General features: G+C 36.6%; 52 protein-coding genes and 1 pseudogene (1 of these 53 running past the window's edge). 15 read left to right on the top strand and 38 right to left on the bottom strand.

Going from position 1 to position 57,671, the window contains the following annotated elements; translation table 11 throughout:
* Positions 1–155 precede the first annotated feature (155 nt).
* The gene (locus tag HNR27_RS02185) at positions 156–293 is read left to right on the top strand and encodes a hypothetical protein (protein WP_212919970.1); all 138 of its coding nucleotides are present in this window, start codon (positions 156–158) and stop codon (positions 291–293) included.
* A 184-nt stretch (positions 294–477) separates the two neighbouring features.
* On the opposite strand, the gene HNR27_RS02180 is transcribed toward HNR27_RS02185, so the two are convergent.
* The 3 genes from HNR27_RS02180 to HNR27_RS02170 all read right to left on the bottom strand — a co-directional run bounded on the left by HNR27_RS02180 (position 478) and on the right by HNR27_RS02170 (position 4,106).
* Positions 478–717, bottom strand: a complete 240-nt coding sequence (locus HNR27_RS02180) for a ferredoxin family protein (RefSeq protein ID WP_212919971.1) — start codon at positions 715–717, stop codon at positions 478–480.
* Positions 718–828: 111 nt separating this feature from the next.
* The gene (locus HNR27_RS02175; RefSeq protein ID WP_212919972.1) at positions 829–1,266 is read right to left on the bottom strand and encodes a GNAT family N-acetyltransferase; all 438 of its coding nucleotides are present in this window, start codon (positions 1,264–1,266) and stop codon (positions 829–831) included.
* 662 nt (positions 1,267–1,928) lie between these two features.
* On the bottom strand, positions 1,929–4,106 hold the full coding sequence (locus HNR27_RS02170) for a DNA topoisomerase III (RefSeq protein WP_429338591.1): 2,178 nt from the start codon (positions 4,104–4,106) through the stop codon (positions 1,929–1,931).
* Positions 4,107–4,309: 203 nt separating this feature from the next.
* Between HNR27_RS02170 and ytaF the strand changes: the two genes are divergently transcribed.
* The 3 genes from ytaF to HNR27_RS02155 all read left to right on the top strand — a co-directional run bounded on the left by ytaF (position 4,310) and on the right by HNR27_RS02155 (position 7,729).
* A complete protein-coding gene (gene ytaF / locus HNR27_RS02165; protein ID WP_212920065.1) occupies positions 4,310–4,939 on the top strand; it encodes a sporulation membrane protein YtaF in 630 nt (209 codons plus the stop codon).
* Between the two features lie 500 nt (positions 4,940–5,439).
* Positions 5,440–6,219: an alpha/beta fold hydrolase gene (locus tag HNR27_RS02160; RefSeq protein WP_429338590.1), complete on the top strand. Its 780-nt coding sequence runs from the start codon at positions 5,440–5,442 to the stop codon at positions 6,217–6,219.
* A gap of 271 nt (positions 6,220–6,490) precedes the next feature.
* Complete coding sequence (locus HNR27_RS02155) at positions 6,491–7,729, top strand: MFS transporter (RefSeq protein ID WP_429338589.1); 1,239 nt, start codon at positions 6,491–6,493, stop codon at positions 7,727–7,729.
* Here HNR27_RS02155 and HNR27_RS02150 read toward each other — a convergent pair.
* From HNR27_RS02150 to HNR27_RS02095, 12 genes are all read right to left on the bottom strand, one after another.
* Positions 7,666–8,496, bottom strand: a complete 831-nt coding sequence (locus HNR27_RS02150; RefSeq protein WP_429338588.1) for an AraC family transcriptional regulator — start codon at positions 8,494–8,496, stop codon at positions 7,666–7,668. The two genes, HNR27_RS02155 and HNR27_RS02150, sit on opposite strands and share 64 nt — an antisense overlap.
* A 393-nt stretch (positions 8,497–8,889) precedes the next feature.
* Complete coding sequence (locus HNR27_RS02145) at positions 8,890–9,276, bottom strand: 5-carboxymethyl-2-hydroxymuconate Delta-isomerase (protein ID WP_212919976.1); 387 nt, start codon at positions 9,274–9,276, stop codon at positions 8,890–8,892.
* 11 nt (positions 9,277–9,287) lie between these two features.
* Positions 9,288–10,043, bottom strand: a complete 756-nt coding sequence (locus HNR27_RS02140) for a fumarylacetoacetate hydrolase family protein (RefSeq protein ID WP_429338587.1) — start codon at positions 10,041–10,043, stop codon at positions 9,288–9,290.
* The gene (locus HNR27_RS02135; protein ID WP_429338586.1) at positions 10,040–10,831 is read right to left on the bottom strand and encodes a fumarylacetoacetate hydrolase family protein; all 792 of its coding nucleotides are present in this window, start codon (positions 10,829–10,831) and stop codon (positions 10,040–10,042) included. Before HNR27_RS02135 ends, HNR27_RS02140 begins: the two co-directional genes overlap by 4 nt.
* A 105-nt stretch (positions 10,832–10,936) precedes the next feature.
* Positions 10,937–12,178: a dihydrolipoamide acetyltransferase family protein gene (locus HNR27_RS02130; protein ID WP_429338585.1), complete on the bottom strand. Its 1,242-nt coding sequence runs from the start codon at positions 12,176–12,178 to the stop codon at positions 10,937–10,939.
* Between the two features lie 2 nt (positions 12,179–12,180).
* Positions 12,181–13,329, bottom strand: a complete 1,149-nt coding sequence (locus HNR27_RS02125; protein WP_429338584.1) for a Leu/Phe/Val dehydrogenase — start codon at positions 13,327–13,329, stop codon at positions 12,181–12,183.
* Between the two features lie 94 nt (positions 13,330–13,423).
* Positions 13,424–13,900: a flavin reductase family protein gene (locus HNR27_RS02120; RefSeq protein ID WP_212919981.1), complete on the bottom strand. Its 477-nt coding sequence runs from the start codon at positions 13,898–13,900 to the stop codon at positions 13,424–13,426.
* A 36-nt stretch (positions 13,901–13,936) separates the two neighbouring features.
* On the bottom strand, positions 13,937–14,920 hold the full coding sequence (gene hpaD / locus HNR27_RS02115; RefSeq protein WP_429338583.1) for a 3,4-dihydroxyphenylacetate 2,3-dioxygenase: 984 nt from the start codon (positions 14,918–14,920) through the stop codon (positions 13,937–13,939).
* Positions 14,921–14,934: 14 nt separating this feature from the next.
* Positions 14,935–16,395 (bottom strand): 4-hydroxyphenylacetate 3-monooxygenase, oxygenase component, encoded by a 1,461-nt coding sequence (gene hpaB, locus HNR27_RS02110; RefSeq protein WP_212919983.1) that lies wholly within the window; start codon positions 16,393–16,395, stop codon positions 14,935–14,937.
* A 15-nt stretch (positions 16,396–16,410) separates the two neighbouring features.
* The gene (hpaE, locus tag HNR27_RS02105; protein ID WP_429338582.1) at positions 16,411–17,925 is read right to left on the bottom strand and encodes a 5-carboxymethyl-2-hydroxymuconate semialdehyde dehydrogenase; all 1,515 of its coding nucleotides are present in this window, start codon (positions 17,923–17,925) and stop codon (positions 16,411–16,413) included.
* Positions 17,912–18,832, bottom strand: coding sequence for a 2,4-dihydroxyhept-2-ene-1,7-dioic acid aldolase (hpaI, locus tag HNR27_RS02100; protein WP_429338581.1), 921 nt, complete (start codon positions 18,830–18,832; stop codon positions 17,912–17,914). Before hpaI ends, hpaE begins: the two co-directional genes overlap by 14 nt.
* Before the next feature lie 450 nt (positions 18,833–19,282).
* The gene (locus tag HNR27_RS02095; RefSeq protein ID WP_244853373.1) at positions 19,283–19,957 is read right to left on the bottom strand and encodes a GntR family transcriptional regulator; all 675 of its coding nucleotides are present in this window, start codon (positions 19,955–19,957) and stop codon (positions 19,283–19,285) included.
* A gap of 134 nt (positions 19,958–20,091) precedes the next feature.
* Here HNR27_RS02095 and HNR27_RS02090 point away from each other — a divergent pair, with 134 nt between their 5' ends.
* The gene (locus HNR27_RS02090; protein WP_429338580.1) at positions 20,092–20,583 is read left to right on the top strand and encodes a DinB family protein; all 492 of its coding nucleotides are present in this window, start codon (positions 20,092–20,094) and stop codon (positions 20,581–20,583) included.
* A gap of 422 nt (positions 20,584–21,005) precedes the next feature.
* The gene (locus tag HNR27_RS02085) at positions 21,006–21,854 is read left to right on the top strand and encodes a CvfB family protein (RefSeq protein ID WP_429338579.1); all 849 of its coding nucleotides are present in this window, start codon (positions 21,006–21,008) and stop codon (positions 21,852–21,854) included.
* Between the two features lie 101 nt (positions 21,855–21,955).
* Here HNR27_RS02085 and HNR27_RS02080 read toward each other — a convergent pair whose 3' ends face one another.
* Positions 21,956–22,243, bottom strand: coding sequence for a hypothetical protein (locus tag HNR27_RS02080; RefSeq protein WP_212919988.1), 288 nt, complete (start codon positions 22,241–22,243; stop codon positions 21,956–21,958).
* Positions 22,244–22,413: 170 nt separating this feature from the next.
* Between HNR27_RS02080 and HNR27_RS02075 the strand changes: the two genes are divergently transcribed.
* A complete protein-coding gene (locus HNR27_RS02075; protein ID WP_429338578.1) occupies positions 22,414–23,616 on the top strand; it encodes a dicarboxylate/amino acid:cation symporter in 1,203 nt (400 codons plus the stop codon).
* Between the two features lie 218 nt (positions 23,617–23,834).
* A complete protein-coding gene (locus tag HNR27_RS02070) occupies positions 23,835–25,532 on the top strand; it encodes a M3 family oligoendopeptidase (RefSeq protein WP_212919990.1) in 1,698 nt (565 codons plus the stop codon).
* Between the two features lie 87 nt (positions 25,533–25,619).
* Here the strand turns inward: HNR27_RS02070 and HNR27_RS02065 are convergent, their stop codons facing one another.
* Both HNR27_RS02065 and HNR27_RS02060 read right to left on the bottom strand, forming a co-directional pair.
* Positions 25,620–26,432: a pentapeptide repeat-containing protein gene (locus HNR27_RS02065; RefSeq protein ID WP_429338577.1), complete on the bottom strand. Its 813-nt coding sequence runs from the start codon at positions 26,430–26,432 to the stop codon at positions 25,620–25,622.
* Positions 26,433–26,620: 188 nt separating this feature from the next.
* On the bottom strand, positions 26,621–27,073 hold the full coding sequence (locus HNR27_RS02060) for a GNAT family N-acetyltransferase (protein WP_212920578.1): 453 nt from the start codon (positions 27,071–27,073) through the stop codon (positions 26,621–26,623).
* A 186-nt stretch (positions 27,074–27,259) separates the two neighbouring features.
* On the opposite strand from HNR27_RS02060, the pseudogene HNR27_RS02055 reads away from it, so the two are divergent.
* Positions 27,260–28,045 (top strand): annotated as a pseudogene (locus tag HNR27_RS02055) (HAD family hydrolase).
* Positions 28,046–28,094: 49 nt separating this feature from the next.
* On the opposite strand, the gene HNR27_RS02050 reads toward HNR27_RS02055, so the two are convergent.
* Positions 28,095–28,625 (bottom strand): chromate transporter, encoded by a 531-nt coding sequence (locus HNR27_RS02050; protein ID WP_429338576.1) that lies wholly within the window; start codon positions 28,623–28,625, stop codon positions 28,095–28,097.
* Positions 28,625–29,185, bottom strand: a complete 561-nt coding sequence (locus HNR27_RS02045) for a chromate transporter (RefSeq protein ID WP_212920575.1) — start codon at positions 29,183–29,185, stop codon at positions 28,625–28,627. Before HNR27_RS02045 ends, HNR27_RS02050 begins: the two co-directional genes overlap by 1 nt.
* A gap of 491 nt (positions 29,186–29,676) precedes the next feature.
* Here HNR27_RS02045 and HNR27_RS02040 point away from each other — a divergent pair, with 491 nt between their 5' ends.
* Positions 29,677–30,126 carry an Lrp/AsnC family transcriptional regulator gene (locus HNR27_RS02040; protein ID WP_212920574.1) on the top strand — a complete coding sequence of 150 codons (450 nt, stop codon included), beginning with the start codon at positions 29,677–29,679 and terminating at the stop codon, positions 30,124–30,126.
* Between the two features lie 230 nt (positions 30,127–30,356).
* Complete coding sequence (locus tag HNR27_RS02035) at positions 30,357–31,643, top strand: trypsin-like peptidase domain-containing protein (RefSeq protein WP_429338575.1); 1,287 nt, start codon at positions 30,357–30,359, stop codon at positions 31,641–31,643.
* Between the two features lie 115 nt (positions 31,644–31,758).
* Here the strand turns inward: HNR27_RS02035 and dhaK are convergent, their stop codons facing one another.
* The 3 genes from dhaK to HNR27_RS02020 form a co-directional block, all read right to left on the bottom strand.
* Positions 31,759–32,748, bottom strand: coding sequence for a dihydroxyacetone kinase subunit DhaK (gene dhaK / locus HNR27_RS02030; protein WP_429338574.1), 990 nt, complete (start codon positions 32,746–32,748; stop codon positions 31,759–31,761).
* 159 nt (positions 32,749–32,907) lie between these two features.
* On the bottom strand, positions 32,908–34,404 hold the full coding sequence (glpK, locus tag HNR27_RS02025; RefSeq protein ID WP_429338573.1) for a glycerol kinase GlpK: 1,497 nt from the start codon (positions 34,402–34,404) through the stop codon (positions 32,908–32,910).
* A gap of 52 nt (positions 34,405–34,456) precedes the next feature.
* Positions 34,457–35,263, bottom strand: a complete 807-nt coding sequence (locus HNR27_RS02020; protein ID WP_429338572.1) for an MIP/aquaporin family protein — start codon at positions 35,261–35,263, stop codon at positions 34,457–34,459.
* Between the two features lie 827 nt (positions 35,264–36,090).
* On the opposite strand from HNR27_RS02020, the gene HNR27_RS02015 reads away from it, so the two are divergent.
* The 3 genes from HNR27_RS02015 (at position 36,091) to HNR27_RS02005 (ending at position 38,640) form a co-directional block, all read left to right on the top strand.
* Positions 36,091–37,488 (top strand): MATE family efflux transporter, encoded by a 1,398-nt coding sequence (locus HNR27_RS02015; RefSeq protein ID WP_212920569.1) that lies wholly within the window; start codon positions 36,091–36,093, stop codon positions 37,486–37,488.
* A 240-nt stretch (positions 37,489–37,728) separates the two neighbouring features.
* A complete protein-coding gene (locus tag HNR27_RS02010) occupies positions 37,729–38,205 on the top strand; it encodes a hypothetical protein (RefSeq protein ID WP_212920568.1) in 477 nt (158 codons plus the stop codon).
* A 15-nt stretch (positions 38,206–38,220) separates the two neighbouring features.
* Entirely contained in the window at positions 38,221–38,640 is a 420-nt protein-coding gene (locus tag HNR27_RS02005; protein ID WP_429338571.1) for a hypothetical protein, read from the top strand.
* Positions 38,641–39,036: 396 nt separating this feature from the next.
* On the opposite strand, the gene HNR27_RS02000 is transcribed toward HNR27_RS02005, so the two are convergent.
* The 13 genes from HNR27_RS02000 to HNR27_RS01940 all read right to left on the bottom strand — a co-directional run bounded on the left by HNR27_RS02000 (position 39,037) and on the right by HNR27_RS01940 (position 53,001).
* Positions 39,037–39,747 (bottom strand): GntR family transcriptional regulator, encoded by a 711-nt coding sequence (locus tag HNR27_RS02000; RefSeq protein ID WP_429338570.1) that lies wholly within the window; start codon positions 39,745–39,747, stop codon positions 39,037–39,039.
* Between the two features lie 6 nt (positions 39,748–39,753).
* Positions 39,754–40,770: a sugar kinase gene (locus HNR27_RS01995; protein ID WP_429338569.1), complete on the bottom strand. Its 1,017-nt coding sequence runs from the start codon at positions 40,768–40,770 to the stop codon at positions 39,754–39,756.
* A gap of 38 nt (positions 40,771–40,808) precedes the next feature.
* The gene (locus HNR27_RS01990) at positions 40,809–41,936 is read right to left on the bottom strand and encodes a DgaE family pyridoxal phosphate-dependent ammonia lyase (protein WP_429338568.1); all 1,128 of its coding nucleotides are present in this window, start codon (positions 41,934–41,936) and stop codon (positions 40,809–40,811) included.
* The gene (locus HNR27_RS01985) at positions 41,923–43,020 is read right to left on the bottom strand and encodes an amidohydrolase/deacetylase family metallohydrolase (RefSeq protein ID WP_429338567.1); all 1,098 of its coding nucleotides are present in this window, start codon (positions 43,018–43,020) and stop codon (positions 41,923–41,925) included. Before HNR27_RS01985 ends, HNR27_RS01990 begins: the two co-directional genes overlap by 14 nt.
* 89 nt (positions 43,021–43,109) lie before the next feature.
* A complete protein-coding gene (locus HNR27_RS01980) occupies positions 43,110–43,727 on the bottom strand; it encodes a YesL family protein (RefSeq protein WP_212920562.1) in 618 nt (205 codons plus the stop codon).
* A gap of 35 nt (positions 43,728–43,762) precedes the next feature.
* A complete protein-coding gene (locus tag HNR27_RS01975; RefSeq protein ID WP_429338566.1) occupies positions 43,763–44,659 on the bottom strand; it encodes a carbohydrate ABC transporter permease in 897 nt (298 codons plus the stop codon).
* 12 nt (positions 44,660–44,671) lie between these two features.
* Positions 44,672–45,595, bottom strand: a complete 924-nt coding sequence (locus HNR27_RS01970) for an ABC transporter permease (protein ID WP_212920560.1) — start codon at positions 45,593–45,595, stop codon at positions 44,672–44,674.
* Positions 45,596–45,813: 218 nt separating this feature from the next.
* Positions 45,814–47,427 carry an extracellular solute-binding protein gene (locus tag HNR27_RS01965; RefSeq protein WP_429338565.1) on the bottom strand — a complete coding sequence of 538 codons (1,614 nt, stop codon included), beginning with the start codon at positions 47,425–47,427 and terminating at the stop codon, positions 45,814–45,816.
* A gap of 313 nt (positions 47,428–47,740) precedes the next feature.
* Positions 47,741–48,775 (bottom strand): lactonase family protein, encoded by a 1,035-nt coding sequence (locus HNR27_RS01960; protein WP_429338564.1) that lies wholly within the window; start codon positions 48,773–48,775, stop codon positions 47,741–47,743.
* Between the two features lie 19 nt (positions 48,776–48,794).
* The gene (locus HNR27_RS01955; protein ID WP_429338563.1) at positions 48,795–50,711 is read right to left on the bottom strand and encodes a beta-N-acetylhexosaminidase; all 1,917 of its coding nucleotides are present in this window, start codon (positions 50,709–50,711) and stop codon (positions 48,795–48,797) included.
* Between the two features lie 202 nt (positions 50,712–50,913).
* Positions 50,914–51,858, bottom strand: coding sequence for a dipeptidase (locus HNR27_RS01950; protein WP_429338562.1), 945 nt, complete (start codon positions 51,856–51,858; stop codon positions 50,914–50,916).
* Between the two features lie 17 nt (positions 51,859–51,875).
* Complete coding sequence (locus HNR27_RS01945; protein ID WP_429338561.1) at positions 51,876–52,586, bottom strand: gamma-glutamyl-gamma-aminobutyrate hydrolase family protein; 711 nt, start codon at positions 52,584–52,586, stop codon at positions 51,876–51,878.
* 220 nt (positions 52,587–52,806) lie between these two features.
* Complete coding sequence (locus HNR27_RS01940) at positions 52,807–53,001, bottom strand: alpha/beta-type small acid-soluble spore protein (RefSeq protein WP_212920554.1); 195 nt, start codon at positions 52,999–53,001, stop codon at positions 52,807–52,809.
* Between the two features lie 175 nt (positions 53,002–53,176).
* Between HNR27_RS01940 and HNR27_RS01935 the strand changes: the two genes are divergently transcribed.
* Positions 53,177–55,210 carry a LuxR C-terminal-related transcriptional regulator gene (locus tag HNR27_RS01935; RefSeq protein ID WP_429338560.1) on the top strand — a complete coding sequence of 678 codons (2,034 nt, stop codon included), beginning with the start codon at positions 53,177–53,179 and terminating at the stop codon, positions 55,208–55,210.
* A gap of 54 nt (positions 55,211–55,264) precedes the next feature.
* On the opposite strand, the gene HNR27_RS01930 is transcribed toward HNR27_RS01935, so the two are convergent.
* Together HNR27_RS01930 and HNR27_RS01925 are read right to left on the bottom strand one after the other, a co-directional pair.
* Positions 55,265–56,608: an FAD-binding oxidoreductase gene (locus tag HNR27_RS01930; RefSeq protein WP_429338559.1), complete on the bottom strand. Its 1,344-nt coding sequence runs from the start codon at positions 56,606–56,608 to the stop codon at positions 55,265–55,267.
* Between the two features lie 385 nt (positions 56,609–56,993).
* Positions 56,994–57,671 carry the 3' portion of a chemotaxis protein gene (locus HNR27_RS01925; RefSeq protein ID WP_429338558.1) on the bottom strand. It continues 198 nt past the right edge of the window, so the window shows 678 of its 876 coding nt (coding positions 199–876); its start codon lies off the right edge, out of view — the gene reads right to left on this strand; its stop codon occupies positions 56,994–56,996.

Raw genomic sequence — 57,671 nt, 5'->3', positions numbered from 1 at the left:
TGCTTGGTTTCCGCAATTTTAGTCTATTACAGTGCATCTATTCATACGTTTTTCCGTAAAAATGAATGTTCAATTCGGTTGGCATCTTCTGTAGTTTAAATATGGCATCTCTATTTTTTGTTCTTTATAATAGAGATAGGAAGGAGTTTAGGGATATGGTAAAAGTAAAAATGAATGTACAAACGGCATATCATGGTGAATTATTTCGGGCAGGCAAGGTTTATGAGGTTGATGAAGAAACGGCTAAAAGATGGATAGCTAGCAAACTAGCTATAAAGGCTGAGGAAGAATAGTTCATAGATTTCACTTCTATAATGTACCGCAAAAGCGTTTCTTGGTTTCCTATATCCTTGCATATTTCATTCAAAAAAAATACGGCAATAAAATTACAAATTTGCCCCTTCGCTTTTTGTTACAACGATGCAAGATAAAAAGTCCCGCTAACATTTATGATGTTAACGGGATTTTTGTGTATGTTTAACGATTGGCGAAGAATTCTTCAGCCTTTTCTAAATAAACTTCTTGTTCAGGTGTCAAATCATATTCTTCTTCAATTGCATTTACTGGGCAAGCAGCTTTACATGCTCCACAGTCAATACAAATATCTGGATCTATGTAGAATTGATCTGGACCTTCTTCTATACAATCAACTGGGCAGACACTAACACACTCTGCTGCCTTTTCTTGCTGACATGGTTCTAATATTACAAAAGCCATCTATTTTAACCCTCCCTAATCCATAATACAAGGCACATCTTCATATTAATGATACAACTAGTAGAAGTTCAAGTAAACTGCTTCACGGAAAATTCATAAAGATAAAGAAGACTAAAGTTCCTTATACATAATTATATGAGGTCCAATTTGTGGATAATGAAACACATCACCATGTGCATAAAAGCCCAGCTTTTCATAATATGCTTGTACTGTCGTTCTTCCATTACACCAGAGTAAATCAAACCCTTCATCCCTTAGCTTTTCTTCAGCATAAGTAACGACTCTTCTACCTGCTCCAAGCATACGATGTTCGTCCAGTGTGGCCATAGCTCGTAAACGATATTGCTTTTCACTAGAAAAATCCGGAAAACTTTCCTTATAAAATGATGCAATTGTGATTAATTTATCATTTAAAAAAGCACCCAAATGAAATGCACCCTCATCATGATCTGTATCATATATACTTTCCTCATACGGTAAGTGTGGCCTTAAGATTTGGTGCCTTATATCATAGGTCATTTCTGGACTAACTTCTCTAATTTCTATCATTTAATTTCCCCCTTTTACTAACTACTATATTAATTCTTCTCGTTCATCATATCTCCTTCTTTATTTAACAAAAAAAAAAACGAATGAAACTAACAAGGATTTAGACAACTGTAGGATTTAATCCTTGCTACGTCTCCTTTTCAACAATTCATTGGTCAAATTGGTATTTAGGAGATACTCTATTCTTCTTTCTATTTTTCTTTTTTTCCAAAGTGATGATTAGAAGCGCTCTATACTTCATTTCTATTCTTCTTTTTTCCAAAAATGATGCTTAGAAGATCCCTAGACCTCATTTCTCTTCTTCTTTTTCCTCAAAATGATGCTTAGGAGCGCTCTATGCTTCATTTCTATTCTTCTCTTTGCCCAAAATGATGCTTAGAAGCTCCCTAGACCTTATTTCTCTTCTTCTTTTTCCTCAAAATGATGCTTAGAAGCGCTCTATGCTTCATCTCTATTCTTCTCTTTGCCCATAATGATGCTTAGAAGCGCTCTATACTTCATTTTTCTTCTTCTCTTTGCCCAAAATGACGTTTATATGAATGCTGTACGTTAGTTTTATGTTTTTTTGCCTAAATTAGTTCCAAATAAAAGAACCACAGCAAGATAAGCTGTGGTAAACTCGTATATCTATATTATTTAATGATTTTTAGAAATTCTTTCTTTTACTTTTCTTTAAACTTGGCTAAAGCTTCTGCAAGAGCATTATTGGCAAATCCATCATCTTGATTTTTTAAATACTTATGAACATCCTTTTTAGAAACCTTATGTTTCTTCTCTTGTTCTCTTCGCTTGTTAAAGGTTGACAGCTTTTCTCGATAGCCACAGGAGCAAGTAAATAATTGTCCTTCGCCTTCACCACGTAATTCTAATCGTTTATGGCAATTTGGGCAACGTGCATTTGTTTTTCTTGCTATATTTTTCTTATGTCCACAGGAGCGGTCCTGGCAGACAAGCATACGTCCATGCTTATTATTAACCTCAAGCATTAATTTTCCACATTCAGGACATTTTGTCCCGGTCATATTATCATGTTTAAATTTACTGTCTTTTCCTTTAATCTCTTGTACAACTTCTTTTGTATAATCCTTGATTTCGCGAATAAATTGATTTTTATTTAATTTACCTTCTGCTATTAAGCTAAGTTTTTGCTCCCATTCAGCGGTTAAAGCCGGGGACCGTAAATCCTCTGGTACAAGATCCAGCAGTTGCTTTCCTTTGGAGGTAATAAAAATATGTTTTCCTTTTAGCTCCATATAGCTACTATTAAATAGCTTTTCAATAATATCCGCACGAGTTGCTACCGTCCCGATTCCTCCTGTTTTTTGCAGGGTTCCAGCTAAATGCTTTTCATCTGGATTCATGTATCGAACTGGATTTTCCATTGCTTGTAACAAAGCACCCTCGGTAAACCGTTCTGGAGGTTTTGTTTCGCCAGTTGTCAAATTAATTGTTATATTTGCCATTACATCATGCTGTTTTACAACCGGTAAACGCTGATTGTCTACCTCCTCCTCATCATCGAAATGACGATCATAGACAGCTTTCCAGCCTTGTTTTTTAACGATTTTCCCTTTTGCTGTAAAGGATTCTGAGCCAATACTTGCGTGAATTGTCGTCTGATCGTACTCATATGCTTCCATTAACACTGCTAAGAAACGCTTGACAACGAGATCATATATTTTTCGTTCCTTATCATCCAAATCCTCCAGAATTACAGGCTCCTCGGTAGGAATAATAGCATGGTGATCACTGACTTTTGCATTATCAACAACAGATTTTGGTAGCTTGCCGATGCCCTTTTGCAGGATCAATTTAGCAAATCGAGCATACTGATCAACACCACATGCCCTTAGACGATCTGTTAATGTTGGAACAATGTCAGTAGAAATAACCCTTGAATCTGTTCTAGGATAAGTTAAAACCTTATGACGTTCATAGAGTTTTTGCATAATCGATAAGGTTTGTTTCCCAGAAAAGCCAAATATACGATTTGCATCCCGTTGCAATTCAGTTAAATCATATAGCTGTGGCGAATGTTTCTTTTTCAGCGTTGTATCGACCTTAATAATTTTTAACGACTGGTCTCTTAGTTTAGCAAGTAATCCATCTGCTTTTTCTTTAGAAAAAATCCTCGAGTTGTTTTTGTTATCCTGCCATGTAAATGTAATACCGCTTTTAGTCTTTGCTACTATTCCGTAAAATGTTTGGGCTTTAAATTCTTGTATTTCCTTTTCTCTTGCAGCGACCATTGCTAATGTTGGTGTTTGGACACGTCCACTAGATAGCTGGGCATTAAATTTTGTTGTAAGTGCGCGTGTAGCATTCAGTCCTACATACCAATCGGCTTCGGAACGAGCAACAGCAGAGGCATATAAATTTTCATAGTTTTTACCTGGCTTTAACTGCTTAAACCCATCACGTATTGCTTTATCTGTGACAGACGAAATCCAAAGTCGTTTAATAGGCTTATTAATCCGAGCTTTTTCAATAATCCATCTTGCCACAAGCTCCCCCTCACGGCCAGCATCTGTAGCAATAACAATTTCCCCTACATCTTTTCGATTAAGCTGTGTTTTTACCGCACTAAATTGCTTTCCAGTTTGCTTCATGACAATAAGCTTTAAAGGGGCAGGAAGCATTGGTAAGTCCTCTAGGCGCCACTGTTTGTATTTATCATCATATGCTTCTGGGTCCGCAAGCGTAATCAGGTGACCAAGAGCCCAGGTCACGATATATTTCGAACCTTCCATAAAGCCATTTCCTTTTTTAGAACAATTAAGAACTCGTGCTATATCACGACCTACGGAAGGTTTTTCTGCTAGAACTAATGTTTTACTCATATGCATAATCCTTTCTAAAAACATCTATTCCTTACTATACCATATTTCGAAGGGCTTGCCCTTTGTAGCACACAACATCACTAAATCCCATAATATAACCTACAGATAGAATACCTAGTAATACATCGCATGAAGCGAAGACTAGGTTACACTAATGCAGGTGAAAACGATGCTTCCATCTGCTAAGTAAAGGATATGGTGATATGCTATACTATACAGGATTATTATTCCTAGTCATTGCTGTAAGCTTAGATGGTTTTGGTGTTGGCGTTTCCTATGGAATGCGTAAGATACTAGTACCAAGAAATGCACTTTCAATCATTATGCTATGTTCAGGAGTAGTTGTTCTTTTTTCCATGCTTCTTGGAAATGTGATAAGTTCCTATTTATCCATACACTTCGCGAAAACTATTGGAGCAGCAATTCTAATATTTATTGGAGTATTCTCCTTAATTAACGCTATTCGAAGTCAACTAAAAAAAGATGATGGGAAAACAAATCAAGCCTCATCACCGAACAACTTCCATCGATTTCGCACCGTTATAGCTACACCTGATAAAGCAGATCTTGACCTTTCTGGAACGATATCCATTGGTGAAGCAGTTTTACTTGGCACTGCTCTAGCATTAGATGCATTTGGTGCGGGAATAGGTGCTGCCATTTTGGGTTATTCCGTGATTCTTACCCCACTCTTAATCGCGTTAATGAGTGGACTATTTGTTCATTTTGGTATAAGGATAGGAATCGTATTATCAAAAAATAAACGCCTGGAACGAATGAACTTTTTACCACCAGTATTGTTAATTACTATTGGGGTTTTGAATTTGTTTTAGAAAAGTTATAATAATGTTCCATTATCAAAGTATTATTATATGGTAACAATCTAGAAAATGGATTCCTCATGTTTCGAAAAATCGAGAATCTAGTTATAGTCTCGCTATAGCATCATAAAGTAAAAAAGCTTTATTCGCTTGAGAATAGCTTTAAACTTATTTTCCAATTTTAATAATTTAGTAGTGATAAAGTAGAACAAAGAAATTCTTATAATAAGCATGGAGAAGGTATATAAAATTATGAAGGGCTATCTAATAGGTAGTCCTTTTTACTATTTAAGATAGATCGACTTTTGCTGTAAGTAAGTTGTTTTGAAAAGACGTATTATATTTGAAAGTGCGTTGTTTTGGGTTAATTTAAGAGATTATATCTCTTTTCTCCTTTTTAATATCAGTTTATTTCGATTTTTATGCTAACATAAAGGTAGTATGTGAAACCATGTACTTATAACGAACGACGCCGTTTTCTTAATAACTTAACTAAAAAGAGGGTGGATGGTTTGAGTTTAAATTATCAAGTGTATGGAGATAAGAATGCTCCATTGATGGTGTTTTTACACGGGGGTGGAGTAAGCAGCTGGATGTGGGATAAGCAAGTTCAATATTTCAGTAATTATCATTGTATTACCATAGATCTACCAGAACAAGGAGCAAGTACAGATACAGAGGAGTTCTCCATTCAGTTTAGTGCCGAAAAAGTTAATGAGATAATAGAGAAGGAAGCAAACGGTAAAGAGGTAATTGTTATTGGGTTCTCACTAGGGGCACAGGTTGCTATAAAAATGCTGAGCCTAAATTCCAATTTAATTGATTATGCCATTATTAACAGTGCATTAGTAAGACCCAACTCAATAATTAGAAAAATGATAAGACCGATGATAAAATTGTCCTTTCCATTAGTTAAAAATAAATTCTTTTCAAAACTTCAAGCGAAAACACTATATATCGGACAGGAATACTTTGATACATATTTTAAGGAAAGCTCACAAATGAAATCAGATACACTGATTAGAATATTAAAGGAAAATATGTCATTTGAAATACCCGAAGCTTTTATGAAATCAAAAAGTAAAATACTCGTTACTGTTGGGGAAAAAGAAAAATCAGTAATGAAAAAATCAGCAATAGATATAGTTGCAAATAATTCAAATTGCACTGGAATAATTATCCCTAAGGTTGGCCACGGAATATCTTTGGTGAATCCTGATTTCTTTAACCAATTGATAAAAACTTGGATACATGAAGGTACTTTGCCAAAAGAAGTAACATTAATAAAGTAAAAAAAGTTAGAGGAACGGTTCCTTTGCATAAGGGGATTACTGAAATGTTCAAACCTCTTACATAACCCAAACCTATATCTGCTGGATTAGGATCCGTTTTGATTTATTTTTTTCAAAATGGATTCTTTATATGTAATGTAAAAAGAAGATTAGGAAGGTGTTTTTAATAAAATCCTATTCCAAAGCTATATAATCTTGTTAATAAAGTCCGCAAGAATCTAGAAGAAAATAAACTCACTAATTTAGTAAGCTTTAAGTGAGGTGAAATCATATGTACTTGAATGTTCTAAAAAATAATAAGAATGTTCTATTCTACTTACTAGGAGCGGGAGCATCTAATTTAGGTAATGTTATAACAGGACTTGCTTTCTTATTTTTAGCTTATGAGATGACGGAATCAACCCTACACACAACAGGTGTTGCTATTTCACAGGTACTACCATATCTCTTATTTGGATTAGTTGGTGGCGTCATTGCTGATTCGGTAGATAAAAAGAAGCTGTTGATAAAAATTGATCTTATCAGTGTACCGCTTATCTTATCACTAGTCGCATTACATCAATTTGAACTATTGAACTACTGGCATCTAATTATTGTAAGCTTTATCATTCAATGTTTAGGATGTTTTTTCAACCCAGCTCATCGAGCAATTCTACCGGTTATTACTAAGGAGGAAGAAAGAACTACAGTTAATAGCTTACTTGATACCGTTACAAGAGGGGTGACCGTACTAGGTCCGATAGCTAGTGTTGGATTAATGAATACGATTGGCATCATACATTTTTTTACTCTCGATGCGTTTACATATCTAATAAGTGCAATCCTTATTTATAAAATCCGTCTTCAAGAAAAAGACAGTGAAATTTCCAGAATAAAAACAACGGATATAATTAGTTCAATAAGAGATTTTGCTGTTTGGGCGTACAGACAAGTCACAATCCGAACATTGTTTATTGTAACTGTAATAATCGTATTTTTTAACACATGGGTATGGCAAGTTGGTCTATTATTACAGCTGATGGAAACAAGACCGAACGGAGAAGAACTGTACAGTATTCTATTAGGCTGGTACGGTGCTGCAGTCATAGCAATAAATTTACTGGTTCCAATAATATGGAAAAAGCTAAATATGAAGATTTATTTGATTGGATCACTTATTTGGGGATTGGGTATCTTTATTTTGGGTCTAGCAACTAACACCCCACTATATTTTATCGGAGTGTTAGTTACTGCAATTGGCTTGCCAATATCTGGCTTAGCTAGGGTATACTTATTACAACAATACCTGCCAACAAATAAATTGGGGAGAGGCTTTAGTTTCAATGCATTTCTTCTATATTTATCCAATGCCATTTCTCTTGGAATCTTCGGATTTATTTCTTCATTCGTATCCACCCATATCTTATTTTTGATATGTGGACTAATGATGATTGTTAGCTCTGGGGTTTACCTTCTAACCATTCTTCGAAACAAACCTGGAGTGATGCCATATAAACGCTTAAATAGTTGATTGTAAATTGCAACAGAAGAAAATCCACATTCCATCGCGATATTTAATATAGTTTTATCCGTGTTTTTAAGCATTTCTTGACTACGAATGATACGATATATCTGCAACCAAGAATATGGTGAAATCCCAATAATTTCTTTAAAAAAATGAGCAAATTGATATTTACTTAGTCTAGAAACATTCGCCATTTCATCTAATGTCCATGCATGCTGAAAATTTTCTTTCATTGCCGATATGGTTTTATACAGCTCAGGATGAATCGTTCTATGGGTATGTATATTTATATCGTTTGTATGTGTTCCAACAGCACTTTTTACAAGTATTAATGCTAATTGCGTAATACTGTGTTCAAGAAAAATTTCCGTTGATTCAGTAATCTCATCTTGTTCAAGTTGTACATACTGCAAAACAAACTGGACCCAGTTTGTTAGTTGAGGATATTTCTGTACAAATGAAGCAAATTGAATATCGTAGTGCATTGGAGATAGAAATCTAGCAATCTCGTTCAAAAATGACGGATTTAATTCAATCAGAAATTTCTTATCATCTACTGCTAACTGTTTATGTTCCTCTTGTGGATTAAACAAAATAAATTGTTGCTCATACAGGATTAACTGATTTCGATTCGTTTGATAAGTCATCGCTCCATTTAAGGAATAAATAAATTTATAACAATTATCTGATCGCCAGTTACTTTCCTGATCAAAATCCTTTTTGAGTAAAAAAACGCCGTTTGAAACTTCCATTAATAACTTTGATTTTCTCAAGAATTCACCTGCTTTGTAATTCTGTTTATAAAAAATTGTATCATATAGATTGACGATATCGTAAAAATCTGAACTTTATTTAAACTCATATTATGAGAAAGTAAAATGCACATTCATTAGTAATGGGTCGAACAGCTATTTTATCAGACGTTTCACCTCGACTAATAGACATTGGTTATTCAACAAGCAGCTGTGATAGTTGAATAACCAATACTTTGTCAAAGAATTAATAGTCCTTATAAACCATTTTAGTCGTAGAATGGCAAAATAAGTAGATAACTTAGTTTTTTACCGTAAAGTATTTCTTTAATACAAATAACCCGTAAAAAAGGGGCGTAGAATCTTCCAATGTATCTACTGCCCCCTAGGTTCTATTTATTCATATCTATTATCCTACTGATATCTTCGATGAATATTATTCTTTTTATATGTTGGGTACATGAACTCAAAAAGTTCTAATGATATCGCTATATTACGCTCAGCAAAATGCTTTTCGAAGTGTTCTTCCAGCACACGAAATAAGGAATCACAAGCAGCCATCTTCACCTCATTAGGACGTCCGCTTCCTATTTTTAAAGTAACATGAACAAAGGCATCATCATTACCACCTGTACCGTCTGCAATAACATAGTCCTTTAATTCAATTGCCCGAGAGCGAATTCCGCCAATTGGAAAAGCATCTCCTTCTGCAATAAGCGTCTCATTTATTTTCAGTAAGAGTCCCTTTATATCACCATCATCACGAAGATTATCCGTATATTCAACTGTAACATGTGGCATTATTTCACCCCTCAACGTGAAAATTCAGTGTCTCCTACGATTGTATTCCTTAATTCTCCTATTCCCTCTATACCTACGACGACCTCATCACCCTCAACCACATTCACCGTCCCCTTTGGTGTCCCGGTTAAAATGATGTCATTTTCATTCAACGTCATAAAACTACTTAAGTACTCAATTAAAAACGGAATATCAAACACCATGTCCTTGGTCGTACCTTCTTGCTTTAAATCTCCATTAACATACGTATAGAGCCTTAAGTTCATTGGATCAGTAATATCTTCTTTTTCAACAAACCAGGGACCAATTGGAGTCAGTGTATCACGGTTCTTCACTACTAAATTTGGGCGATAATAGTTTTCTAGATAATCCCGTATTGCATAATCATTTGCTACCGTATATCCAGCTACATACTCATACGCATCCTCTCGTTTAACAGAACGCGCTTTTTTCCCGATTACAACGGCTAATTCACACTCATAATGCATGATTTCAACACCAATTGGTCTACGAGTCTGGCCATTATGCCCAATTAATGTATTCGGTCCCTTTAAAAACACTAACGGTTCTTCTGGTGCTTGAAAGCTAATTTCACTTGCATGATCAGCATAATTTAGTCCGAGTGCAAAAATGGTACCTGCTTCAACTGGTGGTAACCAAACTACTTCGCTTTGGTCAACGAAGCGACCATCTGATAGCTTCAATTGCCCATTCTCTTCCATTGCATCATGGATCGCTCCAAGGAAAGCGATTCGTGCCCGCTTCATACCTTATCACCTCCAGCAATATGGACATTTTCATAGACAAAGCGATTTTCCAGACTCCCAATCCTGTCTATTTCTATCCGAATCGTGTCGCCAGCACTTGCTGTAGGTGGGTTATTTGGAACACCAACTAGTAGAACATCACCCTTAGATAATGTCATAAATTCTGTAACATCCTGAATGAGCTGAGGAATGGAACGAATTAAATCCTTTGTACTATTTATATGAATCAATTCATCGTTCTTAAAGGTCCAGATAGTTAAGTTATCCGGATTTGAAACATGTTTTTTTGATACAACCCATGGACCAATCGGGCAAAAACCATCACGTGCTTTTTGTTTGATAGCTGGGCGATAGAAATTATCATGTGGAAGGGAAACATCACTTACAATCGTATACCCTTCTATATAATCGAATGCATCGGCTTCTTTAACATTTGTCGCTGTTTTTCCAATGACAACACCTAGCGTAGCATTAATTTCCACCATATTTTCCCCTGTAGGTATCGCAACCTCCTTTAAATGTGCATTCATGGTGTTTCTTGGTTTGATATATAAAACCGGTCTCATTGGAGGCTTTTGGTATGGAGCTTGAGTAAATTGGTTGGCTAATGTCTCTACTTGATCCTGAAAATTGAATAAACAGCCATAAACGGTTCCAAGCACTGGTGATTGCCAAGAAAAAGCATCTTCTGTAAATTTTTCTCCCTTCCATTCGATATGGGAGTGACCTATCAAAATATTTTCCAAGCCGGATGTTGATGAAAATCTTGCTTTTGCTGGATACAGCATGAAAGCATTCACCCCTTTTTGATGACATCATTGTTTGTTGCTTTATCACTTTATTCATAACACAACGGGCAGCAGAACCAATCTTGGTGCAACTACCCGTGCCTATTAACGTAAATACAATAATATTGTTTTGGGTTGTTCCATTAATGCTATAAAGCGATTGGTGAACATTACCGCATCTGCACCATCAATGATTCGGTGATCGAAGGATAATGACATGGTCATAATGGAACGAATAGCAATTTCATCATTTTCTGTGACTACAGGCGTACGTTTTGTTTTATGAAATGCAATAATGCTCGTTTGTGGATGATTAATAATTGGTGTTGCAGCTATTCCACCAAGTGGGCCAACATTACTGATGGTAAATGTCCCACCCTTCATCTCACCTACCGACAATTTATGCTCCTGTGCCTTTTTCGTTAATGTCTTCATTTCTTCATGTATATCTTTTATTGACTTCTTATCAACTTCCCGCAGAACAGGAACTAGTAACCCTTTGTCTGTATTTGTCGCAAGTCCAATATGATAATCGTTTAAGAGACGAATTACATTTTTTTCTTCATCTAATTGGGCGTTGAATAATGGAAATTCTTTCAAGGTAATTGCAATTGCCTTCAAGAAAAATGCCACTACCGATACATTTTCTCCTGCCTCTTTCAATTCTTCACGTAGCTCTAGTAAATTCGTTAAATCCACTTCATCAAAATGGGTGACATGTGGGATTCTAGCCAATGATTCTGTCATCTTTATCGCTATTTGTTTACGAATGCCAGAAAAAGGTACAGTATGGTCGGCTATCACTTTTTCATCCGTTGATCTCAATAACAGTGAACTTTCCATTTCTGCAAAACGAGTATCTACCTTTTCCTCCCGTTCACGTACAACCCGGAAAATATCTTCATCCGTCACTCTACCAGCTGGGCCTGAACCAACTACTTGCTCGATATTAACATCATGTTCTCTAGCAATCCTTCTCGTATGCGGTGCTGCAATCACCCTTTTAGGTGGGATTTTAGTAGTCTGAGAAAGAGGCTGTACTTCCTTCTTCTCAGGGGTTAATAATCCTGCAGAAACCTCCTTTTCTGGACTAGAGGATAAGCTTTCTTCTTTACCATCATCTATCTCTAGAATCACCTGCCCAATGGATATTGTGCTTCCTTCAGAAAAATGAATCTTTTTAACTATTCCCGCTGTTGGCGAGGGAATTTCAGCTACCATTTTGTCAGTCTGCATTTCCACAAGAGGCTGGTCAACCTTAACTGAATCGCCAACCTTCACTAAGTAGCTAACTACCTCCCCCTCTGTCATTCCTTCCCCAATATCATGGAATTTTACCTCGACCATGGTTACACCTCTTTTATAAATGTCCACTTCGGGCTTTTGTGTCTCTTATAAAAATTATTACGGACACGTTGTTCCTCTAATCGTTGTTGGCACTTGCGATTGGCTGCCTCTAATGTTGTAATGGCATCCAGCTCTGACTGCTTATAAATCTCTAAAATAGAGTTATAGATTGCTTTCGTTTTTAATAAGACTCTAGCTTTATTTGGACCGTAGAGTTCATCCGCAACCTGTATGAGTCCTCCAGCATTGACAATATAATCAGGTGCATACAATATTCCTTTTTCATGTAAGAGCTTCGCATGCTGGTCTGACTTTAGTTGGTTATTAGCTGACCCAACAATAGCTTTTGCCTGGAGCTTTGCAATAGTTTCATCATTCAAAATACCACCCATGGCACATGGAATAAAAATATCTGCTGCAACTGCATAGATAGCTTCACTATCTACAACGGTTACATTTCCTTTAGAACTATTTGCCATATCTTGGATAGCTGTAAGTGCCTCATCCGAAATATCGGTTACTATTAAATTAGCACCTACTTGTAATAAATGCTCTGCCACCTTAAAGCCTACCTTACCTAGACCTTGAATTGCGTAAGTTTTACTAGCGAGATCCTTATCACCAAATAAATATTGATTTGTAGCCTGTAGCGCATAAATAACTCCCTGTGCAGTTGGTATTGATGAATCACCACCACCGCCAAACTCCTCGGGAATTCCATTTATAAAATTTGTTTCCTTTGATGCCTGTACAAAGTCATCCATTGTCGTTCCCATGTCTGTACCAGTAAAGAATCTACCGTTTAGTGAGTCTACGAACTGTCCATAAGCCCTGAATAAGGCTGGTGACTTATCTGTTTTTGGGTCACCAATAATAACTCCTTTTCCTCCACCAAAATCAATATCTGCTGCAGCACATTTGTATGTCATACCTTCCGAAAGTCGAAGAACATCATTTAATGCATCTTCTAAACTAGCATATGGATACATTCTCGTGCCCCCTAGCGCAGGTCCTAGAGTTGTATTGTGGATGGCTATAATTGCTTGTAGTCCTGTTGTAGGATCATTACAAAATACAACTTGCTCATGTCCACTTATTTTTTCAAAAATATCCATTGTTAAATGAGTTGACTTATCTAATTGCTGTTTCATGGTCCAACCCCCAATCAGTTTGAAAAAATTAACTTTTGCTGTCTATATGACAATACGACAAAAGCGCTTCACCGTTTAACCTTACCAAGTAAGACTAATTAACCCGTTCACTATTCCCCAGCTCTCGATATTTTCCTTGAAAAAATGTGAGTGGGTCCCCATCTCGTATTTCTAAATCGATTACTTTTCCAATGAATAGGGTATGATCCCCAGCATCTATTGCTTCATGTAGATCACAAACGATATTGACAAGTGCATCCTTTATCGTTGGCATTTCCTGTAACCAGTAAAAATCTATTTCACGTGTTTCGTTAATCTGACCAGCAAAATATGCCGATAAATCTCTTTGTTCCTGATTTAAAAAACTAATCGCAAATTTACCGGAGTTTTCTATATAACGTTTCATGGTTGCTCTATGATCTACTGACACTAATACTAGTTTTGGGTCTAAGGAAACAGACATAAAAGCATTTGCAGTCATACCGTGAATTTCTTCGCCTAGCTTGGTCGTAACCACCGTAACGCCCGTAGCGAATTTTCCCATTGCGTTACGGAAAATACGATCATCCATTTACCTGCCTCCTTTTTTCTATATTTTGGTTGGCAATCAAATCACAAAGGTAGGTTTATGCTGCTCTAACTTTGCAGGTAGTATTTCCATCTCTTTTCCTGTGTGAACATTTAAAACAGGCGATGCTTCGGTAAACCATTTATCTGGTGCTTCATGTCCCCAAAAAGTTTGGCGCATTGGATCATTAATATCCCAACGAATTGGTTCGAAGTCAGGATCACTTGTTAAATAATCCCCACTATATAATTCGATTCGGTGTCCATCTGGATCCCGTAAATAAAGAAAGAAGGCATTGGACAATCCATGTCTACCGGGACCCCTCTCTATTGCTTCTCCATAGCCCATTGCTGCCAGTACATCACAAGTATGAATCAGTGATAATTGATCTGGTAGCCAGAAACCAATATGGTGTAATCTAGGTCCTTTACTATTCATAAACGCGACATCATGAACATTCTGTTTACGATGTAACCATGCTGCCCATATATTACCTTCTGGAGTGTCCGTGTATTCTGAACAAGCAAAGCCTAGATTTTCTTTATAAAATTTATATGCTGCCTCTACATCTGATACTGCACAGTTAAAATGATCAATTCGTTGCATTCTAGAGCCTTTGTACAAATCATATCGTTGGAGGAGTCTTTCAACTGTATCCATCTCCGCGAAAAATTCCAATGGTAAACCAGACAGGTCATTTACTCGTAAGGAACGACCTAACGCATGCTGCTCTCCTTTTTCAACCCATTTAATCGGGTATCCTTCTTTTTCAAACATGATTGCTAACGAATCTAAATCAGCTTCTGAAGAAACCTTATAACCTAATACCTCTACTGCAGCTTTATCCGCCCTTTTCAAAACTAGACTGTGGTGATTATGTTCTTCTAAGCCACGTAAATAGATATGATTTTCATCTGACTCTGTTTCGATAAAGCCCAATGCATCAACATAAAACTTTCTTGATGCTTCTAAATTGGTAACTAATAGAACAGACCTTGCACAGCGAATGACATTATAATTCAAACCATTCTCCCCCTTTAGGCCTTTACACTACTAGACTTTTTTAAAAAATCTTGAATATAGTTTCTAAATGGCTCTTTATCATAGTTTTCAAAATATGTCATCCCCATACGAATTGGATCACCAAAGAAGTAATATTCGTAATGTGTTTGTCTGCTACCGAAGGCACTCAATGTTAGGTCCCACGCTAGACGGAATAGCTGTACCCGTTCGTAACCTTCTAAATTTTTACCCTGTAATCCACGGTGGATAATTGGACCAATTTCATCATGGTGGAAATCTGCTTCTGTTGGGATTCCCATTAACCCGGAAGCTCCCAGTATACGAATAATCTCAGTCAATCTAGGATAAATTCTTGGATACCAATTACGTGCAGCATCTAAAGCAGCAAAATCTGGTGTCATCGTTCCAGAATTATCTAGCTTAGCATTATGCTCGGCACGATATAAATGTGATTTCATAGTTTCAAGGGTAAGCATGATTTCTGTTCCTTTGTCCTGAACATGCTGGAACCCATCAATTCCGATTGCATCCATTACACTAAGCGCAACACCCAATACAAATTCTGTTTTCACGATATTTTTCGCAACAACCTGGTGAGACATATGAACTACAGCATTTGTTTCCTTAAACGTACGATTACATACTGAAGAGTTCCCACATACGAAAACTCGTTCCCAAGGGACAAATACATTTTCAAACGATACGATGGCATCTCCCTCTTCAAATCTAGCTCCTAGTGGGTGATCCCATTCATTTTTTCCATAATCAAAGGATTCACGACTAATGAACTTAAGACCAGGAGTATTATTCGGTATGGCAAAAGCTAGGGAATATGGATCGTCTAGCTCTCCTGCCTTCTTCACAGTAGATGGGAAAACCAAGATTTCATCTGTGATTCCACCCTGTGTAGCTAGCAACCTAATCCCATCGACAATAATTCCGTCCGAACGCTCCTCCACTAAATGAAGTGCAACATTCGCATCCTTTTGCTGGTGCTGCATTTTAGCACGATTTACCTGTGGGTGGATTAGTGTATGTGTTAGACTAATATCATTTTCACGAGCATATTCATAATAATTACGTGCATTCTCGGCAAAGCGTGGGTCACCTTCTGCAAAAAGGCTATTATTAACGCCCATTGCCATTACTTCGGCATTTAAATAATCTGGTGAGCGTCCCATCATTCCCCCTGATGTTTTTGCCCATTCTTGGGTTGCTTCCCTGCGAGCTATCAAATCCTCTATCGTCCTCGGCTGTAGAAAGGTCATCCCAACCTTATTACCTGTGGTCGGTGATGTATAAAGCATTTTCTCAGGCTTTTCGTACTGTAAATCATATAAGTTTGCCATTGATTTAATGACATTTTTAAATGCAGGATGTTCTGTAACATCGTCAACTCTTTCCCCATGAATATAAATATTATTATTTGCTTTTTTTAATCCTTCGATATACTCTTTTCCTGTTTTCGCTGGCATCTAATAATTCCCTCCTTATTTCCCTTTACCAAATTTCGGAATATGATGGTCTCCTATTGCGATATGGATTGCTTTTGGCTCTGTATAAAATTCAAAGATGGCGAAATGTCCACCTTCACGTCCAATTCCACTAGCCTTCATTCCGCCAAATGGAATACGTAAGTCACGAACATTTTGGGAATTGACCCAAATCATTCCTGAATCAATTGCTTGTGCTACCCGATGTGCTCGCTTAATATCATTTGTCCAAACATATCCCGCTAGACCATAATCTACGTCATTCGCTATATGAACAACTTCTTCTTCTGTTTCAAATTCAATGACTGCCATGACCGGTCCAAAGATTTCCTCCTGGCATACCCGCATCTCATTTTTGGCATTTAATAATAGAGTCGGTGGTACATAATTTCCAGATTTGAAAACTGGTGGAACTGTACCCTGATACACCTCACAGCCTTCTTCCTTGGCTAGTTCAATATAGCTCGTGACCTTTTGAAAATGTCCTTTATCGATTAGTGGACCAAGTTCGGTCCTATTGTCCTTTGGATCTCCTACAATGATGTTTTGGACTCTTTCTTTTAAAGCAGTAGTAAATTTTTCTTTTAAACTTTTATGAATAAAAACTCTTGAATTCGCAGTGCAACGTTCTCCATTAAAAGAGAAAATCCCCCAAATAGCCGCATCCAGTGCTTTCTCAAAATCCGCATCCTCAAAGATGATCAAAGGAGATTTACCACCTAGTTCCATCGAGGTTTTCTTTAACGAATCAGCAGCATTCTTGATAATCCGTTTTCCCGTAGTTGTTTCCCCAGTAAAGGAGATCGCTTTGACTGTAGCATGCTTTACAAGTGCTTCTCCTGCTGTTTCTCCAAAACCATGCACAACATTGAAAACACCCTTTGGTAATTTTGATTTTTGTATAACGCTTGCTAAAATATTTGCGGATAATGGGGATAGCTCTGCTGGCTTCAGCACTACAGTATTTCCTGTAGCTAGTGCTGGTGCCACCTTCCATGTCAGTAACATAAACGGAGCATTCCATGGGGTAATCAGTCCCACAACACCTAGTGGTTGGTAGACGGTATAATTCATGAACTCGTCATCAACCTGATAAGCATCTCCATGCATTCTTGCCTGCACCATTCGGGAGTAAAAACGGAAATTCTCTGCACCTCTAGCCGCCATTTTACGTGTTTGGCTGATGGGTAATCCTGAATCAAGTGACTCAAGATGCGCTATCGTTTCCGCCTCCTCCTCAATTAAATCAGCTATCCTATCTATATATTTCATTCTTTCAGATAGTTTCATAGAGCCCCATGGTCCATGTTGAAATGCTTCACTTGCTGCTGCTACTGCCTTATCGATATCAGGACTTGATCCTTTTGCCACAAGGTTCGTGACTTCATTTGTAAAGGGATTGATATTTTCAAAGGTTTCTCCACTTGCAGCATCAACAAATTCTCCATTTATGTAGAGTTTTACATCCTCTAAACTTTCTCCCAAAATCTGACCCTCCTTAGATTTCAACATCTTCCGTAATTAACTGATAATCTAGCAATACTTCACGTATTTCGTTTTGAATTTCTAGTGATGGAACATCTAGTGGCTTTCTTAGTATTGGTTTAATCTTTCCCATCATGCCAAGTGCTGCTTTAGCTGGTGCTGGATTCGTATCTCGGAAAAGCACATCGTTTAGTGGCATTAATTCGTAATGCAGGTCTTGTGCACCTTTTACGTCCCCTCTATCCCAGCGATTGTAAACCTCAGCCACTTCACGTGGTGCAACATTTGCAGTTGCACTAATATGTCCCGCTCCACCAATGGCAAGCATTGGATAACAAAGAACCTCAATGCCAGAATATAAATTGAAGTTCCTACCACATTTCAGCAATACTTTGTTAACATGTTCAAAATCCTTATTGGATTCTTTTACTCCGATTATATTTGGACAATCCTCTGCTAATCTAGCGATTGTAAACGCTTCCAAATTTACTGCTGTTCTTCCCGGAATGTTGTATAAAATAATTGGTATGTCTACTGAATCTGCAACCTGTTTAAAGTGTTGGTATAATGCGTGTTGGTTTGGTTTGTTGTAGTAAGGAACAATGACCATTGCAGCATCTGCTCCCATTTCTTGTGCAGCCTTTGTCATGCGGAGTGTTTCTTGGTGGTTAGTTGATCCGGTTCCTGGGATAAATGGAACTCTTCCGTTAACTGTTTTGCAAGCTGTTTCCATTACTTGAATTCGTTCTTCAATTGACATCGAGCTAGGTTCACCAGAAGTTCCTGTTACGGATATGCCATGACTCCCACTAGCAATTTGCCAATTAATCAATTCCTTAAATTTTTCAAAATCAATGGACTCATCCTCATTAAATGGGGTGATCACAGGTGCAATCGAGCCTCGGAATCGTTCTTTTGCCTCTTCAAAAGCCATTTGATTACCTCCAACTCATATTTTAGTAAGGTATAGCATCATTTAGTATTGTGGAAATCCTCTCTGAAATATTGTAAACCGTTAGGAGGATTACCGTTCAAAGATGTGGGATAAATTTAATAACTGATAATTTTCTGAACAATTAAATCATATATGATTTCATATGTCATGTCAATACGAAATATATTCACTTAAGGATTTAAATAAAATAGAAAATCTTCATCTCTCAGCAGTTATGGAGAAAAGAAGAAGACCGAACTACATTAGCTGATCTTTATTGTTCCTTAGCTTATCTTCTAGAGGATTTTTTGTAGAGGAAGATATCATTTAAAAATTCCATTATGTTTAGTAGAAAAATAGATGGAGAGTATCTCCACATCATCTGCAGTAATACAAAATAACTTTAATAGCAAAAAACAGAACCAAGGAGATTTTCCCTAGTTCCGTTTTTTACATGAAAAGTGAATTCGTTTCTATCAAATTTTTTCTTCGCTTTTCAAAGTTCTCCGCGGTCTTAATTTTATGATCTCGTGCTAGAATTTCTACTTGCTCTGAATCCCCAGATTCTAATAGTGCTATGATTTCTTTATGCTCCTGTATCGATTCCTTGACCCGCTTCGAATATAATGTTGATCCAGTTCCTCTAATCGAGTCAATACGGTTCCATGTGTTTTGGATTGTTTCAAGCAAATAATTATTGTCGCATTGTTCACAGATAATACGATGAAAGGTAGCATTTAACTTGCTAAACTGAATAATATCGAAATCCTCCAGTGCCTCCTCCATAGATATATTCAGTTCTCGTAATAGCTTTAATTTTTCCTTTGGAAAGCTTTTCGCTGCAAGGCCAGCAGCGTAGCCCTCAAGTCGCGCAAGAACGTGTACTGTGTCCAGATAATCAGACTCATTTACTTCCGCGACAACTGGTCCTATGTTACGTTTATACACGACAAGTCGCTCTGCCTCTAGCTGGCGTATCGCCTCCCGAACAGGTATCGAACTGGTCGCCAATTCTTTCGCAATCTGATCAATCACAATCCGCTGACCAGGTACATATTCCCTTTCAATAATTCTTCCTTTTAGAATTCGATATACTTTTTGCTGTTTATTTTCTCTTATCATCATAATCCTATAGTATAGGAAATGATATATAATGTCAATATTCTGAAAATAGAGCTCCCGAATACAGAACGTGCGTTTGCTAAAATGCAGTATTTATGTTAGACTATTCTTAATTTACAAAGAAATGGGGAATGAAAATGAGTGAGGAAAAAAATATCATTGATCAATTTAGTCAATATTCATCTTGGCTAAGTACATTGGAAGGGATTAATGAGGAATTGTGGTCTAAACCGATAGCCAGAGGAAAATGGTCCATAAGTGAGATTATAGCTCATATTACGAATTGGGATAATCACCTTTTATCTGAAGTAATTCCAGCCGTAAAAAATGGGCAAGGAATGGAGTTTCCTGATTTTGATACATATAATAAAGAAGCATCTAACTATGTTAAATCTGGTAAATCCCAATCAGAGCTTCTAGAAGAAGCGAAGCGTACAAGAGAACAACTTGTAAGGGAACTTCATGCACTACCAACCGAAACATTAAATAAAGCAACAACCTCAAACGATGTGACTCATTGTCCACATACTGGTACACCTTATTCACTACTATATATAATTAAAGAATTTATCGATCATGACAATCACCATAAAAAACAAATTCTACAATTTTCAAAGGAAGTCATTTGACAAAAAACATAATTTATGCGATAATATTTTAGTTACTAAAGTAACATTCATATCTGGCATTCTACAATGTTTTTGTTGATGCTTATTCACACTGGCGCGACTAAAGGGTCGCAAGGACGTAAGAGCAGGTTGGGCTTACGTTGTCTAGGTTAGAAGACATAGGGTTAACTAATAGTCTGCAAGCCACTGGGGCAGAACCTAATAATCCAGGTGGAAGAGTTACCGCGGTTTAAGTGAAATTCTAAAAACTCGGACGGTATTTGCCGAGTAACAACTTTTGCGAAACATAATTAAATTGAATTTCCCACCCGTTATTATTTCGGGATTTAATAAAAATAAATGATGTGTTACTTTAGAAGTCTAAGGGGTACCCTAATGGATAGGGTATCCCTTTTCCAATACATAAGAAATGAGGGGTAAGGTTGAACGAAATTGGTACTATTCAAGCAATGACAGTAGATCGAAAAATAGATACTGGCTATGTAGTGAAAAAAGATACTACAGAAGCACTACTTCACCATAATGAGACTACCGGTGAAATAGACGTAGATCAAACTATCGACGTATTTTTATATCAGGATAAAAAAGGGAACGTAACAGCTACGATGATACTCCCTACTGTCGTCATGGATCGGTATGACTTTGCAAAAGTAGTTAATGTTATTCCTGATTTAGGTGTTTTTGTTGATATTGGAACGACAAAGGAGTTTCTTGTTTCAAAGGATGATCTGCCATTATTTGAAAATGTTTGGCCAAAAGAAGGAGACTTACTTTTTGTTACATTAGGGAAAGACAGAAAAGGGAGACTTCTTGCCATTCCTGCTACAGAAGGTATCATTTGGAGAGAGATTGAACGTGCTCCTGAGTCGCTGCTAAATAAAACAATATCCGGGCGAGTCTATCATACAAGCCGAGAGGGTTCTGCTATCATCACAGATGAATTCTTTCGAGGTTTTATCCATCACTCTGAACGAAAAACCGAACCCCGTCTAGGTGAACTTGTTCAAGGGCGAGTTATCGAGGTGAAATATGATGGGACATTGAATGTTTCCCTTCGTCCATTAAAGCAATATGGTATGGTAGATGATGCAAATATGATTTTAGAACACCTCGAAGCTCATGGAGGTGTCATCCCATTTGACGATAAGAGCGACCCAGATGATATTCGTGGAACCTTCCAAATCAGTAAAGCCGCATTCAAGCGTGCGTTAGGAAGATTAATGAAAGAAGGCAAGATTGAACAACGTGATGGAAACACTTATTTGAAATAGTCCACAATAGGAGTAGCTGAATAAAAAATAACAAGAGCACAGAGGATTAATTACGAATCTAGTTCATACAGACTCGTTATCCTATGTGCTCTTTATCTTCTTTATGCCTTATCATGTATCTGATAAGCATGACTAACACTTGTCACTAGGAAACTTATTCCCCCTGCAAACATAAATGCTATTCCCCAGCCACCAAGGCCCGCTTCCCAGACCATTACTTTTTCCGGTGTGGCAAAACAAGCAAGAATAATTCCCCCAAAGAATAGAATTGCACCTGGATAATAAGGTAAATATCCATTCCCGCGAGAAACCTTTAAGAAAATATAGCCTAAAATAATTGCTGCTACTGCTAGGACAGCTCCTATTGTCACTACCGCTTGAACTAACATTTTTACACCTCACTTTGCAAATTATTTATAGTAAATATCAAAATTTTTTGATATACTAATATATTTTTAGATTAGTATGAATACTATTGAAACAAATGTATTCAAAGGTGGTGATATTTACTTAAATGACATAGTTAGTTCTACTATACCAAATGAAAGGAGTTTTATCTATGAAAAAGAGTTATTTATGGCAGATACTCGCAGCTTTTGTTTTAGCTATTATTGTAGGGTTATTACTTGGAGAACGCGCGACGTATGTTCAGCCACTTGGTGACTTATTCTTACGGCTCATCAAATTCATTATTGTTCCATTAATTTTGGCAACCATTATCATTGGCGTTACGAATGCAGGTGATATGAAAAAACTGAGTAAACTCGGAGGAAAAACAATTGCTTTTTATTTAGCCACAAGCGTTATTGCCGTTGCTATTGGACTAGTTGTTGCCATCTTAGTTTCACCTGGTACTGGTGTAGATGTAGAGCTAAAAGAAGAAAATATCCCCTCTGTTGAAACACAAAGTGTAATCGATACATTATTAAACATTATTCCTACTAATCCAGTAGAATCCCTCGCTACAGCAAACGTTCTACAGATCATCTTCTTTGCTATTTTTCTCGGCATTGGAATTACGTTAGTTGGTGATAAAGCTAGACCAGTAGAGCGGTTCTTTCATGGACTGGCAGAAATCATGTATAAAATTACAGGAGTCGTAATGACACTCGTACCACTTGGAATATTCGGATTGCTTACACCAATTGTTGGCCAATATGGACTGGATGTTTTGATGCCTCTTATGAAACTAATCCTAGCTGTCCTTATTGCTAGCATTCTTCATGTAGCTGTTATTTATTCGATTGTGTTAAAAACGCTTGGAAAAATGAACCCCCTTCACTTCTTTAAAGGTATCTTACCAGCTGCAACTGTTGCTTTTACAACCTGCAGTAGTTCTGGAACCTTACCCGTCACCATGAAAAATACACAAGAAAACCTTGGCGTATCCAAAGAAACAACAAGTTTTGTGTTACCATTAGGTGCAACGATTAATATGGATGGAACTGCGATTTATCAAGGTATCGCTGTAGTATTTACAGCACAATATTTCGGAACAAGCTTAAGCCTGGGGCAGCTTGTGATTGTCGCATTAGTCGCAACACTTGCTTCTATAGGAGCGGCAGGGGTACCTGGGGCAGGTATGGTAATGCTAACGATGACACTAGCTGCAGTAAACCTACCTCTTGAGGCAATTGCCCTAGTAGCAGGAATTGATCGTATTTTAGATATGATTCGAACGACTGTAAATATAATGGGTGATGCAGCAGCAAGTGTTGTGGTTGAGCAATCGGAACGTAACGCTGAGCAAATAGCTGCCTAACACGATGATTTGGGAGAACTGGCTATGAAGCTAGTTCTCTTTTAACTTATTAATAATAAGTTTTTATAATGAAAGATATAATTTAAAATTTATAGCCACTCTTTCAAGGCAAATTAACGTATTTTTACCACATTCAAACTAAAATTATCTTATTTTTCCTGAAAATAGTGTAAACTAGAATAAAGTTATTAATTATAAAAAATTTAGGGGGAAACTAATTGAAAACATTTGAAGATTATACATATGAACGTCCTGAGCTAGATCAGGAAAAGAAAACATTTTCAATGCTTTTAGAAGCATTTGTGAATGCAAATTCTGTTGAAGAGCAGAACAAAGCAATTGAAAAGATTAATGCTTTTCGTAATCGCTTGTCAACCATGTTCAATCTTGTATACATTCGCGCTTCTATTGACACAAATGATGAATTTTATCAAAACGAGCGTGATTACTGGGATGAAATCTTACCAGAGATACAGAAGCTAAATACAGACTTTTACAAGGAATTAATTAAAACTCCTTATCGTGCAGAATTAGAGAAAAAATGGGGTTCACAATTATTCAAGATTGCAGATTACTCTATTAAAGCATTCTCACCAGAGGTTATGGGGCTGTTGCAAAAAGAAAATAAGCTTACTTCAGAATACGCTAAGCTTGTTGCTTCAGCACAGGTGGAGTTTAATGGGAAAACCTATACATTAGCCCAATTAGGACCGTTTCTTCAGGACAAAGACCGTGATGTTCGTAAAAAGGCTGCGTCCACATCAGCAGGATTCTTTGAAGCAAATGCAGACAAATTTGATGAAATCTATGATCAATTAGTTAAATTACGGCATGAAATTGCGATAACTCTTGGCTATAAAAACTTTGTAGAATTAGCCTATATTCGTATGATGCGTATCGATTATAATGCAGAGATGGTTGCAAACTTCCGAAAACAAGTTCAAGAATCAATCGTACCTTTAGTTTCTAAAATATTTGATAAACAACGCGAACGAATTGGACTTGATTCCTTAAAATATTACGATGAAAACTTCCAATACAATACTGGGAATGCTACCCCTAAAGGGTCCCCTGAATGGATTATTGAAAATGGGAAAAAGATGTATGAGGAACTTTCACCTGAAACAAATGAATTTTTCCATTTCATGATTGACCGTAAGCTTATGGATCTTGAAGCGAAAAAAGGAAAAGAATCTGGTGGATACTGCACATTTATCGAGGATTACGAATCACCATTTATATTCTCAAACTTTAATGGAACATCTGGTGATATTGATGTACTAACTCACGAAGCTGGCCATGCGTTCCAAATTTATCAAAGTCGTAGCATTGGAATTCCGGAATATCTCTGGCCAACTAATGAAGCTGCAGAAATCCACTCCATGAGTATGGAATTTTTCGCATGGCCATGGATGGAGCTATTCTTTAAAGAGGATACCGAAAAATATAAGTACTCTCATCTATCCGGTGGTCTTAGCTTCCTCCCTTATGGAGTTGCAGTCGATGAGTTCCAGCATCTCGTATATGAAAATCCGGATTGGACTCCTGAGGATCGTAAGGAAGCTTGGAAGAAGTTAGAGGAAAAATACTTACCTCACCGCGATTATGATGATATGCCTTATTGGGGAACAGGTGCTATTTGGCAACGTCAAGGACATATTTATGAAAGTCCATTCTACTACATTGATTATACATTAGCTCAAATATGCGCATTCCAGTTCTGGAAGCGTTCGAGAGAGAATCGTAAGGAAGCTTGGAATGATTACCTAAACCTGTGTAAACTTGGTGGTTCAAAACCATTCCTAGGTTTAGTAGAAGCAGCAAACCTGCTTTCACCGTTCGAAGATGGCACCATTGATTTTACGGTAAAAGCTATAGAGGAATGGTTAGATGCTGTAGACGATAAAAAGTTGTAATAAGGATGAAGGAAAATAACCTAATTAACCTCAATAATTAGGAAGAATAATATGAACAAAGACCGACTTATTAAGTCGGTCTTAATTTCACCCATTCCAATGACTTGGCATCTCTAAATAACTTGGGAGTTTAGTGTGAATATCTCCTATTGCTGAATTAATTTGTGACTGCGTAAGAAATAGAGCATCTGTTAAATCAGCACTTCTTAAATCTGCATTTCTAAGATCGGCACCAATAAAATCAGCCTTACTTAAATCACAATAGCTTAAGTTTGACTCTATCATTATCTTCCCTCGGAAATCCTCACCTTGCAGCCTTCGTCCATATAGACTTTTCCCTATAAAGTCACTATCTTTCTTTATCTCTCTCTTATTGCTATGAGAATGGATGTCTTTTCTATAAATTTCACTTACCTTTACTAATAAGACATTGACATTGCTTCTATGTGCTGCAAGATTAATTTCTAATATCTCCTTTGGCTTTCTTCGGGTTAAGTCAACTGTTTCCTCGTATATCTCTTGCAAATCTGCTTTAAACGACTCGGCTTCCTTTAAGGACAAAGCTTGTTTAAGATACCAAAGCATCTCATGAAGTTGTTGTATCAGTGGAAATACAGCAAACATTTCACCGGCATATCCAGAATCTCGACGCCAATCTTCACCTTTATAAATAAATTGCGAAACATGCTGTCCAGCGCCAAAACACTCATAGGAAACACATCCCCGAAAGCCTCTTTCCCTTAATAGGTCGTGAATTGCACAACTATTATTGGAGCATAAGTTTTGGCAGGGAATTCCACCTTCTTTACTATAAGGAAAATCAGCTGATTTCCCAAAGGGTAACGCTACACAACATAACCCAAAGCAATTTTTACAATCTGATTTTAATTCATTAAACATTTTTAGCACTTCCTATACTTCACAACATCAATAATCGTTGTTAGAATCCCAACAGCCTCAACATAACACACATTGAACACCCTACCATCACATTGTTCCAGCGAATTACTAATCATACAATTCGTAAGAAAAATATTTCTGTAGCTTTCCTGTTTATAATTTTAGCAAGCTGTCAAAATGATACCTTTCTACAAGTCTAGCTTTAGACGAATCATATCTCGGCATTGGATCCCATTTTCATAAATTTCTTCAGAATAATGAGTAATAAAAAAGTCTGGATCTATACCTATTATTCTGAAACCACATTTTTGATAGAGGGCTAATTGTCCGATACTAGAATTTCCTGTTCCAATTTCAATAGACTGATAGCCACTTTCCCGAGCCTTATCAATTGCAAACATAACTAGCTTTTTACCTATCCCCTTCCCTTGATGTCTTTTTATGACGGCAACATTTACTAGCTCGATCGTACCCGGTCTAGTAGGAAGTAAGACAAAAACACCTAGGACACTATTCTCATCTTCTGCAATGTAACATGTTCCTCTTTGCAAATAGCCCATAATCATTTCTTCAGAAGGGTCTGCTAATAAAAGCAAATCTAGTGGTGGTACTTCATCTTTGTATAGTTTTCTAATGTTCATATGATTCCCCTGCCTTATGTATAAGGTTAGACAATTTTAATAGTCATTAACATTGTTGTAAAAAGAGTGGAAAATACTAAAATCACTACTATATGTTTAATATTCTCACTAGTTCACTTATAATTATAGCGGAATCTTTTTATTGTGCTACACTTATAATTAAAATAGTTTAAAAGGGAGAGTCATATGACATACAAGATTTTATTTTTAGACATTGATGGAACGATCCTTAACCCAGACCATACCTATCATCCGAAAACGAAAGAAGCGATAGAGCAGGTCCGTTCTCAAGGAATTGAAGTTTTCCTTGCTACTGGTAGACCAGAAAATGAACTAAAGGAAATCGCCGATGAATTAAATATAGAGTCCTAAATTAGCTTCAATGGGGCATATACAATCTATCAAGAAGAGATTCTCGTGCATGCACCAATGAAAGAAGAATGGGTAAAAGAATTTCTAGCTATTGCTAAAAAGTTTAATCATGAGGTACTCCTCCAAGCAAGGGCATCAAACTATGTAACCAATACGGATTCTATTTTAATGAAGGATTTCATTGAATTGTTCCAGTTGGAAAAAGTAGAAGCGATTCGTGAAGATAAGCTAGATGATATATTAGGTGTAAACATTCTTAATGCATTATCAGAAGAAGCATCACATTATGTACTGAATGATGATATTCGCTTAGCACAAATTAATGTGAACGGTGCAAAAGATTCCTATGATATTATTCGAAAATCGATGAACAAAGGGGAAGCAGTCAAACTAGTTCTAGAAAAGCTACGTATTTCACCTAACGAAGCGATTGCATTTGGTGACGGGATGAATGACAAAGAAATGCTAGAGACCGTTGGGGCAAGCTTCGCTATGGGAAATGCTCACCCAGAGCTTTTTCAATATGCCAAATATAAAACAACAGCAGTATCAGAGGCTGGAATTTTTACCGGTTTACAGCAATTAGGGTTAATTAAATAATTTATTTTGATTACATACGGCGCATTCCGCTTCGGAGTACGCCGTATAATTATAATAAGAATCCCCCATAAACGAATGCACCCAATATCACAAAGGCTGGATTTATCTTGACCCTTTCGATTAACAGATAGCTCACTACGCTTAGAAAAATAGTGTGCAGTAATCCAATACCCTCATACGATTCAAAGAAAAATCTCCATGCCATATAGCCAAGCAGTATCGCAATAACTGGACGGACAAATAGAGTAATTCGTTTTACCTTTGGTGAATCCTTGTATTTATTTAAAAGACTTAGTAATGCCATCAGGATGATTAGTGATGGTGCAACCGAGGCAAATATACCGATAGAGGCACCTAATACACCACCAACCTCATAACCGATATAACCTGCCATTTTCGTTGCAATTGGTCCAGGTAATGAGTTTGCCACCGCTAGGACTTCACTAAATTCTTGAACAGACATCCAACTATAACGTCCGACAACTTCATTTTCGATCAGTGGAATTGATGCAGGGCCTCCCCCATACCCCAATATTCCCGGGATAAAGAAAGCCAAAAATAATTGCCAATACACTAGCATTAATCACTCACTCCTTTTTTGCGTTTTTTATCCTGAATGACTAATGCGAGAACGATTAATCCTGCAATAACAATCCCTGGATGTATGTTAAGTACATAGAGGAATAAAAATAATATAATAGTCAGCGTAATAGATTGTACCCAACCCATGCCCTTCCTTGCTTTGTCAAAAAACTGCCAGGTCAAGGTTAACATCATCATTCCAACTACTGGAATAACAGCCGCTGTCATCCCTTTAACCCAATCAAATTCGCGAAATGACGCCAATGCCATGAGTAAGAAATTTAATAAAAAAACAGTTGGAAGAACGGATGTAAGGACACCATTTAACAACCCAACAATACCTGCTACTCGATAACCAACATAGCCAGCGAGCTTCGTCGCTATAGGTCCTGGCAAAGTATTGGCTATCGCTAGTAAATCACCAAATTCCTCATTCGTCATCCACTTATACCTTTCAACTACTTCTTTATGTACAAGTGGTATGGAAGCAGGTCCTCCTCCGTAACCTAGCATTCCTGCCCTAAAAAAAGCTAAAAATAAATTCCATTGTGTTTTCAATTATAACCTCACCCTAACTTCAAATTACCAGGAAGCACCGTCGTATTAGTCCTCTTCGCTTTTCCATCAAATATCACACCTGCTTTAGGGTCACGCATATTTTATGCCCCCGGCAAAAGCTCTTTTGCTGCCGTTCTACTCATATAGAATGCCCTCTTTCAGCTAAACCTTGTGCCATAAGATGTGGAAAAGCGATATTCTACCCACAATATTATTCTTTATCTATTGCCCACAGCCCATACGGTTGTGACATATAACCATTCCACTATTGCATAAAGTTGAATGATGTACGTTTCAAAAGGATTAAAAATGAGTAAGCGAGAGTACTTTTTTAATTTACTTCATAATACGAAATATATAGTAAACTGTCAAACAAAAGTTAACTAAATATGAATAATATCTTTACTTTTATTTTAAAAATATCTATAATACTTTCTTTTTGTCTTATTTCCTAGTATAATAATCAACAAATTATAACGGGGTTGGTATGAATGAAATATGATGAAGTAGACAAGCAGTTATTGGAGTTATTATCTGAGGATGGCAGACTATCCTATGTTGAGCTCGCTGAAAAGGTAGGCCTATCCAGAGTTGCCGTTAAGGATCGGATTCAAGGTCTCATGGACAGAGGGATAATTGAAAAGTTTTCCGTTGTTATTAACTCGGAAAAAATGGGAAAGAAGGTCTCTGCTTTTTTCGAGGTCGATGTTGAACCAAAACGCCTACAAACTGTCGCACAGAACCTGGCGGATAATCCCAGTGTAGCAAGCATCTATCAAATGACTGGTCCTAGTACATTACACATGCATGTTTTAGTGGAAGACTTTCAGAAACTCGAAGCCTTTATTAATGACGAGCTTTATTCAGTAGAGGGAATTACTCGTGTAGAAAGCTCTGTGATATTGAAGCGATTTAAGAGTAGAACCGGATATAAACTGTGATGCAATCGTTAGGGTATTGTGCTCATCGTTTTATGGATTGAAACACCCTTTACGATATCCTGATCACAATTTATTTCCGAACAATTTCTTTCCGCTGTAGAACACATATCGTTATAATGCTGTCACAAAAATAATTTAGTTAATATTCGCACTAAAGACAGGTCATTTCATGCTATAATACTACTAATCATATAGACTAGTGAACTAATACAGAAGAGAGGAATTAATATATGTACTGTCAATCTTGCGGAAAAGAGAGACGGCCAAACTCTAATTTTTGCCAATATTGTGGTACAAAACACAAGCAAAAATTGAGCCCTTTTACCATTATATTTCTTTCCTTATTATTAATTAGTACAATCGCTGGAAGTTTTTGGATTGTAACAACATTTTATTCTAAGCTTCCTGATATTATGGCGTCTGATGAGGTAAATCAGATCGACGAAAAAAGCATCGACCCGGATAGACCAGAAGAAATCGCTGAAGCCGTAGGTCCTGCCACAGAAAAGAAAGAGCTAAACGAAGAACAAAAGCATGACCTGACAGAAATTATTGCAGCTGCACAGAATACGGTTTATACCGTTTATACGGATTATAGTCAAGGCTCAGGATTTTTGTATAACCAAAATGGAGCCGTCATTACCAATGCTCATGTTGTAGAAGGTGCAACAGAGGTATTTATTAAAACGATTAGTGGTACAGAACATCTAGGTACGGTGATCGGTTATTCGAATGAAACAGATGTAGCAGTTATTCAAGTTCCAGATTTAGTAGGGATTCATCCCTTTGCACTTGAGCTAACAGATACTTCAAAAATTGGTGAGGAGATTATTGCATTAGGTAGCCCATTAGGTTTAGAGAATACCGCAACAATGGGGTATATCACCGGAAAAAACCGGAATTTTGTTATTGACCCATATGTGTATGAAAACCTATACCAAATATCTGCACCAATCTCTCCAGGAAGTAGTGGCGGTCCTTTAATATCAAAAGAAACAGAAAAAATTATTGCGATCAATTCTGCTGAAAGTATTGAAGAGGCATCCATCGGATTTAGTATTCCACTATATACCATTCGTTCCATTATTGATTCTTGGATAAGCCAACCGATGAGTGAAGATGAGATACTTGCCCAATTTAATTCGAGCAATGACAAATGGAGCGAGGGCTATTTTGATGGTGGCGATTACGCTGAGGATGATGAATACTACAATTATTGGGAATATGATTATGATGATTTTTGGACGGAATTTGGTAATGCATTTTGGGGATACTTTATGGAAGACAAATCGTTTGATGAGGAATGGTACGATAACTTTGATGACCCCTCATATGATCCCGAAGCAGATGAGAATATGTACTATGATGAAGAAACAGGCCAATGGAGTTATTACGATGAAATAGAAGATCAATGGTATTACTATGATGCTAATGAAGAAACTTGGTATTACCACAATGAACTTGATGGCCTCTGGTATTATTATGATGAAAGTATAGGAGACTATATCCCGTATTAGAAGAAGGGTCTGACTCGTTCAGCCCCTTCTTCTAATTGCCATAACTTTTCAATGATTCATAGACTCGTTTCCTGTTACCCCTTGCCATGTTATTTCTATAGTATTGCTCCCCTTATCACATACGAAACGCAGGTGCTTGCGACTCCGCATCTAATAATTCTTTCAGTTCTTCATCAAGGGCTAACAAGGTCACAGAGCATCCTGCCATTTCAAGAGAAGTCATATACTCACCAACAAAAGTTTTATAAACCTTTATCCCTATTCTACCTAGAATTCCATGCACTCTTTTATTCATGATAAACAGTTCCATTTCTGGTGTTGCACCTAGCCCATTTACGAGCACTGCAACCTCTCCAGAAAAATTATGATCATCTAATATTTTTTCGGTTAAAATCGTAGCAATTTCGTTAGCTGTTGAGATGGTACCTCTGTTAATCCCAGGTTCACCATGAATACCTATACCGATTTCCATTTCGTCTTCCGCCAGTTCAAAACTAGGTTTTCCAGCTGCAGGTACCGTACAAGGTGTTAAAGCCATCCCCATGGAGCGAACATTCGCCACCACTTTATCTGCTACTGCCTTTACTTCCGTTAGACTAGCTCCTTGTTCAGCTTTAGCACCTGCTAGTTTATGAACAAAAACTGTCCCGGCTATGCCACGACGACCTGTTGTAAAAGAACTATCTTCAACAGCTACATCGTCATTAACGACAACTTTTTCTACTTGAATACCCTCCGCCTCTGCAAGTTCTGCAGCCATCTCAAAATTCAATACATCACCAGTATAATTTTTTACAATTAGAAATACGCCAGAACCACCATCAACTGCCCTAATCGCTTCCAGTATTTGGTCTGGTGTTGGTGATGTAAATACTTCCCCACACACCGCGGCATCAAGCATTCCTTTGCCAATATAACCAGCATGTGCAGGCTCATGCCCACTGCCTCCACCACTGATTAATGCGACCTTTCCAGGAACAGAGGCTTCGGCTCTCACTACCACAAAAGTATTCGGAACCTGCTTCAACGATTTTGGATTTGCCGCAATCAATCCATCAATCATATCTTGAACAACCTGATCAGGTTCATTTATAATTTTCTTCATTTATTCTCCTCCATTATTCGAAAAGGCCCCAACGTTTATATCGTGAGGGCCTCTTTGAAGTTGTTTTATCAAAATCAATAGTAATTTATATTTTGTAGACGGAACTAACTAATGTCTCACCACCAATAATTAGTACTTTATTTAGGTTCCAATACCCATTTACACTTTAAAAACTCTCGTGGCTTCTACTGCTTTCTTCCAGCCATTATACAAATTGTCCTTCACTTCCGTATCCATTGTATTTTCAAAAGTCCTATCAATTTGCCATTGGTCGGCAATTTCTTTTTTATCCTTCCAATAGCCAACTGCTAGACCAGCAAGGTATGCTGCACCAAGTGCAGTTGTTTCCTGAACAACAGGGCGGTCTACTGGCACTCCTAGAACATCACTCTGGAATTGCATGAGGAAATCATTTTTCACTGCTCCACCGTCTACCCGTAATGTTTTCAAATCAATTCCTGAATCTGCAATCATTGCATCCAGCACATCCCGAGTTTGATATGCTAACGATTCTAAAGTAGCACGAATGATATGCTCCTTAGATGTTCCTCTAGTTAAACCGAATACAGCTCCTCGGGCATCACTATCCCAATATGGTGTTCCAAGTCCTACAAAAGCAGGTACTAAATACACACCATCTGTAGATTCTACTTTAGACGCAAAAACTTCACTTTCTGGTGCGCTTTCAATAATTTTTAGCCCATCACGTAACCATTGAATAGCAGATCCAGCAACGAAAATACTTCCTTCTAGTGCATATTCAATCTTTCCATCAACACCCCAGGCTAATGTAGTAAGAAGACCATGCTCAGATTTAACACCTTTTTCTCCGGTATTCATTAGCATAAAGCAACCAGTGCCATACGTATTTTTAGCCATACCAGTATCAAAGCATGCCTGGCCAAACAATGCAGCCTGTTGGTCTCCTGCAATCCCTGCAATTGGAACCTCATTGCCGAAGAAATGGTAGTCTACCGTATGAGCATATATCTCGGACGATTGTCGAACTTCAGGCAGCATACTTTTTGGGACTGTCAAAATGTCTAATAGCTCATCATCCCATTTCAAATCATATATATTAAACATAAGTGTTCGAGAAGCATTGGAATAGTCTGTAACATGCTCCTTTCCGCCAGACAACTTATACACTAGCCATGTATCAATTGTTCCAAATAATAGTTCTCCATTTTCCGCCTTTTCTCTAGCACCTTCTACATTATCAAGGATCCATTTCACTTTTGTTCCTGAAAAATAAGCATCAATGAGAAGTCCAGTTTTATCACGAAACAACTCATTATAGCCCTTCTCATTTAATTCCTTACAAATGTCAGCTGTTTGTCGTGATTGCCAGACAATAGCCTTATATATCGGCTTTCCTGTATTTTTATCCCATACCACTGTTGTCTCCCTTTGATTTGTAATACCAATTCCAGCTACCTGACTAGGGGCAACATCTGCTTTTCGAAGGACCTCAGCAATACACGATAATATGGATGTCCAGATTTCATTCGCATCATGCTCAACCCAGCCTGGTTGTGGAAAGAATTGTTCAAATTCCTTCTGTGCCGTTTCTACTATTTGACCATGATGATTAAATAAGATTGCCCGTGAACTCGTTGTACCTTGGTCCAGGGCTAAAATAAATTTTTCCTTCATCGGTGACACTCTCTCCCTTATTACAATATTATCCATTTCCATAACATACTATCTAAGCAATTTCTGCCCGTTTTTTAAAATCTTCGTGAATCGCTCCAGCAATCAAAGCTAAGATGAGAACACTCATAATCCAGAATAAGGCAGTGACTTCCCCTACAAAAAATGTCTGATAGAATACAGCTCCATAAATACCACCAAATATTGGTCCTGCCACTGGAATCCAAGCATAGCCCCAATCAGAATCACCTTTTCCAGCAATAGGTAAAATAGCATGTGCAATTCTTGGTCCTAGATCACGAGCAGGATTAATGGCATAGCCTGTTGGCCCACCTAGGGACACTCCGATTGCAACGATTAATAACCCAACAATCATCGGGTTTAATCCTTCTGTAAATGCATTCGCTCCAATAAACATTAAGCCAAGCAATAGTACAAACGTACCGATAGTCTCTGTTAGAAAATTCGCGAATACGCTTCGTTCAGCTGGTGCCGTTGAAAAAACAGCAAGCTTCGTAGCCGGGTCATCTGTTTTACGCCAATGTGCAATATAAGTTAAATAAACTACTGCTCCCCCTATGATAGCACCAAGCATTTGTGCGGTAACGTATAATGGCACCTTCACCCATTCAAATTCCCCAACCGCAGCAAATCCAATTGTCACTGCAGGATTAAGATGGGCTCCTGAGATATTTCCGACCGCATAAATACCCATTGTAACTGCAAGACCCCAGCCAATGGTAATTACTACCCAACCAGCACCTTCAGCTTTGGAGTTCTTTAAAACAACTCCGCCGACAACACCACCCCCAAAAATGATAAGAATCATCGTACCAATTACTTCCGCCATAAATTCAGACATAAACACACCCCTATCTTCAGAATAAATAGATAAAACCTCTTAGGAAAATTGGCTTATGTGTAGAACTGATGCATGTACCAATTTTTCTACTATATCTATATTCTGCTTTTAAAAAATACATTCCAAAATCTCTACTAATGAAGAATTTTTATTAGAGGTTGGTGCAGAATTGCTACTTTTATAGATGGTATGGGTGGTCTATCGGTAGTGGGCACATTAATGGCACTTTCATACTAGGAAGTGAGGTTCCTACGTAATTCAAGGATTATTATCACAGTGCAGAGGAAAATAGAAACCATTTTGCTTACTCGAACAAAAAAATAATAATACGTATTCTATCGGATCAGCTAATATCAAAAATAGGCTTTCAAATTCAAATCAACTAATTGTATAGAGGATGCAATCATTGAAAATTATTTAACATAGGGAGGCGTCAGTAAAATACGAATATACAACGCTGATCCCGTTCTCAAGATGACACCCCCGGTTTTAACATCGTTTAAGCGATTTTTAGTGTACTTGAAGAATCCAGCCTAAGAACCCCCCTCCAAAACTTCCATAAACACAATATAAGGTCCATTATTCAACTTCATGTACTACTCCATTAAATTATCATTTAAACCACCTTAAATCGAATGTTAGGCATGTTATTTAAGGTGTTTCTTAACATTTAAATACATACTCCTTTGATTTGAATTGTGTTACAATTATAAAGGTAAAAGCATGATATTTAGAACCTGTGATTCTTTTTTAAATTTCTTCTACTATCTCAGCACTACTAATTACTCAATAACTACTAAAACACTCAAAACTAGGAGGAAGGCTGGTTGGGCAATCATATGAATGAACGTTTTGCTAATGAGAAAATTCCGAAGCTTATTTTTTCACTTGCTACTCCAGCAATCGTAGCACAGTTAATAAATGCACTGTACAATGTGGTCGATCGAATGTTTATCGGAAGAATACCTGAAACAGGTACCCTTGCCTTGACTGGTATTGGGATCGTCTTCCCTATCATGATGATAATTCAATCATTTTCAGCGCTAATCGGCTTTGGCGCTGCACCTCTAGCTTCTATTAAAATGGGAGAAGGAAAAAATAAAAAAGCAGAAGAACTATTGGGAAGTTGTCTTTTCATGTTATTGATTGCTTCCGCAGTATTGACCATAACGTTTCTAATCTTTAAATCCCCACTATTAGTCCTATTTGGAGCAAGCCCTGATACTTTGCCATTTGCTGAAGATTACATGGGCATATACTTAATTGGGTCGGTTCCTGTACTTATATCACTAGGCTTAAATCAATTTATTGCTGCACAGGGATTTGCTAAAACTGCTATGATAACTATATGTATAGGCGCAGCAGTTAATATTATTCTTGATCCTATTTTTATTTTTGGAATGAATATGGGAGTGAAAGGTGCGGCATTAGCCACTGTTATTTCGCAAACAATATCGGCTGTATGGGTAATATGGTTTCTTACTTCCAAAAGAGCACATCTACGGCTGCGTTTTGAACACATACGAATCAATTTTAAAATAGCTGGCGGTGTGTTGGCATTAGGACTTTCTCCGTTCATTATGCAATCAACTGAAAGCCTTATTCAAATTGTATTCAATACTTCTATTGGCAATTATGGTGGAGATCTTTACGTTGCTGCAATGGGGATCATGAGCGTCCTCATGCAACTATTTACATTGTTGTTGAATAGTTTTGCGCAGGGGGCACAGCCGATTATTGGGTATAACTACGGAGCTGGTGACCATGAGCGAGTAAAGTCCACGATAAAATATAGTAGCGTTTTCTGTGGGATTTTCGGTTTGATTATTTGGAGCGTATTTACTTTTCTGCCACAGCTTCCGATTATGATTTTCACTAATGATCCCGAATTAATTACACTTACTATGGAGCTTATGAAAATATTCTTTTTAGGGACTATTATTTATGGGATACAATTAGCATTTCAGCAGGTTTTTATCGCTTTAGGCCAAGCGAAAGTTTCCATTTTCATTGCGGTACTTCGTAAAATCATTTTGCTTATACCATTGGTGTACATACTTCCGATGGTTATTTCTTCAAAAACAAGTGCCGTAATTATTGCGGAGCCTATTGCAGATTTCTGTTCCGTTCTAACTTGTTGTATTTTATTTGGATTCAAAATAAAACATCTCCTCAAAGGATCCGTTAAAAAGACTATTATTAGCTCCAAGATGAGTGTCAAGTAAACTAATTTTTTTACAATCGAGCATTTTTGATGAAATAACGAAAAATCCACAGTTTCTCTATTTTCAAACAAGGGAACTGTGGATTTCTATTATTAGAATGTACTTAACGTTGTATTTTGCTGTCATTACCCTAACATAGGTAAAAATGCGTATTTTTACGACTAATACTTGTCAGGATTAGAAAATAATGTTAGTTTAGTGTTGAATATACTAAAAATTAAGAAAAGGGTGATATTTCTGATGATAAAAAGGATTATCAAAAAGACTGGGATAGCTTTTTTAGGATTGGCTTTAGGTCTAGCCTTAGGTCTGGTTTTAACAACCCCTGTATGGGCTGGAACGTCCACAAGTCCGACGGGATATTATTCAGCTTATGGGCATAACTATTCAAACTACAGTGGTATTACAACCGGTTCCACATCTGGGAGACTTTACGCTAACGCTTGGACAAGGGCACAGACCAATCCTATTACCAATGAAGTACCAGCTGGCTACTTAGGTGCTCGTGCCAGAATGTACAATAGTAGCGGTACTTTGGTCGCTTCTACTTCCTTTATTTACAGTTCAACTAAAACAAATATTTTGAATAGTGACTTTGCAAGTTATACTCCAACAAAAGGCTCTTCTTACTATTCCCAAGGTGCCACTCAAGCATATAACGGGAACGGATATACTACCTATACAACGTTCGCTAGCCCGTCACAAACAGCCCAATAGAAAGGTGATGATTATATGAAGAGTAATAAAAGAATCTTTTTATTACCATTGGTTCTAGGACTACTGTTAAGTTTCTCTGCGATAACCGCATTTGCCACCCAAAACAACAACTTTCCTAAAAATCAAGCAGGGCAAACTTATGGCTCAGCAGCGATGGCTAAGTCTCCTCAAGAAGAACCCGACTTGATTGTTGCAATTGGAGTTAACGGTGAGGAAGGATATGTATACCGTGAAGATCTGGATGGAGAAATGCCAAGTACACCCGAAGAAGCCCTAGCGATCCAAAAGCAAACTGAGAAGAAAATGGCTCTTGTTGCAGCAGGTACTCCCGTTGTTGTTCGCACTATACCTCTGTATGATGTCGATGGTGTAACTGTTATTGGTGAATTTGACATAATTAATGTATCTAACCCCGACCGTTACAAAGATAAATGATTATACTTAAAGAAATGTAAAGCATTATAAAATAGCCCCAATAGTTAGCGTATAAACTGGCTTTTGGGGTTTTATGGATACAACAATATAAGGTTTCTGATATGAACAGATTAAAAGACGAGAGTTGTTAAGTATTATTTTTCTGTTGCATTAGAGTCATACTTACTCTTAAAATTTTATACAATTGCTTCCTCTGTAGAGTTCCATGGCTATCCTGGGAAACAACTTAGTTTTAAACAACCAGGTTTTCTTTTTTGACCAATGGCACAAAATTAAAAGTCTACTATAAATTATTACTTAGTAGCTGTTCATGGTCAACTTATTTTATTAACATAATGATAAATAGAGCAGCAAGGATTCCTACGAATCCCTCTGCCCTAAAGGGAGTAATATGACCTATACATCAAAGTTAACAACATATTTATGAATGTCAGTATTATAATATGCAATTGAATACTCTATTAATCGATCATCTATATCGAAAGAATGTCTAATACGTTGCATTAAAGGCTTTTGTTCTATTTTTAAAATGTCTGCAATATATTTTGCAGGCACCTCCACACCAAATTCATCCTTAAAGCGATTAAATTTTATTCCTTGCTGAAATAGTATCTCATAGAGTGAGTCTAAAAGACTTGTTGTATCGTTCGGTAGTTTTACAGTTTTGTGTATATAATGCCTAAAATGAATATATGGCTTACTATTTAAGGTATAAATTCGTTCAATGCAATAGCATTCTTCGCCAAAATACTCTGCTAATAAAGTGTCCGGCTCTGTATTAATTAAGGATAATGCGGCCGATTCTTTCTTTAAGTCATAACCATTATTTATTAGGTACTCAGAGAACCTTTGTCCTTTCGATAGCTTCGACACAGCATGATTATCCAATACAGTCGTACCAATACCGCTTCTTTTTTCAACATAGCCCTGAAGCGCCAACTGTTCTACGGCCTTTCGTATTGTAATTAGACTAACATTAAATTCCTCTTTTAGTTCAGGTTCTGATGGGATAAGCGTATGCTTGGGATAGATACCATTTATAATCCGTTCCTTTAATATTTCCTGTACCTGTATATATAGTGGACCTTTCTTTAATGTTAATTTCATATCATTCTACCTTTCTATCTGTACTTCATCTCGGTTAACTAATGACCAAATCTCTTCCTCTAAACATACAGGCGAATCTCCATACGTCGTATGGGCTAATGCACATGCAGCTGTTGCAAATTCAATGGAGTCTTTAGGTAGATACTGTGAAAGCACCCCATGCAAAATTCCACTGGAAAATGCATCACCAGCACCAATACGTTCAAGTGATGAAAAGCTATAATCCCTAGAGAAGTAAAATGAATGCTGATGGAACATATACCCACGAATAGTATGTTTTCCTTCCTTAAGCTTATTTCTTATTGTTCCTGCAATGACCTGTATATCGTATGCTTCTGCCACCTTAGGAATCAAATCTTCAATTTGCTTTTCCTGTTCCACTTGATTTGTTTCCATTTCCAGTATATATTGTGCATCTCTTTCTGTCATAAAACAAATATCAGTATGCTGTAATATTGATTGATAATAGCTTCTAGCTTGAACATTGTTTTTCCAGAGCTTTGGACGGTAGTTAAAATCAAAAACTACAGTTATTCCGAATTCCTTAGCTTTTTTGACAAGGTACTGCACATTACTTCTGGTTTGATCAGATATAGAAAGTGTAATTCCACACAGATGAATTAAAGCAGTATCCTTTAATATATTATTTAGATCATATTCCATTATGCTGGATGTACAGAAACTACTTTCCTTCCTATTCGAATAGGTAACTCTTGAAGGTCTAATATCAAAACCGTTTTCAAGGAAATACATTCCAAGATATTCACCACCGCGAAGGATATCAGAGATACCAACTCCTAATGAGCCAATATAGCTAAGTGCAGCATCTCCCAAACTATTCGATGGTAATTTTGTAATAAGTGAAGTATCATAACCATATTTATTTAATGCACTTAATACATTCAGTCCTGTACCTGAATAAAGTACCTTAAGTTCACGGGTTTGTTCTAATTTCAAATAATGAGGAGCTTCTAACCTCATCATGACCTCTCCAAATGCTTTAATTGTTCCCTTCATCCCCATCTCTTGTTCACCCTACTTTATTATTTTCATCGTATAATTTATGTGAAATCTTCATCGGTGATTATGGGAGACCTTGCCTCCAACGTTTCTTTAAATTTATTTATAATTAAAGGTATGTCTTGATCATCTATTGTTCTCGGATCTATTTCAAAATAGCCGTTGTTTGCATGGTAGTCTCTCGTATAAATAGCTATTTCGCCCTCTTTTAGTGCTTTGACGATATGTGTTGCAGGTGTGGACACACTTTTTTCATCTACTAGGATTCGTGCCCGATATATTTCTCTTTTTGACTCATCCTGATGGATGGATACAGTAATACCATTTAAATCATTTAAGCATTCAAAATGACTTAACCTCTCTAGTTGTTGCTCCTTACTAATTTCTTGCCAATTATATTGGTCAATTGCCTGTAATAATCCAAAAATAGATTCCTTTCCAATTTTCATGGCCCTTCCTATTCCTTGATTATGCATTCTGGCAAAATCGACATAATTCTTTTTACCAGCTAATATACCTGATGTTGGTCCTTCTAACGCTTTAGATCCACTCCAAATTATTAGATCCGCATAGTTTGAATATACCATTATATTTGTTTCAGCGGCTGCATCAACAATTAATGGGATATTATGTTTTTGTGCTAGTGAACTAATCTCCTTTAGTGGTGGCATACTCTTTTGTACAGTATGATGGGACTGTACATACACTATTGCCACTGTACGATTTGTTATTGCAGCTTCAATCTGATTCATCGTACAGCCATTTGCATAACCTACTGATTTAACTTCTCCTCCACCTAGTTGAATCATGGTACTAATAGGTGCTCCATAATTAATGAGGTGACCCATCATAATTAAGACCTCTCGATGAAGCGATTGATTGATTTCATATAAGTGTTCTACAAAGTAAGAATCTCCCTTTGTAATAAGTCCTGCTATTGCTAGCGCAATGGCTGACGATGCTGAGTTAGTTATCAGCGCTCCCTCCGTCTTCAACTGCTCCGCAATATATTGACCCGCTTTATGGTGAAGCTCTTCCATCTCATAGTAACGCTGCGCACCTTCTTTTATTGCTTCTACTACTTCATCTGAAAGGGTGGATACACCTAAAATGCTCATTTTACCACTAGCATTAACAACTCTTCGGAGATTTAATTTAGATACACTCATAATATTTTCCCCCTAGAATTACTGCAAAAGGCTTAATTTGAATTGGGGAGTCTAATTTGTTGCCCAACGAATCTATTAAAGTCACGTTCTTATTTTCTATAGTAAAAAAAGTTAAATCTGCAATTGCCCCTCTTTTTAATACTCCTAATGAAGGTTTCTTTAGAATCTTTGCAGGAGTCTCTGTTACGCTTTTTAGGACATCTTCTAATGAATAGCCTAATGCTAAAAATTTCGTCATGGTTGTTGCCAAACTATAAACCGGGCCATAAAGACGATTTTGTTCATAGATGTCAGTACTTATACTATGTAAAGGTAATCTCCCTTTCATAGCCTGCTTAGCAATCTCGAATGAAAAACTAGATGTTCCATGTCCTACATCAAGATAAACTCCACGATTTGTTGCATCTCTAATTGCTTTCTTGATAGACAAATCATCGTCAATAATGGTATTCCCTTCTTTGCCATTAAAACAATGGGTTATAATATCACCTTTTCTTAATTGTTCTGCAATTTCACTTAGTAATGGAGGGGCACTTCCTACATGTACCATTACAGGCTTTTTTAGTTTACTCGCATAATCCATTGTAAGCTTCAAAGGTTTAATGTCATTTTCGCCAATCACACTTGCACTCATTCTAGCCTTTAGCCCTACTAGAAAGTCAGGAAATCTTTGAAAGGAATGTTCAATTTTTTCAAATGAGAGGTTAGACAAATCGGTCAATTCATTTCTAACCCGAAGTCCTATACTTGAAACATTTAAAAAAGCTAATACTCTTGTATGACACTCTTTAGCAAGCTCATAAAAGTCTGTAATGTCATCTGCCCCACAACTTCCCGCATCCACAACAGTTGTAACCCCTGAAGTATAACCAATATTATCAGGGTGAGAACAGTATGGCTCGAAATTAGGAAAGGCATGTGAATGTAAATCAATCCACCCTGGGCTAACGTATACCCCCTTAGGGATTGAAATCACATCACCACCCACTACATTATCTATCGTTATTTCTTCAATTAAGCCATCCTTCACAACAATATTACATTGCGTACCATTTACTAGTGTTGCTCCTTCGATGATCACCATATACTTTGCTCCTACTATCCCTAAATTAGGATCTATTCTTTACCATTTAGCCATACTTTGACTCTATATTTAATGTTCACTTAGAATATCTAAGCCTCTTGTTTTTCATAATAGGGAAATGTCTTGGATACCGCCCACATAATAAAAAATGACGTTAAACTCCCTCCAAAGAAAAAGAAAAGAGCTGGAATAGACGTCCATGTTATTTGATATGCAATTCCTATAACTACAAAAATAAAAACGGTTAATATCGGGTGTTTTACACCAACAATAAATGGCCACATCAAATAATCTACTATTCGAAGTCGAAAATGGACAAAGATTGGAAAGAAAAATGTTAGGACGATAACATATAAAATAAGTGTCACTATTACAGTAAAACTTACAATAAGATAAACGATACTTTCCTGGGCACGTAGAATATTTAATTCAATGACTAAAAAGTAACCTATCAAGAACAAAATCAGTCCTAAACCATTCGTTTTCCAAAATTCCGTATGAAATGTTTTCCAAAAAGTCGCCAATATAGGTACATCTTCCTCGCCCTTAACCCACTTCCTGACAACCGCAAACATAGCTGTTGTTGCCGGCATAAAACCTAATACAACTAAACCAAGAGCTGTAAAAGCTAGCCAATATAAATTTAATAAAGCAAACCGCATTATCCATACCGAAAAACGGTAATATCCATTTACAATACCATTCATTTTTTTCAACCTTCTTCTTTTTTACCTTTCTCCGGTTATTCCTTCACCGATCCAATTAATACCCCTTTTACAAAAAAACGCTGTAAAAAAGGATAAACTATTAAAAGTGGTAATGCTGAAACGATAATAACTGCGTATTTAACAAGAGAAGCTGTCTTGACCTGTTCAGCAAATGACTGAGCACCGCCGGCTAATGATGCAGCACTGCTAGCACTTACCTCATTTAGGATTAATATTTGCCGAAGTATTAACTGTAATGGATATAGATTCTCGTTTGATAAATAAATCAATGCATTGAAATATTGGTTCCACAATGCGACCGCATGAAATAATGCCATTACCGCAATAATTGGTAGTGAGAGGGGCAGGACTACTTTTATAAACAAGTAAAAATCACTTGCACCATCTATTTTTGACGCTTCTACTAGTTGGTCAGGAATAGTTTGCTGAAAGAAAGTACGTGCAACAAGTAATGACCAAGCCCCAATAGCACCTGGAATTACAATTGCCCACATGGTATCAACCATTCCCAAGCTTTTCACGACTAAATAAGTTGGGATTAATCCACCATTAAAAAGCATGGTAATCAGGATAAACCAGAGGAAGAACTTCTTTGCCATTAATTCTTTCCTAGATAAAGCGTAAGCAGCTGGAAGTAGCATAAATAGATGGAAACAGACACCGATAATCGTGTATATTATTGTATTTCTATATCCGACCCAAATCGCTTTATTTTGGAATACCCTTATAAATCCATCAAATGTTATATCCACTGGCCAAAGCCACATTTTCCCTGAATTTACTGCTTGAGGGTCACTAATTGATGCACTAATAACAAAGATTAGTGGATATAGAATTATAATTGTAATGATTAATACAAAGAAAAAGTTAATTCGTTCAAATGCTCGGTCTGATAAACTAAATCTTGACATCCTGATTCCCCCTCACCATAAGCTATTTTCGCTAACCTTCCTCGCGATTTGATTAACTGTAATTAAAAGAACAATATTAATCATCGACTCAAATAATCCGATTGCCGCTGCAAAACTATATTGCCCTTCTAAAAGACCAGTTTCATAAACAAATGTTTGGATGATATCGGATGTTTCAGCGTTCAAATTGTTTTGCATTAATAGAACCTTTTCAAAACCAATTTGCATAAAGTTACCTATGTTTAAAATGAATAGTATGATTATTGTAGGCATTATTGTGGGTATGTTGATATGTAAAATACGTTGAAATCTTGTTGCACCATCCACTTTAGCTGCTTCATGAAGTTCTGGATTAACACCAGCTAGTGCAGCTAAATAGATTATAGTTCCCCAGCCTAGTGACTGCCATTGCCCTGACCATACATAGATATGTCGAAACCATTCGGGACTAGTTAAAAAGGAAACCGGTTCCATTCCCAGTGCCCGAAGTGCATGATTGACTATCCCAGTATTCGGATCTAAAAATGCAACAAGCATCCCAACCACTACGACAACTGATATAAAATGTGGTGCATAAGTGAGTGTCTGCGACCATTTTTTAAAAGATCCATTTCTTAGCTCGTTTAAAGCAAGCGCAAAAATGATGGGAAGTGGGAACAACAGCAGGCCATATGCATTCAATATGATTGTATTCTTCAATAATCTCCAAAAATAATACGAATTAAAAAATCTCTCAAAATGCTCAAATCCTACCCACGGGCTACCCATAATCCCTAAATTATAAAAGAAATCCTTAAATGCAATCTGCACACCATACATAGGGATGTAATGAAAAATAATAAAATAGGTTACTACAGGTAAAAGGAATAGGTATAATTGCCAATTTCTTATGAAACTCTTTTTAATCTTATAACCATTATTTACTCTTTGTTCCATCCTACCATCTCTACCTTCTTTTATTAAAAAACTTGGTATTCACATTCCATATGGTGAATGGCTTAATTTCACCTTATACCAATGGAGTATTTTTGTTTACCTGCTAGAATAGAATAGGCTGGATTAGTAGAAATCCATTTTTTCACAATAATTTCAGCCAATCCAGCCATATGAATGGGTGGTATGTTATTTACAACCCTTTTTGCAACCTAATAAACTTATTGATTTTCCTTATATCGGTCATACGCATCCTGGTATACTTTAACTACATCTTCTAAACCATTTTTCTTAACCGTCTCAACGTAATTGTCCCACTCTGAGAAATCTGCGTCACCAGTTATAAATTTGTCACGCATTTCTTCAACATATTTCGTTACATCTTGACCAACTGACTGTAAAACCTTATTTTCCTCTTCCGTGAAAGTAAATCTTGGCCAAATTTCTTCTGGTACAAAAGGCTCTATTTTCTCAGCTGCTGCCATAGATTGTGGTGCAGATTCTCCACCTTGGAAGAAGTCAGCTTTAATAATCCCATTAATTGAACCAAGCCATGTTAATTGTTTGGCGATAGCTTGTTCAAATGTCATATCTCCTTCTGGATTTAAAATATGATCCATATAAACAGCTTTTCCATCCTTTACTTCAAAAGTTTCATTTTCTACACCCATGTAGTATAACTGTGCACCTTCATCACTATAGAAATAATCCATCCATCTTACCGTTGCAGCTGGATTTGGATTTTTATTTGTTAGGACTAAGTTGGCAGGATCCCAAACAGATGACGAAAGCTTATTATAGCTTTTATGTCCTTCTGGTCCTTCTAAAGCAGCTAAACTATTAAATTGTGATCCTATTTCCTCACCAAACAATTCAATAGGGTCATAGAAAATCATACTACCATATAGATTCTCAGATGCATTGGCAAGGAACTGTCCCCATTCAATTGTAAATATACTTTGATCAATTAACCCTTCTTTATATAATTGGTGAATATATTCCAATAACTGCTTATACTCATCCGTAGTCGCATAATATCTTATTGAGCTATTATCGCTAGGGTCTAAATCGATATTCGCATTTGATGGTCCATGATTCATCACACCAAAGGATCCTGCTAGCCATTGAATTAATTCTACAATTGTTGTTCCTCCATAAGGGATTGTCTTTCCACCGCCAGCTGGGTCCAATTCCTTCACTGCTTTTAAGTATTCATAGAAATCCCCGGTAGTTTCGGGTATATCCATATTTAATTCTTTTAACCAATCTTCATTAATCCAAGGTCTTGCACTTAATCGTAAGGACAAGAAATCCTCCTCAATTAGGGATGGCATAGAGTAAATATTTCCATCCGGAAAAGTGATTGCACTTCGTATACTTGGGTCATTTTCCATTAGCTTTGTTAGATTTGGTGCATACTTCTCAATCAAATCATTTAATGGAAGAAGTGTCCCCTGGGCCCCATATCGTAATAAATCAGTATTTGGAATTTGCGCAAGGAAAAATGCATCAGGTAAATCACCACCACCAAGAGCTAAATTACGTTTTTCTTGGAGTGCATCAGGATTTATTAGATTCCATTTAACGTTAATATTAGTTTGATCACGATAATGATTCCAAATTAGAATATCATTCCAATCATTATCTTCATTTTGTGCTGGCTTATTAGCAAAAATTTTCAATTCTAAATCCTCATCTACAATTGGCATTCCAGTCTCATTTACTTTACTAGAACCGTTATCAGTATTGTTTGCTGCTTCATCACTCTTACAAGCAACTAGTACAATTCCAACTATGAAAATCATCATGAATAATAATAACTTTTTAAACTTCACACTATACCTCCTCGTAATCTACTAATTATCAAGTATTCGTTTTCCCCCAAAAGCACTCAAAAAAGTAATTCTAATTGAAATATTGTCTTTCATCACCTCTTTAATGATATGTACTAACTTTTAACATCCTGTAGTAAGCGCTTTCTTGTTATTCAAAATAATAACACTATTATAACATTAGGTCAATATAACATTATAATGTTTATGGAAAAATTTTAAAATGGAACCTCTAAAGTCCCACTTTTATGCTGATAGATTACTTTTCTAAGCTCTCCTTAATCTTCTAACTGACTCAATACGTTATCCTAATTTCCTATGCAAAGCACACACAAACTGGCCTATTAATTGATAACACCCCTTCATTAATTGATTGTAGTTTTCCGCTAGATTGTATGTTCATGACATGAAGACTATTGGAATGTTCATTTGCTAGTATGAGAAATTTACCTTGTGGAGAAATGGTAAAATGCCTTGGCCATTCCCCTATGGTTTGCGTACATGATAAAAACTGTAAACACCCATCTTGGTTTACATGAAAGATAGCAATCGAATGGTGTCCTCTATTAGATGCATATAAATAGTGCCCCGATTGTGCCAGTTGTAGTTCAGCTCCATAGCTCTTACCATGATAATCCTTTGGCAGCATACTTATTTCCTGGTCAATTCGTATAGTTGATAACGGATGATCATAGGAAATAGCTAAAATGGTTGATTGAAATTCTGTGACAACATATATTTTTTTTAGGTATGGGTGAAAAGCAAGATGGCGTGGCCCAGTTCCCTTAGGAAGGCTCAACTCTTGGATTTGTCTCAAAGCACCACTTTCTTTTCCAAACTGATAGAAATATAGTTTATCTAGCCCTAGATCCGTTGCAACAAAATAATCCGTTCCAGGAATATTACGAATCGTATGCAGGTTGGATAACCTATGAAGATTCGGTTCTTGATAAGAGATAATATCCATTTCCTCAACAATCATTCCACTTTGATTTAATTTATGAACAATAACACTCCCACCACCATAATTAGCAGTGAAAAGAAAATCATTTGCTTTGCCAAGCTCTACATAGCATGGAGATCCTTTCGTTGGAAGTCTGCTTATCTCCTGTAATTCTTTATCAGCAAAATCTATCTTAAAGCTAATTACTTGGCCATGTTCCACTTCACTAATGGCATATAAGAATCCGTTGTTTCTATCTATCGTTAAAAAAGATGGATTCTCTATCCCTGAAAATGTTGCAACCTCATAAAGCCTACCATCTGTTTCATCGAATTCTAGCCAATGAATGGTTGAGTCTTGAGGACTTCCATAGCAACCAACAAAAAGGTCATGTCGTAACTTTTTCATTCCTTGACCACCTCTTCACTCAATAGATTGGTAGAACATGGAAAAACACGTTTGGTGAAGCTATTCTATAATAATAACTGCACCATCCTAAGCTAGTAGAGTTTTGGACATCTGGCGAAAAAAATAACCGCTCCTGCTCTAATTCCTCAATCGAATCAATCGAATGATTTAAATAGTCATTTAACCTCTTAATAGCAGTATCAATTCGGTTTATTAGCCCACCATAACGAATATCAATTACTTCCCAGCCAAACGGTTTATTCAGTTTAAGCCATTGTTCGCGATGTGCAACGCGTAGAGCCTTGACTCTTACAATCAATTCTGGAAGAAGGACATTAGCGAGGTTTGTTAGTATATCCATATTCTTAGTATCGTAGGCTTGTTTTAATTGGACACCAATTGTTGCTTTGAGTGCTAACACCCTACTTAGCTTCTCTGGTACAGAAAAAATATAGTCCAAATTCCCATGATGGTTTATTCTATAGTTATTTATTCTCTTCTCAATTTTTTCGTAATGTGGTTGCATTTCTAATCCTTCTACATGCTTGTCAAATAGTCCAAGTAGAACATCCTGCCAGAGTAGAAACTTCGACGGATTTGTTTGCTGTAGATTCCCTTTACTCACTCCAGGAGGAGTATCTAATTCATTTAGGACAAAAAACATCTCTGGATCAATCCCTGTGCAGAATTTCACCCTGTCCTTTAATGCCTCTTCATCAATTTCCTTTGCAAATGCATGCTCTGCATAATATTGTAGACCAAATAACGCTGTGTAAACATTATTCTCAAATCCATCATCACCCCATAAGGTAACAAAGACATCCTTCACACCGTGCTTTTTACAAGCGGTAAGTGCCGCCTTACTTGCTGGTAGTGATAGATTGTAATTAGGTGCAAAAGTATTCCAAATCCACATTCCTCCGGCAAAGGCAGGTGTTTTACTAAATCGTTTATGTTGCTCGATGATTTGTTCATAATGATTTCCATCAGTTTGATTATATTGCCAGTACATTAATTGAACATTTTTAGGCGTTTTCTCGATAATATACGCTGGCATTTCAGTATTTTTACTGTATTGATCCCCAGTTTTTGATGCAAGCTTTAAAAACATATCACTCCACATCATTGCCTTTAGGCCATATTTTTCAGTTATCGCTAATACCTTTTCTAAATGTTCAACCATTAGTTCGAATCGTGGCTTATAGCCATTCAGATTTAAATACCTTCCTCTTCCTACTTCCTCAGCCTCGTCCATACCAATATGAATTCTCTTACTCCTAAAAGGAGCTGTAACTGATTGAATCATAGTATCAAGTAAGTCATAAGTATCATCACTTTCCAGTAATAAAGCACCTCTTGTATCTTTATAACGATAAGCTGCATTCCATTTTAAAAATTCTTCCAAATGGGCAAGTGTCTGAATACATGGTATTAGTTCTATCCCTAAGTTATGGGCGTAATCATCTAAGGACTTTAATTCCACTTGCGAATATCTTCCACGCATGTATCCAAAATATGGCTCATTCCTTACCTCATATATATCTTCCATATAAAGCATTGCGGAATCAAATCCCATGACGGCTAATTTACGGATTAAGTCCTTAAATGTTTCGGTTTTTAATACTGCATTTCTAGATAAATCGAACATCGGACCAATTGTTTCAAATTGTGGTATCTCCTCAATAAAAAACGCTATTTCCCCTTTTTGCAGGTGTTCAAGGAGCAATCCAAATGCTCTAAAAAAGTGACTAGGCTTTTGATAAGTAATAGTTCCCCTACCATCCTGATACGAAATGTGAAGATTTTTTTCATATCTATTTTCCTTGCAATGTAAAATAATATCAGCATGATTAGAAACAACAAAATCATAATCATTTTGTAGTTCAGTAATACCTGATAACAATTGATTTACATCCCCTGTAAATTGAATCTTCATCCACTACACCTTCCTTATTTTAATTTTTTTAATCATATATTAAGCATCTTCCTTATAGGCATGCCCCCTTTAAAATTATTGCCTTTCAATCAATTACATCCTAATCTCTATTATCAAAAAAGTCAAAATACTATACCAAAAAATATTTTCACCTATTCAAAACACAGATGGAAGATATTTCTGATTATTCTAATGTTTACCCTTAATTTCTAGGAAGATGATGAATAAAGTTTTGATAAGCAAAACCTTTTACCTCATCTTCCCGATAATACTTCAACAAATAGCTAATCAGGTTTTGATACTTAGAGGCATCTTCTAGATCAGTAACAAATGAAGAAATTCCATCAAAATCAGAGCCGAAGCCGATATTTTTCACACCACCAAGTTCACAAATATACTCAATATGTCTGACCAAATCGTCTAAGGTTGCATGTGCTCTTTCATGATTAATAAACGGTGGCCAAAACACTACATGGATCATAGCATTCCGTTTAATCATGGCTATAATTTGTTCATCATGGAGATTGCGTGGGTGTGGACATAGAGTAAATACATTGGAATGGCTAGCAATTGGGTAATCTGCCAATTCTAAAGTATCCCAAAAGGCCTTTACCGATAAATGTGATACATCTGTAAGTACATGATTCGCATTATTTAATGCAATAACCTCTTTGCCAAATGTCGTGAGTCCTGCACCTCTTATCTCACCAACCCCATCAGCACAGAGATTCGCATTATTCCAGGTCAATCCAAGCAAAAGCACCCCTAGTCGATAAAGCATACGTAGTTTTGCTAAATCATTTCCAAATGCATCGGCACCCTCAAGTGTTAAAACAACGCCAATCTCTCCTTCATTCAATTGGAGGATATCCTGCCATTTTTTAATATGCTTGATCTCAGGATTTAGGAGAATTTCTGTATAAAATAAATCAATTTGCTCAAGCGCACGCTGCCATTTCTCTTCAACAGGAACATTTGGCATGATAAAAATAGCAAAAAACTGTACCTTGACCCTACCTTTCTTTAAATATTGTAGGTTCGTATTCAGTGCGTTAGAATCTCTAAATCTTAAATCTTCCATCAATGTGTTTCTTCTAGATTCTTGCATCCTAAACAATGCATCACAATGTAAATCAATAATTTTCATGTAAAACTCCTTTCTTTTTACTTTCTACACGACTCGAGAAACGCCTTAAAAATAGCTTTAGATGCTATATCCCCCGATTCAATCATGCTCTCTGGATGCCATTGTAAACCTAGTATAAAGTTGTGCTCTTTGCTTTCTATCGCTTCAATCACACCATCACTCGCTTTACCAGATATTTGTAACGGGGTTACTACATTCCGATTTGCTTGATGATGTCTACTATTAACCCTTAGCTTCGTTTCCCCAGTAATTCGGTACAAAAGAGAGTTTTTGCGTACATCGACATAATGGGACCCATGTTCCTTTGGGGCATTTTGCTGATGCTGCAATAATTCCCCAGCCAATTGCGAGTAAATATCCTGGTACATATCTCCACCAGCAGCAATATTTAGCGTTTGACACCCTCGACACACCCCTAAGATCGGTTTATCCATATCCATCATGATTCGAATAAGCTGAATTTCAAAAGCATCTCTCGCTGGGATAACCGAGCCTAAATTTGGGTGTGGCTCTTCACCAAATAAGGTCGGGTCAATATCATAGCCGCCAGTCGCATAAAGCCCATCTAGCAAAGTAGCCATTTGATAAAGATCATCTCGATGTTGATAATACGGCAATAGAACTGGTATTCCTCCCGCATTCGAAATTGCTGAAGTATTATCCTTAGCTGTATAAAAAGTACGCTCATCAAGCTCTGTTGAGGTAATAATACCGATAATTGGTTTCAATCTTCAAACCTCCTTTACTCTAGCGTATGCTAAAATGTTTTCCTATATTGTACCAATGAAGATATTATATTAGTAGTTTGAATTTTTAGATATTCAATGGTTTAATTTCTTTTTACCGGGGTTAAACCAGCTACAGAATGTTTCTGTTAGCAGGAATCTATAATGCAGCTCAAAAAAGTAAAAAGGAGCCCATTGGACTCCTTTCTATCCGAGTATGCTACTATCTTCGATTCTGCATACTCTGTTCGGCGATTTGGATCATTCGTTTGACCATTTCGCCCCCCACAGATCCGTTTTCTCGTGCAGTAGTATCCGCTCCTGGCCTCACACCAAGCTCGTTAGCAATTTCTTCTTTCATTTGTTCCATTGCATTTCTTGCACCTGGCACTAACAATTTACTATTGTTTCTTGCCAAAACTGATCACTCCTTGTGGGTATTGAACAGAAGTTTTACCTGTTCCTCTATTAAGGTACGACTAATTATGTAATCTATACTTACTAAGTCATACACTTGTCTTGACACTATCCTACCCCTGTAATACATTTAAATTATCCAACTCTTCAAAATTGCCCTAAGAGGGGGAATATAATTGAACATACATGAAGGTTCTTCAACATCTTTCAAAGGAATAAATGAAATTATTCAGGAAGTAGAAGATGCTTATTTTGTTGGTAGAAATGAGGAGTTGAAGTTCTTTTGTGATTTTTTAACAGCACAAAACCCTAAACAGAGGATCATACATTTTTACGGTAGTGCTGGAATTGGTAAAACTTTTTTGCTTAACAAGTTTGCTAGAATTGCTGCAGCGCAACATATTCCCTTCCTTCATTTAGATGCTCGTGATTTTCCCAATACAGCCGAAGGACTATTTAGCCATTTTCAAGCCTCCCTGACAACATTTATTGCAACACATGAATTGGACTATTCTCCACCAACAAAAGTAGAAAGCAGCTTACAGATTCTCAACCAACTAGGGGAGAAAATTATTATTGTTATTGATTCCTATGAGCAATTATCTACTTTAGATAGGTGGTATCGCGAGACATTATTACGCTATTTAAGGCCAAACTTTTACATCATCTTAGCGGGTAGAAAACCATTGACTGGCGAATGGGTAGAGTCTCCTGCGTGGCGTAAAATTACAAAGCAAATTCAATTAAATCCATTCACCTATGATGACACACTCCTATTCCTCACGAAAAATGAGATAACTGAAAGTAGTGATATACAAGCAATATGGAAATATACAAGCGGCAATCCATTACTACTTTCTTTAGCAACGATGAGCAATATTTCATCAAAGGTTAGCTTAAAATATGAATCCGATTCCGAGTTATTAGGTGCTTTAACTAAAAGATGGTTAAGTGAAGCAACAAACGAGCGAATAATAAGTTTAATAGAGGTTGCAGCATTATTTCATCAGTTTGATCAACAAGTCATATCTACAATTCTTCAAGAAGAAATCTCTAATAAAAAGTTTAATGAACTTATATCACTTTCCTTTGTGCATAAAGCAAAGAAAGGATGGAGTATTCAAGAGCTAATCCGAGATACCATTCGAATTGAATTAAAACATAAAAATCCAGAGCGTTACGAAACGTTAACTAACAAAATTATTCAATATTATTATCATCGAGTTATAAATTACCCTACTAAAGAAGATATAGCATCATTTTTTTATCACATTGGTGATGATGTTATCCAATCGGTATTTTTTCAAGATACAGCATTAGATACATCTATGTATTTAGAACCTATAGGTGAATACAACTTTGAAGAAGTGGAGAGTTTTTTTAAGTACATAAAGGAAAACATATCGGAAAGTATAACTAATTATTATAACAGAACTACCAACCTGTCCTTTCAGTTTGATGCATCAATAGAACATAATAAGCAGGAGCTAAAGCTAATAGGACCTGAATATATAAAAAAGATGGGCTACGATGGATCTAATTTATTGAAAAGAATTAATGGAGAGGTTATTGGAATATCCATTGTGGTCCCTATACATAAAGAGACACTACCACTTTTGGAAAATGAACCTGTGTCTAGAGCTTACTTTAAAGGTTTAACAGAAGCGGAAAAAAGTTACTATAATGTACCAGTAGAAAAACCTGCTGGTTACTTTATTCGTTATCAAAATTATAAGGATCCATCCGATAGTGCTGCTCGTGCTCACTTGTTGTATAGTTTATTTCCTTTAATATTTTCAAAGGGAAGGCTTATTATATCAACACCTTTAAAGCTATTTCAAGATCTTCTATATAAGTTTGGTTTTCAAACCGTTCCAAAAGCAGTACATTATGACTATGGTGAACATAACCCAACACCTACATTTTTATTGGATGTCAGTGGTCCGAGGCTAGCTCCTTATCTCAACCAATTTTTAAAAGAGTACAAACAGAAAAACGAATTAGACGTAATTATTGAGGAATTTTCATTGACAAAAAGAGAACAAGAAATTGTCAAACTACTACTAGAAGAAAAAACAATCCTAGATATTGCTAAAGAACTATATATAGCAGAGATTACTGTCAAAAAAGCATTAAGCCGTATTTATCAAAAAGCAAATGTAAAGAATAGAATTCAACTTACGAAGCGAATCATGCAATTATTAAAATAAAGTATTCATTTCAAACATTGAAAAGGTAAGCTACGAACAGCTTACCTTTATTTGTTACTCGATTAATTTATGTTCAGAACAGAATAAATTATATGGATCATACTCTTTTTTCAACCTTACTAAGGTATTATGAATACATTTATAAGAATTTCGATATACTTCCTCATTTTCGTGGGAACTGTTTAAATAAGATGTCTTGTTATAGGAATATGGTAGTAATTTCTCATAAATTTGACGGATCCATTTTGATGTATGTTCTGGGTTTGCTCCAATTTCTGCGTCTACTATTAAGAGATAGCTACCATCCCTGATTGTAAAAGCTGATTCATAAGTTGATATACGATTTATTTGACCATGAAGCTCCAATAAATGTATTGTCACTTGAATGTCTGTTTTATTAAATTCGTCTAAAAGAATATTGATCGCTTCTTGATTTAATTCATCAAAAAATAAAGAGATACCTTCAATTGCAAAGCCTTCCTGAACAAAAGGATCAAATTTCTTTTGCATATCAGTATAAGTCATTACTTCAGTATTATCTGTAATTGGTTCTGCTAAGGTAAGCAGTGGTTGAATAATTTTTTCCTCTACCTCGAGGCTCAACTCACCAATGTACATCCCTATTAAGCGTACGGTAGAAATGCTCCCCTTTCCATTTGGGGCAATATTTGTGATGACCACATTAAATGAAATATCATCTACAGCGAATTTGCGATATTCCTCTACTTTTTCCAGAATCTGCTGTACATCCTTATAGTCATACACAACATCAATTCCTAAAATATATTGACCAACAGGGTACAGCTTCAATTCAAATTTCGTTACAACTCCAAAGTTCGCCCCTGCTCCACGAATAGCCCAAAATAAGGAAGGATGTTCAAAGCGATTGACATAAATTAATTCTCCTTTGGCAGTTACCATATGAACTGCAATTACATTATCACTTGTTAGCCCATATTTTGCCCTCAAGTAACCTAATCCTCCACCAAGCGCTAATCCAGATACACCAAGATTGGCACAACTGCCAAGTGGAACAGCAAGGCCATATTCCTGTGTTAGCTCATCAATTTCATAAATCTTTGCACCTGCACCAACTGTCGCAACCTTAGTCACTTCATCTACATGAATATGATTCATTAAGGATAAATCTATTAAAACAGCCTCATCTTTAACAGACTTACCAGCAGGATGAAATCCGCCACCACGGACAGTAATCTTCAGATTCCTCTCTTGTGCATATTTTACTGCTTCGATCACATCCGCTTCATTTTTGCATTCAAAAATAATGGCCGGATGCCTGTCAACATGCACATTCCAAACTTTCCGTTTGAAATGGTACAAAGGATGATTACTCTCAATTTTCTGGCCAGTCTTTTGCATTCTTACATCATGACCCATGAAAATTCCTCCATTACTAACATATTTAATCGGTGGGGACCGTATTAATATCTATGCATAATGAATCTAGTAATCCTCATCAATTTAAGAGAAAGCTTACCACATAACTAGGAGTTTTGTAATGTATACGTTAGTATATTTTTTATAAAAATATTAAAAATAGGATATATTTCCCCTTATTCGATATTCTTAGTGAACTTCATTTCCCTAAGTATTTATATAGAGATTAGTAACGACAAATAGATCTAAAGCCCTAATAATGAACGATAGAGTAGCAGTTTCAATTATTCTACTACCAACATAGGATTACAATAATAACCATTTTCGTTATAGCTAAATACATGTTTTATTCAATTCATAGATTTATAAGTTTGTAGTAAGGTATTTAAGAAAATGGAATATTCACTTGTTTATTTACGTGCTTCCATGTCCTTATTAGCCCATCAACAATAGGCTGAATTACTTCCTGATCGGTATCATACTTTAAATGGGACAACGGATTCCAGCTAGTTATTAATCCACCGGCATTAACTGCAACATCCTTTGTAACCGCTTGATTATATGCTTCATTTATTGCTTTTAATGGAAAGGCTAATACATCGTCCTTATCGTAAAAGTTTAGCCATTCGCCTTGTAAATTAGGATAATAATTTTTTAGTGTAGGGGAAGGTACTACTAACGGGGAGCCAAATTCAATATAACGAAGAGACCATAGAGCCATTGGGCTACCCAATGTATAAAACAAAGTTAATGTTTGACATTGTTCGATTGGTTCGATGCCAATACATTCCTTTGTCTCTTGGCCAATATAACGATTTTTATACTGTAGATCATAAAAATAATTACTAGCAATAACCGTACCTAGACTATGACTAATGACACATAGAGGAGCCTTTTTCCCTGCTCTTTCTCGTAGTTGCTGAATTGATTTTGCTACTAAGGCATGTACTTTATCATAATTTTGTCCGCCTTGTTTGGTAGGTTGATATGCTACAGCATCTGCTAAGAACTCAATAACAAACTTCCTAAGCCGAGCATAATCCAAATCTCGATATTTTCGGAG

Source organism: Ornithinibacillus bavariensis (assembly GCF_050433565.1).
In the GTDB taxonomy this organism is placed as follows: Bacteria; Bacillota; Bacilli; order Bacillales; family Amphibacillaceae; genus Ornithinibacillus; species Ornithinibacillus bavariensis.
Note: the sequence above shows the minus strand (reverse complement) of the source record. Positions and strands in the feature narration are given on the sequence as shown.

What these genes read in the sequence shown, in the direction of transcription:
- HNR27_RS01990 (WP_429338568.1), bottom strand. Translation starts at nt 41,936, where the DNA reads ATGAGTGTATCTAAATTAAATCTCCGAAGAGTTGTTAATGCTAGTGGT.
- HNR27_RS02035 (WP_429338575.1), top strand. Translation starts at nt 30,357, where the DNA reads ATGTACTGTCAATCTTGCGGAAAAGAGAGACGGCCAAACTCTAATTTT.
- HNR27_RS01985 (WP_429338567.1), bottom strand. Translation starts at nt 43,020, where the DNA reads ATGGTGATCATCGAAGGAGCAACACTAGTAAATGGTACGCAATGTAAT.
- HNR27_RS01970 (WP_212920560.1), bottom strand. Translation starts at nt 45,595, where the DNA reads ATGGAACAAAGAGTAAATAATGGTTATAAGATTAAAAAGAGTTTCATA.
- HNR27_RS01950 (WP_429338562.1), bottom strand. Translation starts at nt 51,858, where the DNA reads ATGAAAATTATTGATTTACATTGTGATGCATTGTTTAGGATGCAAGAA.
- HNR27_RS02125 (WP_429338584.1), bottom strand. Translation starts at nt 13,329, where the DNA reads ATGAAACAGCAATTAGATAAGTCAACTCATTTAACAATGGATATTTTT.
- glpK (WP_429338573.1), bottom strand. Translation starts at nt 34,404, where the DNA reads ATGAAGGAAAAATTTATTTTAGCCCTGGACCAAGGTACAACGAGTTCA.
- HNR27_RS02065 (WP_429338577.1), bottom strand. Translation starts at nt 26,432, where the DNA reads ATGTTTAATGAATTAAAATCAGATTGTAAAAATTGCTTTGGGTTATGT.
- HNR27_RS02075 (WP_429338578.1), top strand. Translation starts at nt 22,414, where the DNA reads ATGAAAAAGAGTTATTTATGGCAGATACTCGCAGCTTTTGTTTTAGCT.
- HNR27_RS02155 (WP_429338589.1), top strand. Translation starts at nt 6,491, where the DNA reads ATGTACTTGAATGTTCTAAAAAATAATAAGAATGTTCTATTCTACTTA.
- HNR27_RS02120 (WP_212919981.1), bottom strand. Translation starts at nt 13,900, where the DNA reads ATGGATGATCGTATTTTCCGTAACGCAATGGGAAAATTCGCTACGGGC.
- HNR27_RS02135 (WP_429338586.1), bottom strand. Translation starts at nt 10,831, where the DNA reads ATGCTGTATCCAGCAAAAGCAAGATTTTCATCAACATCCGGCTTGGAA.
- HNR27_RS01980 (WP_212920562.1), bottom strand. Translation starts at nt 43,727, where the DNA reads ATGAATGGTATTGTAAATGGATATTACCGTTTTTCGGTATGGATAATG.
- HNR27_RS02040 (WP_212920574.1), top strand. Translation starts at nt 29,677, where the DNA reads ATGAAATATGATGAAGTAGACAAGCAGTTATTGGAGTTATTATCTGAG.
- HNR27_RS01955 (WP_429338563.1), bottom strand. Translation starts at nt 50,711, where the DNA reads ATGAAGATTCAATTTACAGGGGATGTAAATCAATTGTTATCAGGTATT.
- HNR27_RS01930 (WP_429338559.1), bottom strand. Translation starts at nt 56,608, where the DNA reads ATGGGTCATGATGTAAGAATGCAAAAGACTGGCCAGAAAATTGAGAGT.
- HNR27_RS01975 (WP_429338566.1), bottom strand. Translation starts at nt 44,659, where the DNA reads ATGTCAAGATTTAGTTTATCAGACCGAGCATTTGAACGAATTAACTTT.
- HNR27_RS02010 (WP_212920568.1), top strand. Translation starts at nt 37,729, where the DNA reads ATGATAAAAAGGATTATCAAAAAGACTGGGATAGCTTTTTTAGGATTG.
- hpaB (WP_212919983.1), bottom strand. Translation starts at nt 16,395, where the DNA reads ATGCCAGCGAAAACAGGAAAAGAGTATATCGAAGGATTAAAAAAAGCA.
- HNR27_RS01995 (WP_429338569.1), bottom strand. Translation starts at nt 40,770, where the DNA reads ATGGGGATGAAGGGAACAATTAAAGCATTTGGAGAGGTCATGATGAGG.
- HNR27_RS02060 (WP_212920578.1), bottom strand. Translation starts at nt 27,073, where the DNA reads ATGAACATTAGAAAACTATACAAAGATGAAGTACCACCACTAGATTTG.
- HNR27_RS02175 (WP_212919972.1), bottom strand. Translation starts at nt 1,266, where the DNA reads ATGATAGAAATTAGAGAAGTTAGTCCAGAAATGACCTATGATATAAGG.
- HNR27_RS02000 (WP_429338570.1), bottom strand. Translation starts at nt 39,747, where the DNA reads ATGAAATTAACATTAAAGAAAGGTCCACTATATATACAGGTACAGGAA.
- HNR27_RS02095 (WP_244853373.1), bottom strand. Translation starts at nt 19,957, where the DNA reads ATGATGATAAGAGAAAATAAACAGCAAAAAGTATATCGAATTCTAAAA.
- HNR27_RS02140 (WP_429338587.1), bottom strand. Translation starts at nt 10,043, where the DNA reads ATGAAGCGGGCACGAATCGCTTTCCTTGGAGCGATCCATGATGCAATG.
- HNR27_RS02180 (WP_212919971.1), bottom strand. Translation starts at nt 717, where the DNA reads ATGGCTTTTGTAATATTAGAACCATGTCAGCAAGAAAAGGCAGCAGAG.
- hpaI (WP_429338581.1), bottom strand. Translation starts at nt 18,832, where the DNA reads ATGGCTTTTGAAGAGGCAAAAGAACGATTCCGAGGCTCGATTGCACCT.
- HNR27_RS02185 (WP_212919970.1), top strand. Translation starts at nt 156, where the DNA reads ATGGTAAAAGTAAAAATGAATGTACAAACGGCATATCATGGTGAATTA.
- HNR27_RS02170 (WP_429338591.1), bottom strand. Translation starts at nt 4,106, where the DNA reads ATGAGTAAAACATTAGTTCTAGCAGAAAAACCTTCCGTAGGTCGTGAT.
- HNR27_RS02050 (WP_429338576.1), bottom strand. Translation starts at nt 28,625, where the DNA reads ATGCTAGTGTATTGGCAATTATTTTTGGCTTTCTTTATCCCGGGAATA.
- HNR27_RS01960 (WP_429338564.1), bottom strand. Translation starts at nt 48,775, where the DNA reads ATGAAAAAGTTACGACATGACCTTTTTGTTGGTTGCTATGGAAGTCCT.
- ytaF (WP_212920065.1), top strand. Translation starts at nt 4,310, where the DNA reads ATGCTATACTATACAGGATTATTATTCCTAGTCATTGCTGTAAGCTTA.
- HNR27_RS02145 (WP_212919976.1), bottom strand. Translation starts at nt 9,276, where the DNA reads ATGCCACATGTTACAGTTGAATATACGGATAATCTTCGTGATGATGGT.
- HNR27_RS02130 (WP_429338585.1), bottom strand. Translation starts at nt 12,178, where the DNA reads ATGGTCGAGGTAAAATTCCATGATATTGGGGAAGGAATGACAGAGGGG.
- HNR27_RS02005 (WP_429338571.1), top strand. Translation starts at nt 38,221, where the DNA reads ATGAAGAGTAATAAAAGAATCTTTTTATTACCATTGGTTCTAGGACTA.
- HNR27_RS02080 (WP_212919988.1), bottom strand. Translation starts at nt 22,243, where the DNA reads ATGTTAGTTCAAGCGGTAGTGACAATAGGAGCTGTCCTAGCAGTAGCA.
- HNR27_RS02020 (WP_429338572.1), bottom strand. Translation starts at nt 35,263, where the DNA reads ATGTCTGAATTTATGGCGGAAGTAATTGGTACGATGATTCTTATCATT.
- HNR27_RS02090 (WP_429338580.1), top strand. Translation starts at nt 20,092, where the DNA reads ATGAGTGAGGAAAAAAATATCATTGATCAATTTAGTCAATATTCATCT.
- hpaE (WP_429338582.1), bottom strand. Translation starts at nt 17,925, where the DNA reads ATGTTGAAATCTAAGGAGGGTCAGATTTTGGGAGAAAGTTTAGAGGAT.
- dhaK (WP_429338574.1), bottom strand. Translation starts at nt 32,748, where the DNA reads ATGAAGAAAATTATAAATGAACCTGATCAGGTTGTTCAAGATATGATT.